This window comes from Microbispora sp. CSR-4 (assembly GCF_008033685.1).
GTDB lineage: Bacteria > Actinomycetota > Actinomycetes > Streptosporangiales > Streptosporangiaceae > Microbispora.
Map to the genome: position 1 here is coordinate 1 of NZ_VJVX01000043.1, position 56746 is coordinate 56746.

General features: G+C 68.1%; 51 protein-coding genes (1 of these 51 cut by a window edge). 20 read left to right on the forward strand and 31 right to left on the reverse strand.

Annotated elements, in window-relative coordinates; translation table 11 throughout:
* Positions 1-225: 225 nt before the first annotated feature.
* Positions 226-681: a very short patch repair endonuclease gene (locus tag FLV34_RS27110; RefSeq protein WP_142648165.1), complete on the reverse strand. Its 456-nt coding sequence runs from the start codon at positions 679-681 to the stop codon at positions 226-228.
* Between the two features lie 120 nt (positions 682-801).
* Here FLV34_RS27110 and FLV34_RS27115 point away from each other — a divergent pair, with 120 nt between their 5' ends.
* Positions 802-2739 (forward strand): DNA translocase FtsK, encoded by a 1938-nt coding sequence (locus FLV34_RS27115; RefSeq protein WP_147944416.1) that lies wholly within the window; start codon positions 802-804, stop codon positions 2737-2739.
* On the opposite strand, the gene FLV34_RS27120 is transcribed toward FLV34_RS27115, so the two are convergent.
* The 5 genes from FLV34_RS27120 to FLV34_RS27140 all read right to left on the reverse strand — a co-directional run bounded on the left by FLV34_RS27120 (position 2720) and on the right by FLV34_RS27140 (position 16533).
* The gene (locus tag FLV34_RS27120; protein WP_142648243.1) at positions 2720-4813 is read right to left on the reverse strand and encodes a UvrD-helicase domain-containing protein; all 2094 of its coding nucleotides are present in this window, start codon (positions 4811-4813) and stop codon (positions 2720-2722) included. The genes FLV34_RS27115 and FLV34_RS27120 overlap by 20 nt on opposite strands.
* Positions 4814-4875: 62 nt before the next feature.
* Positions 4876-6678, reverse strand: a complete 1803-nt coding sequence (gene drmB / locus FLV34_RS27125; protein WP_261985919.1) for a DUF1998 domain-containing protein — start codon at positions 6676-6678, stop codon at positions 4876-4878.
* Between the two features lie 81 nt (positions 6679-6759).
* Positions 6760-9960: a helicase-related protein gene (locus tag FLV34_RS27130; protein ID WP_147944417.1), complete on the reverse strand. Its 3201-nt coding sequence runs from the start codon at positions 9958-9960 to the stop codon at positions 6760-6762.
* Positions 9944-11851 (reverse strand): UvrD-helicase domain-containing protein, encoded by a 1908-nt coding sequence (locus FLV34_RS27135; RefSeq protein WP_142648162.1) that lies wholly within the window; start codon positions 11849-11851, stop codon positions 9944-9946. Before FLV34_RS27135 ends, FLV34_RS27130 begins: the two co-directional genes overlap by 17 nt.
* Positions 11848-16533: a DEAD/DEAH box helicase gene (locus FLV34_RS27140; protein WP_260617288.1), complete on the reverse strand. Its 4686-nt coding sequence runs from the start codon at positions 16531-16533 to the stop codon at positions 11848-11850. Before FLV34_RS27140 ends, FLV34_RS27135 begins: the two co-directional genes overlap by 4 nt.
* Positions 16534-16959: 426 nt before the next feature.
* Here FLV34_RS27140 and FLV34_RS27150 point away from each other — a divergent pair, with 426 nt between their 5' ends.
* The 5 genes from FLV34_RS27150 to FLV34_RS27170 all read left to right on the forward strand — a co-directional run bounded on the left by FLV34_RS27150 (position 16960) and on the right by FLV34_RS27170 (position 23100).
* Entirely contained in the window at positions 16960-19053 is a 2094-nt protein-coding gene (locus FLV34_RS27150) for a helix-turn-helix transcriptional regulator (RefSeq protein ID WP_142648160.1), read from the forward strand.
* The gene (locus FLV34_RS27155) at positions 19050-19982 is read left to right on the forward strand and encodes a hypothetical protein (protein ID WP_142648159.1); all 933 of its coding nucleotides are present in this window, start codon (positions 19050-19052) and stop codon (positions 19980-19982) included. Before FLV34_RS27150 ends, FLV34_RS27155 begins: the two co-directional genes overlap by 4 nt.
* Entirely contained in the window at positions 19979-20806 is an 828-nt protein-coding gene (locus tag FLV34_RS27160) for a DUF6339 family protein (protein WP_142648158.1), read from the forward strand. The genes FLV34_RS27155 and FLV34_RS27160 overlap by 4 nt, the downstream gene beginning before the upstream one ends.
* 64 nt (positions 20807-20870) lie before the next feature.
* Positions 20871-21839: a DNA cytosine methyltransferase gene (locus FLV34_RS27165; protein ID WP_147944418.1), complete on the forward strand. Its 969-nt coding sequence runs from the start codon at positions 20871-20873 to the stop codon at positions 21837-21839.
* Between the two features lie 19 nt (positions 21840-21858).
* Positions 21859-23100, forward strand: a complete 1242-nt coding sequence (locus FLV34_RS27170; protein ID WP_142648156.1) for a DNA cytosine methyltransferase — start codon at positions 21859-21861, stop codon at positions 23098-23100.
* Between the two features lie 162 nt (positions 23101-23262).
* On the opposite strand, the gene FLV34_RS27175 is transcribed toward FLV34_RS27170, so the two are convergent.
* Positions 23263-23931 (reverse strand): DUF5919 domain-containing protein, encoded by a 669-nt coding sequence (locus tag FLV34_RS27175; RefSeq protein WP_261985920.1) that lies wholly within the window; start codon positions 23929-23931, stop codon positions 23263-23265.
* Positions 23932-24136: 205 nt separating this feature from the next.
* Between FLV34_RS27175 and FLV34_RS27180 the strand changes: the two genes are divergently transcribed.
* The 4 genes from FLV34_RS27180 (at position 24137) to FLV34_RS27195 (ending at position 25498) form a co-directional block, all read left to right on the forward strand.
* Positions 24137-24358: a hypothetical protein gene (locus tag FLV34_RS27180; protein ID WP_142648154.1), complete on the forward strand. Its 222-nt coding sequence runs from the start codon at positions 24137-24139 to the stop codon at positions 24356-24358.
* 113 nt (positions 24359-24471) lie between these two features.
* Positions 24472-24690 (forward strand): hypothetical protein, encoded by a 219-nt coding sequence (locus FLV34_RS27185; protein ID WP_261985921.1) that lies wholly within the window; start codon positions 24472-24474, stop codon positions 24688-24690.
* Positions 24691-24804: 114 nt separating this feature from the next.
* The gene (locus FLV34_RS42705) at positions 24805-25017 is read left to right on the forward strand and encodes a DUF397 domain-containing protein (RefSeq protein WP_147944420.1); all 213 of its coding nucleotides are present in this window, start codon (positions 24805-24807) and stop codon (positions 25015-25017) included.
* A 61-nt stretch (positions 25018-25078) separates the two neighbouring features.
* Positions 25079-25498: a hypothetical protein gene (locus tag FLV34_RS27195; RefSeq protein ID WP_147944421.1), complete on the forward strand. Its 420-nt coding sequence runs from the start codon at positions 25079-25081 to the stop codon at positions 25496-25498.
* 6 nt (positions 25499-25504) lie between these two features.
* Here the strand turns inward: FLV34_RS27195 and FLV34_RS42710 are convergent, their stop codons facing one another.
* The 5 genes from FLV34_RS42710 to FLV34_RS27215 all read right to left on the reverse strand — a co-directional run bounded on the left by FLV34_RS42710 (position 25505) and on the right by FLV34_RS27215 (position 27397).
* Positions 25505-25924, reverse strand: coding sequence for a cytotoxic translational repressor of toxin-antitoxin stability system (locus FLV34_RS42710; protein WP_147944422.1), 420 nt, complete (start codon positions 25922-25924; stop codon positions 25505-25507).
* Positions 25921-26334, reverse strand: coding sequence for a prevent-host-death protein (locus FLV34_RS27205; RefSeq protein ID WP_142623584.1), 414 nt, complete (start codon positions 26332-26334; stop codon positions 25921-25923). The genes FLV34_RS42710 and FLV34_RS27205 overlap by 4 nt, the downstream gene beginning before the upstream one ends.
* Positions 26335-26438: 104 nt before the next feature.
* Complete coding sequence (locus FLV34_RS42715) at positions 26439-26570, reverse strand: hypothetical protein (protein WP_261985922.1); 132 nt, start codon at positions 26568-26570, stop codon at positions 26439-26441.
* 62 nt (positions 26571-26632) lie between these two features.
* Entirely contained in the window at positions 26633-27139 is a 507-nt protein-coding gene (locus tag FLV34_RS27210) for a DinB family protein (protein ID WP_147944423.1), read from the reverse strand.
* Between the two features lie 18 nt (positions 27140-27157).
* Positions 27158-27397 (reverse strand): hypothetical protein, encoded by a 240-nt coding sequence (locus FLV34_RS27215; protein ID WP_147944424.1) that lies wholly within the window; start codon positions 27395-27397, stop codon positions 27158-27160.
* 288 nt (positions 27398-27685) lie between these two features.
* Between FLV34_RS27215 and FLV34_RS27220 the strand changes: the two genes are divergently transcribed.
* Entirely contained in the window at positions 27686-27967 is a 282-nt protein-coding gene (locus tag FLV34_RS27220) for an iron-sulfur cluster assembly accessory protein (RefSeq protein ID WP_142648148.1), read from the forward strand.
* 118 nt (positions 27968-28085) lie between these two features.
* On the opposite strand, the gene FLV34_RS27225 is transcribed toward FLV34_RS27220, so the two are convergent.
* The gene (locus FLV34_RS27225) at positions 28086-28841 is read right to left on the reverse strand and encodes an SDR family NAD(P)-dependent oxidoreductase (RefSeq protein WP_187280749.1); all 756 of its coding nucleotides are present in this window, start codon (positions 28839-28841) and stop codon (positions 28086-28088) included.
* 138 nt (positions 28842-28979) lie between these two features.
* On the opposite strand from FLV34_RS27225, the gene FLV34_RS27230 reads away from it, so the two are divergent.
* Positions 28980-29840, forward strand: coding sequence for a helix-turn-helix domain-containing protein (locus tag FLV34_RS27230; protein WP_142648146.1), 861 nt, complete (start codon positions 28980-28982; stop codon positions 29838-29840).
* Between the two features lie 36 nt (positions 29841-29876).
* On the opposite strand, the gene FLV34_RS27235 is transcribed toward FLV34_RS27230, so the two are convergent.
* The 6 genes from FLV34_RS27235 to FLV34_RS27260 are packed head-to-tail and all read right to left on the reverse strand — an operon-like array spanning position 29877 to position 34765.
* On the reverse strand, positions 29877-30668 hold the full coding sequence (locus FLV34_RS27235) for an alpha/beta fold hydrolase (RefSeq protein WP_147944426.1): 792 nt from the start codon (positions 30666-30668) through the stop codon (positions 29877-29879).
* A gap of 18 nt (positions 30669-30686) precedes the next feature.
* Positions 30687-31274, reverse strand: a complete 588-nt coding sequence (locus FLV34_RS27240) for a GNAT family N-acetyltransferase (RefSeq protein WP_222709638.1) — start codon at positions 31272-31274, stop codon at positions 30687-30689.
* A gap of 60 nt (positions 31275-31334) precedes the next feature.
* Positions 31335-31940 carry a response regulator transcription factor gene (locus FLV34_RS27245; protein ID WP_147944427.1) on the reverse strand — a complete coding sequence of 202 codons (606 nt, stop codon included), beginning with the start codon at positions 31938-31940 and terminating at the stop codon, positions 31335-31337.
* Complete coding sequence (locus tag FLV34_RS27250) at positions 31937-33118, reverse strand: sensor histidine kinase (protein WP_222709639.1); 1182 nt, start codon at positions 33116-33118, stop codon at positions 31937-31939. Before FLV34_RS27250 ends, FLV34_RS27245 begins: the two co-directional genes overlap by 4 nt.
* 10 nt (positions 33119-33128) lie before the next feature.
* Complete coding sequence (locus FLV34_RS27255) at positions 33129-33857, reverse strand: ABC transporter permease (RefSeq protein WP_147944428.1); 729 nt, start codon at positions 33855-33857, stop codon at positions 33129-33131.
* Positions 33854-34765 carry an ABC transporter ATP-binding protein gene (locus tag FLV34_RS27260; RefSeq protein WP_142648142.1) on the reverse strand — a complete coding sequence of 304 codons (912 nt, stop codon included), beginning with the start codon at positions 34763-34765 and terminating at the stop codon, positions 33854-33856. The genes FLV34_RS27255 and FLV34_RS27260 overlap by 4 nt, the downstream gene beginning before the upstream one ends.
* Positions 34766-34929: 164 nt before the next feature.
* On the opposite strand from FLV34_RS27260, the gene FLV34_RS27265 reads away from it, so the two are divergent.
* Both FLV34_RS27265 and FLV34_RS27270 read left to right on the forward strand, forming a co-directional pair.
* The gene (locus tag FLV34_RS27265; RefSeq protein ID WP_261985923.1) at positions 34930-35973 is read left to right on the forward strand and encodes an ATP-binding cassette domain-containing protein; all 1044 of its coding nucleotides are present in this window, start codon (positions 34930-34932) and stop codon (positions 35971-35973) included.
* Positions 35970-36815 (forward strand): ABC transporter permease, encoded by an 846-nt coding sequence (locus tag FLV34_RS27270; protein ID WP_147944430.1) that lies wholly within the window; start codon positions 35970-35972, stop codon positions 36813-36815. Before FLV34_RS27265 ends, FLV34_RS27270 begins: the two co-directional genes overlap by 4 nt.
* Here FLV34_RS27270 and FLV34_RS27275 read toward each other — a convergent pair whose 3' ends face one another.
* From FLV34_RS27275 to FLV34_RS27285, 3 genes are read right to left on the reverse strand one after another with little or no spacing between them, the layout of a single operon-like run.
* A complete protein-coding gene (locus FLV34_RS27275) occupies positions 36816-40001 on the reverse strand; it encodes an AAA family ATPase (protein ID WP_147944431.1) in 3186 nt (1061 codons plus the stop codon).
* A gap of 34 nt (positions 40002-40035) precedes the next feature.
* On the reverse strand, positions 40036-40827 hold the full coding sequence (locus FLV34_RS27280) for an alpha/beta fold hydrolase (RefSeq protein WP_147944432.1): 792 nt from the start codon (positions 40825-40827) through the stop codon (positions 40036-40038).
* 19 nt (positions 40828-40846) lie between these two features.
* Positions 40847-41491, reverse strand: a complete 645-nt coding sequence (locus FLV34_RS27285; RefSeq protein WP_147944433.1) for a dihydrofolate reductase family protein — start codon at positions 41489-41491, stop codon at positions 40847-40849.
* Between the two features lie 98 nt (positions 41492-41589).
* On the opposite strand from FLV34_RS27285, the gene FLV34_RS27290 reads away from it, so the two are divergent.
* From FLV34_RS27290 to FLV34_RS27300, 3 genes are read left to right on the forward strand one after another with little or no spacing between them, the layout of a single operon-like run.
* Positions 41590-42090, forward strand: a complete 501-nt coding sequence (locus tag FLV34_RS27290; RefSeq protein WP_142648137.1) for a helix-turn-helix domain-containing protein — start codon at positions 41590-41592, stop codon at positions 42088-42090.
* Positions 42091-42115: 25 nt separating this feature from the next.
* Entirely contained in the window at positions 42116-42373 is a 258-nt protein-coding gene (locus FLV34_RS27295; RefSeq protein ID WP_142648136.1) for a type II toxin-antitoxin system Phd/YefM family antitoxin, read from the forward strand.
* A 2-nt stretch (positions 42374-42375) separates the two neighbouring features.
* A complete protein-coding gene (locus FLV34_RS27300) occupies positions 42376-42744 on the forward strand; it encodes a type II toxin-antitoxin system VapC family toxin (protein WP_240971487.1) in 369 nt (122 codons plus the stop codon).
* Positions 42745-42813: 69 nt separating this feature from the next.
* On the opposite strand, the gene FLV34_RS27305 is transcribed toward FLV34_RS27300, so the two are convergent.
* Together FLV34_RS27305 and FLV34_RS27310 are read right to left on the reverse strand one after the other, a co-directional pair.
* Complete coding sequence (locus FLV34_RS27305) at positions 42814-43194, reverse strand: hypothetical protein (RefSeq protein WP_261985924.1); 381 nt, start codon at positions 43192-43194, stop codon at positions 42814-42816.
* 48 nt (positions 43195-43242) lie between these two features.
* A complete protein-coding gene (locus tag FLV34_RS27310; RefSeq protein WP_187280750.1) occupies positions 43243-46602 on the reverse strand; it encodes a S8 family serine peptidase in 3360 nt (1119 codons plus the stop codon).
* 193 nt (positions 46603-46795) lie between these two features.
* Here FLV34_RS27310 and FLV34_RS27320 point away from each other — a divergent pair, with 193 nt between their 5' ends.
* On the forward strand, positions 46796-47824 hold the full coding sequence (locus FLV34_RS27320) for a helix-turn-helix domain-containing protein (RefSeq protein WP_187280751.1): 1029 nt from the start codon (positions 46796-46798) through the stop codon (positions 47822-47824).
* A 207-nt stretch (positions 47825-48031) separates the two neighbouring features.
* Here the strand turns inward: FLV34_RS27320 and FLV34_RS27325 are convergent, their stop codons facing one another.
* The 3 genes from FLV34_RS27325 to FLV34_RS27335 form a co-directional block, all read right to left on the reverse strand.
* On the reverse strand, positions 48032-49945 hold the full coding sequence (locus FLV34_RS27325; RefSeq protein WP_147944435.1) for an acetoacetate--CoA ligase: 1914 nt from the start codon (positions 49943-49945) through the stop codon (positions 48032-48034).
* A gap of 62 nt (positions 49946-50007) precedes the next feature.
* Positions 50008-50943 carry a serine hydrolase gene (locus FLV34_RS27330; protein ID WP_315985216.1) on the reverse strand — a complete coding sequence of 312 codons (936 nt, stop codon included), beginning with the start codon at positions 50941-50943 and terminating at the stop codon, positions 50008-50010.
* Complete coding sequence (locus FLV34_RS27335) at positions 50940-51887, reverse strand: LysR substrate-binding domain-containing protein (protein WP_142648133.1); 948 nt, start codon at positions 51885-51887, stop codon at positions 50940-50942. The genes FLV34_RS27330 and FLV34_RS27335 overlap by 4 nt, the downstream gene beginning before the upstream one ends.
* A 109-nt stretch (positions 51888-51996) precedes the next feature.
* Between FLV34_RS27335 and FLV34_RS27340 the strand changes: the two genes are divergently transcribed.
* The gene (locus FLV34_RS27340; RefSeq protein WP_147944436.1) at positions 51997-53544 is read left to right on the forward strand and encodes a penicillin-binding transpeptidase domain-containing protein; all 1548 of its coding nucleotides are present in this window, start codon (positions 51997-51999) and stop codon (positions 53542-53544) included.
* Positions 53545-53742: 198 nt separating this feature from the next.
* Here the strand turns inward: FLV34_RS27340 and FLV34_RS27345 are convergent, their stop codons facing one another.
* Positions 53743-54462, reverse strand: coding sequence for an HAD family hydrolase (locus tag FLV34_RS27345; RefSeq protein WP_261985929.1), 720 nt, complete (start codon positions 54460-54462; stop codon positions 53743-53745).
* A 281-nt stretch (positions 54463-54743) separates the two neighbouring features.
* On the opposite strand from FLV34_RS27345, the gene FLV34_RS27350 reads away from it, so the two are divergent.
* Positions 54744-54932: a hypothetical protein gene (locus FLV34_RS27350; RefSeq protein WP_147944438.1), complete on the forward strand. Its 189-nt coding sequence runs from the start codon at positions 54744-54746 to the stop codon at positions 54930-54932.
* Here the strand turns inward: FLV34_RS27350 and FLV34_RS27355 are convergent, their stop codons facing one another.
* The 3 genes in view from FLV34_RS27355 to FLV34_RS27365 are tightly spaced (at most 44 nt apart) and all read right to left on the reverse strand, a layout consistent with a single transcriptional unit that may run on beyond the window.
* On the reverse strand, positions 54933-55565 hold the full coding sequence (locus tag FLV34_RS27355; RefSeq protein ID WP_147944439.1) for an HAD family hydrolase: 633 nt from the start codon (positions 55563-55565) through the stop codon (positions 54933-54935).
* A 44-nt stretch (positions 55566-55609) separates the two neighbouring features.
* Positions 55610-56116 (reverse strand): hypothetical protein, encoded by a 507-nt coding sequence (locus FLV34_RS27360; RefSeq protein ID WP_142648129.1) that lies wholly within the window; start codon positions 56114-56116, stop codon positions 55610-55612.
* A gap of 24 nt (positions 56117-56140) precedes the next feature.
* Positions 56141-56746, reverse strand: partial view of an HAD family phosphatase gene (locus FLV34_RS27365; RefSeq protein WP_142648128.1) — the 3' portion only. Its footprint extends 69 nt past the window's final position; 606 of the gene's 675 nt are visible here — the last part of the coding sequence; its start codon lies beyond the right edge, outside the window — the gene reads right to left on this strand; it ends in the stop codon at positions 56141-56143.

Below are 56746 nucleotides of genomic sequence, written 5' to 3' on the forward strand. Positions count from 1 at the left end.
GCAGCACGATAGAACAGCACCCGAAGCTCCTGGCGATGACGGTGATGGTTGTGGTGATCAACCCGTCTACCAGGAGCTTCGCCACATCATGAGGAAAACCCGAGCATCGCGATCATGCTGTGACCGGCTTAGCCGCCCGGCGGATGAAAAACGTTCAAGGTGCTCTCCGCCAACACTAGCCGGTATGAGGGCCTATCAAGCCGACCCCACGGGACCCTGGGCACATCAGAGCGTCGAATAGTCTCTCTGACGATCCGTCGATCGGCCATGTACTTCTGCCGCGATCACCTTGGCCGACGCCGCAGGGTCTTCGTGCTCCCATATACGAATCACGTTCCACCCTGCTTCCGTCAGAAGCCGATCCGTTTCAGCGTCACGCTCTCTGTTTCTTCGGACCTTCTCGGCCCAGTACTCGGCGTTGGTGGCCGACTTCGTGTGGTGCTCGGGGCAGCCGTGCCAGAAACAACCGTCCATGAAAACCGCCACCTTGGCCCGCGTGAAGACGATGTCGGCGGTTCGACGAATGCCGGGCAGAGGGCGGACGGAGACGCGGTACCTGAGGCCCAGCGCGTGGACGGCTCGCCGGAGGGCGAGCTCGGGCTTGGTATCCCGGCCGCGGTTGGCTTGCATGCTCTTGCGGGTGCCATCACTGGACGCGCGAGTCGGCCTCTGGACTGCCATGCGACCTACGGTAGCGAGATTCGGTTGTGCTGATTGGCGGCTCGGCTCGCCCCGATCAGTGAGTCGTGATAGAGCATCGCCATAGCCGTGCAATCGGGACAAGTAAGGGTGGAGTGACGGATGCGAGAGGGGGAGACGCTGGCCGGCCGGTACCGCTTGGTGGACAAGCTGGGTGCCGGTGGGATGGGCGTGGTGTGGAAGGCCGTCGACCTGCGCCTTGATCGTGAAGTCGCCGTCAAGATTTTTCCCAGCGAGCTGGATCCGGATCCGCGGCGCGTCGAGCGATTCCGCGCCGAGCCCGTCCTGTGCGGCCGGTTACAGCACCCGGGCATCGTCGTCGTCCATGACGCCGACGAGCACGAGGGGCGGCTGTTCTTCGTGATGGAACTCCTCCATGGCCAGGACTTGATGAAGGTCTTTTCCAGGCACCTGAACGGCCTTCCGAGCAAGCGGGTCGTGAACATCGGTGCCCGGCTGGCAGAGGCGCTGGGCGTCGCACATGCAAAGAAGGTCATCCACCGCGACATCAAGCCGGCGAACATCATGCTCCTGCCCGGCGACCGACCGAAGATCTGTGACTTCGGCATCGCGAGAGCTGTCGATTCGGGGAAGGCCACCCTGCAGGTGGGCACGCCGGCCTATATGGCACCGGAACAGAGCGAAGGCGAGCCGGACGAACGCAGCGACCTGTACTCGTTGGGCTGTGTGCTCTACGAGATGGCCACCGGTGAAACGCCGTTCGACGGGAATGTTTGGCAGCTGATGCACCGGCATGCCACGGAGAAGCCCACCCCTCCCAGCGCTATCCGCAGCGATATCCCGTCGGCTCTGGAGGAGCTCATTCTCCAGCTTCTCGCCAAGAAGCCAGAGGACCGTCCACAGTCGGCGGAGGAGGTCGCCCAGCGCCTGCGTGCTATGCGCCCGGAAGGTCGAAAGGTCGACAAGAAGACCGAGCGGCTTCCTCCCGACTGGCTTCTGAAATCAAGCGTCCCCGAGCGCAAGCACACCGACGCAGATGACGCAATGGCCAAAGAGATAGATCAGATCTTGAAGAGAGCTCGAGTCGACGCGAAGGTCGCCGGATACACCCGCACGCCGGTACTGACCCGGTTCGAAGTCAGGCTCGGCCCCACGACTCCGGCGACCGCGGTTCTCGATTTGGCCCCGAAAATCGTTCAGGCTGCGAAGAACGACCGGGTCCGCCTTGTTCTGCTGGAACAATCGACATCACCGTTGCCAGGCTCTAAGGCAATCAGTGTGGAGGTGCCGCACAAGCTGCCGGACCTCCTCAGCTTGGGCGACATTCTTCGGCAGACTCCAGACGACTCTCTACTCGCCGGCCTCGGGCGCGCTCATGACGAAACGTCCGTCTACCTGGACCTCAACGAGGCGAGGCATGTACTGATCGGAGGAGATGGCGGACGGTTCGACCCGGTCAGGAGCATAGTCACCTCACTCGCGGTGAAGCACAAACCGAAGCATTGTCGACTGATCATGGTCGGCCGACGGAATCAGTTCTTCGATCTTCCCCATGTCGTCCAAGAGGCTATGGGGAATCCGCTCACGTGGGCAGTTGCCGAGCTCGGCTGTCGTTATGGGGACCTTGAGCGGATTGGATGCCGTGATATCGAGCAGTTCAATCGTGAGGTGCGCGAAGAGAAGGCTCCAATGCCGATCGTTGCACTAGGTGACATCGAGCGTGCGCATCCAGACGTGGTGGTGGTGATCGACGAACTAGCGGACGTCGATGACCAAGATGCTGTCGTCGAGCTGGCCCGGGAAGGACGCGCGGTCGGCTTTCATGTAGTCGCGCGTACTGCCCGACCATCCGAGACGGTCCTGAGCAGTCGTGTAAAGGGATACTTCCCAGCAAGACTGGCCCTTTCCATGACCACGGCCGATGAGAGCATCCGGGTCATCAACAGGCCTGGAGCCGAGGTCCTTGCGCCAGGCAGCGGTCTGTTCCTGTCCCGGACGAGTGGTGAGCCGCAGGAGATCCGACTCGCCGCGATCTCCGACGAGGAGATCGCGGAGATCGTCAACTACTGGCGAGGTTGAGGAAGGGGCTTGGCTCCCCATGCCAGGAGATGTAAAGGCGTTCTCTGGCACGTGTGCTGGCGACGAAGAGCAGGCAGCGCTCCCGCTGGAGGTCGTTCGCATGAGTGGTCGCGTCCTCTTCTAGGGGCGTGATCGCGTTTGCATAGGGCAACTGGTTGGCACCCACGCCGATCACGGCGACACAACGGAACTCGAGGCCCTTCATACGGTGCATGGTCGTGGCGCGGATGTGTCGCTCCGTGCCGTCCTTCTCGCGAGAGAGATAAACGACATCGATGCCGGCGCGGGTGAGGGCTTCCGCCGCCGATTGGGCCAGCATTTCGGAGCGGGCCGCGATGCCGATCTCCTCCGGTTGCACTCCGGCATCGAGCCAGCCTTGCACGATCTCGATGAGATGCGTGAGTTCGGCGTTCTTCGTGGATGCACCATAGAGTTCGGGCTCAGCCCCGTGGATCTCCGAGCGGCAGCCGGTCAGGCTCGTGTGCTGTCCGGCGAGGTCCACGATCTTCTCGCCTGCCAGCATGGCGCAGCTCCAGTTGAGGATCTCCTCGGTGGTCCGGTAGTTGATCTTCAACTTGGTGGACCGTCCGGCCAACTGGATGCCGACCGAGCTCAGGGAGACGCGGTTGTCATAGATCCTCTGGTGGGTGTCGTTCGCGATGAACAGGTCGTCCGGCCCCTCGGCGACCAGGCCCCGGATAACACGCCAACGAACAGGATGAAGATCTTGCGCTTCGTCCACGACCACGTGATCGTACGGTCGCGTGTCCAACTCGCCCAGCACCCGAGTGGCTTCGACGCAGATCGTCTCGAAAGTGCGGTAGTTGTTGTCCGCCAGTTCCTGTTCGAACTCGCCGATCGCCCGCCAGACCTTAGCGCGTTGCACCGGGCCAAGTCGCCGGCCACGCCCGATTCGGCGAGCATCCAGATAGGCGTCGAAAGACGTGACCCCTTGCGCCAGGACGACCTGTCGCCATTCCTCCTGAAGGAATTTCTCGGTGAATTCCAGGCTTCGGTGCCGGATGATCCGTCGCCAGATCTCCTTCTCCTCGTCTCGACGGAGCAGCGTGAACTTCCCCACGTGCCCGTCGACCAGCCGCCGAGCCACCTGATCGACGGTGAGCACGTCGATCCGAGAAAGGACCTCGTCGTCGGTCTCAAGTAACCTCAGCGATTCGGCCAGCGATCGCGTAAGCGTCGCGGTGAACGTGGTGAGCAGCACTCGACCACCCTGTCGGGCGAGGTGCCGAGCACGGTGGAGAGCGACCACCGTCTTGCCCGTGCCAGGCCCGCCGGTCACCTGAGCGGGACCTGAGTACGACCGAAACGCCGCCTCTTGCTGCAACGGGTGCAGGTAGACCCGCCATCTGGCGAAAGGCTTGGCGAACAGCTCCATGAGCTCTTCCGGCCCTTCGACCAGCGCTACCTTGTGGGGCATACGCTGCGTTGCGGCCACCAGGTCGTCCGGGTCGATCGCCTCGGGCGTGATGCCGCCGACGACGTCGTTCCAGACCTCTTCGGGGGACATGCCCGCGGCCAGACCGAAGAGCACGTCGTATTGGATCTGGGGGAGCTTGCCGTCCAACGCCTCGAGCATGGCCACATCGCTGAGCATCCGGGCGAACTTGAGCATCTGATCGTCGATGCCCAACCGCGCCATGTCGGCGTCCGAGACGTGTTCGAACAGTGGTCGTACGGTCTCTCCGTGGATCTTCTGCAACCCTTGGATCGTGTCAGTGATGATCGCGTCGTCACGGATCTCCATGTAACCGGTAGCCATGTTCACCGAGACGCGGCGGTGCTTGACCCACTCATAAGCCTTGTCGTGGGAATCAACGCGAAGCAGCATGAACTCGTCTCCGGATTCAGGAGCCAGGACGATGCCGCGGTACTTAAGGTCGATCCGGATGCTTTTGAACCGTTCGTCACGGATGTTGTGCAGCTTCTCCAAGTGCATGCCGGCGTGCGAACTCTGCTCGAACTTGGAGATCGCCTCGACGACCTTCTGCTGAATGGGACGTTCCAGCCGGATGAGGTCCTGCAGGAAGTCCTGATGGATTCCCAAGCGTGGCACCCGCGCCTCCTCGTTCGAACCCCCGGCCCGATCGATCTTGATCGGGCCGGGGATCACGCTACTCAGTCGCCCTTGTAGAAGAAACCGGTCGACGGGTCATCCGGCGTGCCGATCAACATAGCCCGGTCTAAGAAGACGTTGTTGTTCTCGCAGCTCGTCTCCGCGAGCAGTACGCAGGCGTAGCAGGCGGCCAGGTTGAGGCTGTTGGTACCGCTGGCCTCGGACTCCATGCATGGTGGATCCTGTGAACACCATTCGGCGCGGGACAGCGCCGACTCCAGGGTCTCGTAGAGCTTGCGATGCTCTCCCTGGGCGACAACGCCACCGAGAGAGCCGGCGGAGTCGCTGGTCGCGGTATAGATGAGGACCCCCGCCATGTCCTTATCGACATAGAGCCGCTCGCGGAGCGCGGCCGAAGGGTAGCCGCAGTCCAGGCTCCATTCGTTGATGAGTACATGTGCGAGGGTGTGCAGGAGGATGAAGCGCGGGGTTACAGGCGACCTGATGTCATCGAGTCGCACTTTGCCCGCGGTCCGTTCCACGCGTTCGCGCAGGAGCATCGTGTGGTTGTGCCAGATTTTGTGGGAGCGGGTCAGGGGGCCGGGCCGCTGCTCCCATGCCTGCAGCAGATCCTCAGCGATGGCGAGGAAAACGCCTTCACCGCTTACCTCGATCGCCGGAAGCCAGTCGACGGTGCCGTTCGCCATGGCGGCGCGACGAGTGTCACCGCCGGCCGGATCAGGCATGGTGACGCGCGTAAAGGATTCGAGTGCTCGCACTTCGCGCAAGCGCTTCACCAACATGGAGCGCTTGATGCCATAGGGCAGTGCGCTTCCGTCACCAGCCGCCGGCACGCATTCGAAGTTCTCGTCACGAGAGACGACCCTGGTGCCGTCGTAGAGCTGGTTGTACTCCTCACGGCGCAACTCATTGGCCGATTCGAGCATCGGCTCAGCCTCATCGGAGTCCGGCGGAGCACTCGCTTCGAGCTCACGCCTACGGTGAATCGCAGAGAGGACCTGATCCGCCGTGAACCGATCATCGTCCATGATGTCGGTCCTCTTGATGGCGTTCAAGAGCACCGAGTCGGACACGCCATCGTCCAGCAGGCCACTGAACATGTCGTAGTGCTGGTTGAGCCGCTGCTGGAGGGACTCCGACCAGGGCGGAATCGATAGAGCCGACCGGGTGATGGAAAACCAGGCGGCCGACGCGCCTCGCTGCAGCGTGCGCGGTGTCGCAGTGCACCCCGATTCGTTGGCATCGCGGCCAAGCCACGGCCGGCGTCCCTTGCACTTGATCCCCAACGCGAACATCGCGCCGCCGCCGAAGGCACCCTCCAAGGACACCGGGCGTACACCGCACGAACACTTGATCACGACCGATCGAAGTGACGCCGTCTGACCGCTGCTCTCCAGCGTGAGCTCGTGTTTGACCTTCTCGTTCGGGTCACGGTTGGGCTCGCTCTTCTTGTGAACCCATTCGAAGTAGGGAAAGTCGTCCAGGTGCCCGTTCTCGCAGGCGATCACGAATCGCGACGGTGTCAGCGGCTTGTCACAGGCACCGCAAAGGCTCTTGCCCGTCGGAGAGCCGAATCGCTTGAACTCCTGAAGCTTCTTGCACGTGCCGCATGAGTACATCTCAGGGAAGAGACGGACTCTGATCCCATCCCCGGAGGACGGCTCGTCCGCCGGGGGGAGTTGGAACCGTGCCACCCGGAGCCAATGCTGGAGCCTCGGCTCGTAGATCACATCCGACTTCCAAACGTTGCGCCAACTGTCCAGCCCGCACACGATGTAGGACTGGTCCTCGATGGCGATCATCGCGCCCACGCCGTACGTGGTGATGGTCTGCGCCCGTCGCACCGCTCCTAGCGGTGTGCGCGTGATTTCGGCGTCCCCGCTGCGACCCGTCTGACGAGTCCGCCCACTACGAAGTGCCATTCTTCATCGCTCCAAGTAAAGATCGGACTCGGCGTCGACGTCGCGGAGGCTCCACAACGTGGAGAACGCACGCTCGAGATCTGTGTCGGCATGGGTGCGGAGAAGAGCCTCATCGGGGTTGCGCTTCTCGCTCCGCTTGAATCGTGGCTTGGCCTCGTAGACCAGGTCGGGATTATCGTCGGCCAGATCGCGCCAGCGACCGATGATGTAGTTGAGGTCCTTCTCGGTGCCGGCCTCTTCCTCCTCGTCGACCGCCTTCGCTCTCGCGACGATGAGGTCCTTCAGTTCCTCGATACGGCTCTCGTACTTGTGCACGGCCGCCGCTGCACCGTTCAGGCGGAGTTCCGGGTAGAGGAGTCGGGCCATCCCGACCAGGACGGCGTGGAGCGCCCGGTCCCGAGCACGTGGCGAAAAGGGCGTGACGCTGGTCGATTCGACCTGCCGGTAAAGGGCCGAGTGGTACGGCACGAAGCTCTCGTAGTGCGACCGGTCCCGCGACCGGTTGGCGTTGTAGAGGATGACGACCAGTCCCGGGTGCTGACGCCCGACGCGGCTGCTGGACTGGATGTACTCCGCTGTGGTCTGCGGCTGGCCCATGATCGCCATAAGGCCGAGCCGATCCACATCCACACCTACGGAGATCATGTTCGTTGCGAGGACCGTATCGAAGACACTCTCGTCGGGGTGCATTCGCTCGAGATCCTTGAGCCGCTTGGGAATGTCGCTGGATTTCACGCGACTCGTCAGCTCCGTGAGCTTATCGGCGCGACGCAGTTTGGCGCCATGTCGCTCGGCCAAAAGCTTGAGTCGATCCTGGACGTCGTCCAACACCTGAAGTTCGGCAGCGGCCAGGAGACGGAGGCTGTTGAAATAACCGACCAGTGTCCAGTACGCGTCCCTGACGGAGTCGGGGCCGCCTATTTCCGCGGCGTGGTGCAGAAGTGCGGCGTATGCACGAACCAACAGGGTCGCCTGACTGGTGTTTGGTGCGAGAAGACCGACGTAAAGTCGTGATGCTTTGTCCTTGGCCGGCGTTTCGACCGCGAACCAGGAGTCCCGTGCATCGAGGCCGGCGGGCGGGAACTGAGCGACATCCCGCATGAACAGACGTTTTCCCTGCTCTTTGGCGCGACGAATGGTCGCGGTTGAGGCGATCACCTTGGGCTGGTCCGCTGCGATGTCGATCGCCGTCTCGTACAGGCCGGTGAGGCTGCCGAGCGGGCCGGAGATGAGATGGAGTTCGTCCTGGACGATGAGCTCCGGAGGGAGCGTGCCTTCTCGGTCCCGGTTGAAGAGAGCCGCCACCTCGGGGCGCCATGTGATCTGGGCGAACTTGTCGACGGTCGCGATGATCAGCGTGGGCCGAACCTCGTAGATCTTCTCGTCGACCACATGAACCGGGAGCTCGCGGTTGAATTCGCACTGCGGATCGGCGCAGAAGATGCGCATCTTGGAACTGGCGACGTCCACTTCGTATTCGTCGGGCCCCATGGCGGTACCACACCACGGGCAGAAGCGAAGCTGGACAGGATTCTCCTTGTGCAGTTCCCCGCCGTCCCGGAGCTTTTTAAGGCTGGCGGCCGCGTCCTTGAGCTTGTTGGGCGTGGCTGCGGCGCCTACCCACATGCCGATGGAAATGGTCTCGTCACCCAGTTCCTTGGGTGCTCGACGTCGAATGATCTCCATAGCGCAGATCAGAGCTGCGGCACGTTCGAACTGCTGAAGCGTCAGCAGGCGGAGGGTGTACCGCATGATGGCGGTGACTCCGCCACCCGATTCGCCATTGGTGAGTCGGCGCAGGAAAACGGTGAACGCGATGATGCCCAGGTACGCCTCGGTCTTACCGCCACCCGTGGGAAACCACAGAAGATCGGCGATTTCTCGGTCCTTGTGCCCTCTGTCAACAATGCCGTCCATGCAGAGCAGCAAGAAGGCGATCTGGAACGGGCGCCACTTCCCCATTTCGACGTCCGGCACGCCCTGCTTCTGTCCCTTGATCCAGCTAGTCCTGGCCCGCTGGACGGCCATCGCCTCGTTCGCGCGTCGAAAAGCGACCATGGCCACCGGATTGCTACGGAGCGTCTCGATGCCCGAATCCATTCGGTCGCAGGCCAGCTCGCACTGCCGGATCTGTTCCCTGGCCGACTCGGCGAACTCGGTGTTGGCGAGCAGTCTTGATTCCTCGGCGCGTTCGGCGATCCAGGCACGGTACCCGTTCACCAGGTTCCGGAGTCCACTGAGGATCTCGTCTTCCGGCTTGCGCGCGAGGTCGATCATGCGGAGCGCCGAGTCGTCGATCTCCGGATTGGAGTCGGTCAGCAGCACCTCCTTTGATGGGACGAACTCGCTCCAGACAGCGGCCACGGCAGCCGGCACTCCCTTGACCAGCGCTTCGTCACGAAGTGGAGGGGGCGTCCAGTCCCAGTTCGCCGCGCATCCATGACCCGCCGCGAAGTTGGGGGCGTAACGGTAAAGCAGGCGGTTCGTTTTGATCTCCACCTCGTCCGCGCCGACCGGGACGGGCCGTTCCACAAAGGGCTTCGTGCCCTCCTCACCCTTGACGAGGATCTTCGGCTGGTAGAGGCAGTAGGCGTCACGGATGCCGAACTTCTCGACTTCGTTCACGTTGACCAACGCAACCGTGACGGACGCGGCTCCGCCTTCGGGACGACGGACCCGTACGCGAAGCTCTACTCCAGGAGCCAGCGATTCGCTGTACCGGCGGGGGACCGTGACATCCACCCTAACGGGCTCGAGTTCGAGGGCCCGCCGCTGCCCGCGGAGATCCTGCTCTTCGACGGTACGCCGCTCGGCGCGCTGGGCCTTGACCGGATGTCCGGCCTTGTCGATCGGGTCATAAACGGCGGCCGTCACGAACACGGTGATCGTCGGAGACGCCTTCGGGTTCACCCCGAAGGTGAGACCCATGGACGACGGCGCTTGGTCGTTGGCCAGTGAGACACCCGTGTCGACGACATCGTCCTTGACTCGCGTTTCGGGAGAGAGGTCCGCGTCGCGTTCGAGCGCTTCCTCCTTCACCTCGGCGGGGTCACGGCGCTGGGGATAGAGGACGCCGGCAACGTACGTCGTCACCGGTGAGTCCGTGAGTATCTCGTCCGGGCCGCCGACCGGGCCGATCATGTCGAGGTGAAGACGCTCGACGAGGTCGGCGCGGAAGGCGTAATGCTCACTGTGCTTCGACATCAGGTTCCTTCTTGTCCCAGGTGAAGGTGGAGAGGCCGACGAGACGCGGTGCGAGCCAAACACCGTGCTGGTCGAGTCCGGCACGGACGCCGGCGGCTTCGTTGCCGGCGACGGTCTCCACGGTGTCGACGCGGACACCGGAGATCAAAGACGGAAATGAGTAAGGAACGAAGCTCGGACCGCGCTTCAGGAATGTGTAGAGATCGCGTCGGAACTTCTCCGAGACCGTGCCGATCGGCCGCCCCTCATGCTTGATCAGGTAGGGAGGGCTTTCGAGGAGTCCGATCGGTTCCGGGTAGACCCGCTCCAACTCGAGGGCATCTCCAGGTCGGACGGCGGTCGCCAAATAGTGTTGAACGTCTGAGGCATCGGCTTCGAAGTCGACCGAACCCGCCGGATACTCGGTGGTGACGTCGCCCCCTCGGAGTTCGAGACCGTCTCGCCGCCAGCGCTGGAAGAAGTACCGGCCCCATCGTCCGGTGGCGTCGTGGATGCGGATGTTGCGCATGTCCACACCAGGAACCATGTAGAGCTCGTATCGCGCTCGTGTCATCGCCACATAGAGCGACCGGGCTTCTTCTGCGGGATCCTTGTCGACCTTCTTGGACTTGTCCTCCGGGGACGCTTCCCGCAGTGGTCCCGGGTCCGCCACAAGGACCCGGTCGAACTCCAACCCCTTGGCACGGTGGAAGGAAGAGACGACGAGCCGCGCAGGGGGCTGGGCGATCAGGTCGTCGGGCAACCTGCCGGTGGCGAGCGCGGAGCGGAGTCTGGCCAGGTCCAGGATGCGGTCCGAACCACGTCCGGTACCGGTTCGCTGGAGCAATCGCCAGAGGACGTCGGGGTCCGAGCCCTCGGTCAGGGGCAGATCGCCGACCCACTCATCGAACCTCTCCCGGGTCAGTGACGATCCATGGGAGCGTGCCAAAAGGAGGCCCAGCCACATCGGCGCAACACGATCACGCGCGGATCGCTGGAGCCGATGCGGCACGCCGACTGCATGAAGTTTCTCGGAGATCATCAACGCCTGACCGTTGGTCCGGCAGAGGATCGCGGTGGTACCGGTGAAACCGGTAAGTGCATCGGCGGCCAACTCGTCGAACCCGCCGAAGTTCATCACCCCGGTGAGAACCTTCCGGAGATCGTTGTAGTGGCCTTCGCCGTCCCGATTCTCGGATTCTGAGAGCAGGCGCAGCCGCGGTCCGAAGTCGAGGGCGGTCTTCGCCTCATCGGTCTGCGCTCGGAAGTTGTCGGTAAGGCTCAGCTCTGTCAGATTTTCACCGAAGGTGCTGCGGAGCCACTCGAAGAACCGGTTGGTCTCCTGCCTACGCTCCGACGGATTCTTGACCGTGAATCCATAGATCGACTGGGCCGGGTCGCCGACGAGGGTGAACCCGCAGGCGAATCGGTCCAGTAGGGCCTCCACCAGCTCTCGCCTGGCGCCGACAAGGTCTTGAACCTCGTCGATGACGACATGGCGGAGGTTGTGCTCGTAGAGCTCGTTGGCGAGACCGTTGTCGATCGCCTGCTGCGCACCCTCGATGCGGGCATCGAAGGACTTCTCCAGCCAGGACCCTTGGGCGTCCACCTGCATGAGCAGGTCGAGCGCCCAGGAGTCGAAGGTCTGGACCCGTACATGCCGAGCCGAATCTCCGTACTTGGCGAGGCGGCTCTTGAGTTCGCGTACGGCGGCGCGGGAGAAGGTGAGCACCAGGATTTCCCCGGCGGTCAGGTCTTCCTCAGCGACCAGCCTGTCGAGCCGGCGCACAAGAGTGTGGGTCTTGCCGGCACCGGCCCCTGCGGTTACCAAAGTCAGGGCGTCGGCGGGCTGCTCGACGACAGCCCGCTGTTCGGCCGTGAGCGTAGGGGTGCCGTTGTAGGCATCGCTCACTTGTTGCTCCAGAGATATTCGAACTGGGTGAAGGCCAGCTGACGGTCGTAGTTGACGATGTTGTCCGCCACGTCGAGGATCAGGCAGGTCTCCTTGCCGCCGTTCTTCGGGCCCCGGAGACCACGCCCGATCATCTGCTGGTAGACGTTCGGGCTATAGGTAGGCCGCGCCACGATGACCACCTCGGTGGCCGGGGCATCGAAGCCCTGGGCGAGCACTCCATAGTTGGTCAACACCCGGATCTGCTTCCGCCGGAACCTCTCGATGTGCGTGCGCCGGTCTGCGTCCGGGGTGCCGGAGTCGATCGAGGCGGACCTGATACCGAGGTCGTTGAGCTGGGCGGCCATGAGCTTGGCGTGGTTGACCGATGTGGCGAAGAGCAGCACTGGACTGTCCTCTGGCAGCGCCTGGATCTCCTGGATGAGCGTCTGGTTACGTGCGATGTCCCGTCCCAGCTTCTCTTCCACGGTGGCGGGCAACCTGGCTCCTTCGAAGGCTGCTGCCTGGCGAAGGTCCTCCTCGGAGAGCGCGAGAGTGGAGCCCTGGAGCGCTCTGTGGTCGACCCGCGCCAGTACACCCAACTCCTGGAGCTCCGCATAAGGATCGCCGGTCGTGAAGATTCCCTCGTCGAGGCGGTTCCGCCCGTAACGCTCGACCAGGCGATTGGTCTCGGTCTCGTTGAAGCCGCGGAACGGCGTGGCGGTCAGTCCGAGCAGAGGACGCGTGGTCTCCCTGAAGGTCAGACCCAGCGACGCGAGAATGCGGGTGTAACGGGGAGTGATCGAGGTGTGGGCCTCATCCACGATCACTAGCGCGGGGTCGCGGAGCCATGCGTACTCGGCCGTGTCCAAGCAGACCTCCAGCTTGGCGTCCGTGGCGACGACCAACTGAGCCGTGTCGCCGCTCGGAGCGGCTTCGCGAGTGGACCAGAGGCGGTTGATGACCAGCTGTTCTTCGGGGCCGACCTTGGACCAGACAAAGGACCAACTCTGGACAGCCTGCTCACAGAGCTCTTCACTCTGCGCGATCCACAGGACGGGCCGACCACCGAGCCCCCGCTCCTTGATCACCCGGATCACCGCCTCCGCCGCCACGCGCGTTTTGCCGGCGCCGGTGGGCAGACACAGCATCGCGCGTGGAGCGTCGTACTTGGTCAACAGCTCGACCGCCTTCTGCGCGAGCCGCTCCTGGTAGTCATGGAGGCGGGGGAAGCGGGTGGGACCGTAGACCTTCTCCAGCGCCGGCAGAGTCTCCCCTCGGGTCCCTGCGTATTCGCCGGGGAAACCGAGATCGTTGACAATGCGCACGGACGTGGCGTCGCCCCGGAACCCGGCCGAGAGCTGGGAGAAGTTGGCCTCGATGTCCTTCCGGTAGATGCGCAACACCTCCGTCCCATACGCATTGTGGGCCAGCTCGGCCATCCGGCGGTCGCCCTGGGCGCTCCCGTGGTTGGCCTCGTCGCTCTCGAGCAGTCCCTCGGGAAGCCCCTTCTTCAGAGCCTCGACCCCGATGAGCAGAAGCAGCTTCTCCGCCAGGCTTTCGGCCCGGCGTATCTGCTGGATGCGCTCGTTGTTGCGCTCCTGTGTGCGGCGGTCGAGGATGCTCTTGCAGACCGACGCACCAAGGTTCAGCCGGAGGACACGATCCACGGCGATGAGCACCTGCAGGTCGTCCACCGGCGTACGAACGAGCACCTTGCGCTCTTCGGGCAGCTCAGCCGCGGGGATCGTCTGAGTGCGCATACCACTTGGAGTCCGGATGATCTCTTCAAGTTCGTCGCAGCGAACGGTGGACCAGCCCTCCACCTGAGAGCGCCGCAGCATCTTCAGATGAGGAAATTCCTCCAGGAGCGGGACGCCTTCCGCCTGTGCCGTGTAACGAATCTCCTTCTTGATCGCGTCGGAGGGTGCGAGCATGTTCCACGCCCCCCGCATCGTCTCGGCCAGTTCCTCGGTCGGGACGAGCAGCGCAGGCACCCTCTCTCTTACGAGCGTGTCGTATTCGGCGCGACTCGAGGTCACCGCGATGTCCTTGTCCTCGATGTCGCTACGCCACTCGTCTCCCACGCGACAGCGCGTCATCGCCCCTTCGGGGAAGTCCACGAGGACCTCGAACATCAGGGCGTAGACCTTGCCGGGGAACGTGTCCTCGGTGGAGTCGGACGCCTCCCAGACGAGCTCATGCCACAGGGCTTCGGGGACCTCGTTGAGGGTCTGCGAAAGCCCCAGCATCGCAGCGACGCTCGGCGACACGTTCGCGACGGGAAGGACGTCTCTGTGGCTGCTCAGTTCGGGACCGACACAGCGTTTGACCACCCGAAGTCCACGAGAAGTCTGAAGGTAGCCGAACTTGTGCGTGAGCCATCGAATCGGAGACGGCACGGACCTGCGGCTGGCCACTCCCTTGTTGCCGGCCTGCATGGTCCAGTTCACCACCGCGCCGCCCGTCGGAATGGCCTTGAGAAAGGCGGCTCGTCCCTCGGGCGACAGTGCCGTGAACAGGTGTAGAGGGCCTGCGGGGGCGCTTCCCTCGAACTGCATACGTGCAAGAGTGGGGCGGGGTTCGCCGGCCGGAAGCCTGGCCACATACTGCTTCCAGTAGACCTCCTTGTACTCCTCGAACCACTCCTCCCCCGCAGGATCGACGTTGGCCACGGGGCCGTCGAGCAGTCCGAGATCGGCAAGGTAGGCGCGGTCATCCCGATGGAACTGCATGTCCACCGTGACGTTCCTGTCACGCGAGCCGTCGTCGGGGACGACGCGACCGGGCAGCAGACAGTCCCTGATCCGACGAAACTCCCCGGTCAGGACCTTGACCTTGAGCTCCTTCGCCGTGTCGAAGTCACGGTTCCTGAACGCGGCGTTCACTCCATAGGGGCCGGCCAGGCGTGCCAGCTCCCAGAAGGCCACCCAGTCGCGGTCGGAGTATCCGGCGAAGCCGCGTTCCACCACCGATGCGAACCGACCGGCGGGATGCGCTTCGTGGATGCCAAGCAGGTCCAGAGCCCTCGCGATGGCGCCCTGGCCGGCGTAGACGTGCTCGTCCACGTAGATGGTGTTGTCTGCCAGACCGTCGTCGGCGGATCGCCGGAAGATCTGCGTGGAGGGAGTGACGAGTCCCAGCGTTTCGGTTAGGACGATCTTCGCCCGAAGGGCGTCTTCCACCTGCGGGTGGTTGTTCCGCTTCATGTCGGCGACGATGAGCACCGCGCGTGCCGACGCCTCTGGGGTCTTGTCAGAGACGAGCGCCTCCAGCCATTCCTTCACGGTGGCAACCGGCGTGGTCGAGTGCTCCAGGATGCGGTTGACGCTGTCCCGGCGATGCTTTGGGCTCTCCACGGAGTGGTGGATCCAGTTCGTCGGGCGCCCAGGGTGATCCGCCCACCACTGCAGCCATTCCGATCGCAGGTCGGCAGGGTGCACACGGATCTTGGCCGGGGTGTCGAAGTTGCCGTCCTGATCAGGGAAGACAGGCTTGACTGCAGCGAGTCGCCAGATCTTCGCCACCAGATCCTCGGCCGCCCACTGTGGCTCCTCCCGCCCTCGTGAGGGGACGGAGTCGAAGCAGGCCCCTACATCGTCCGGTCGCGCCAACGAAGGGAGGGACGAGACGACCAGATCGGCCACTTCGGCGATCAGCTCATCGTTGAACCGGTTGTTCGCGTAAAGGTTCTGTCGGTCCTCGCTCGTCTTCCAGGGAGCGTTGACGATTCCCCGAAGAGTCGTGGTGTAGTTCGTCGGGAAGTAGGCCCAAAACTGTCCCCGGTCACGAGTCCGGGTTCCGGCCTCGGGAACCGCCCAGGCGATATCGATCTCTGGCCTGTCGTGAAGTTCGCCGGCCTCTGTCAGCGCCGTGATCGACGGACGGTGGACGCGAGTGAAAACGCGCCAATCGGCGGTCTGCTTCTCCTGCCCACCGTCGCGGGAAGAGATCGTCTGCAGGACGCGGCGCTCGCCGTCGACCTTCTGGAAGATCTGCCGCTTGGATGTCCGCCCGGAGAGTCGCTTCTCCAGCGTGACGGTGCCGACCTGCGGGGAGAACAGCGAGAACTCTACGGGGAACTCGTCGATGTCCTTGGCGAGTCGCGCGACAGCGGCTGGTTTCAGAGGCAACCGTACGACGGTCGTGGCCCATGAGAGCAACTGTTTGAGGATGGGATCGGTAGCCGCGGCACGGTCTCGGTCGAGAGGGCGGGCCATGCGGAGCACCGGTGTCTCCGTGGCCGCGGGCTGGATGCGCTTGATCTCCAGCTCCGCCCACTCTCTGTCGAAACCGAAGCTCTTGTCGTCGTCCCTGCTGAAGAACTCGGGCACGTCGGTGACGCTCAGAACAGACTTCACTCCGACGCCGAACCGACCGATCTGACCGCCCCGCTTGCGCGAAACGCCCATGCGCAGAATGGTGTCGGCGCCCTCGGGAGTCATGGCGGTGCCCTCATTGGCGCAGTACAGGTGGGTGTCCGTGAGGACCACCGCGATCTTCCCGCCAGGGTCGTTTCTCAGCTCGTCGGCACCGTTCTGGACCAGCTCGTAGATCTGACGGTCGCCGTATCCGCCTTCCTTGATACGGCGCTCGCCGTTGACGTGCTCCTGGATCAGGCCGGGATCGATCCTGTACGTGTCGAGCACTCGCGCGGTCTGCTGAAGGACCACCTCCAGCACAGAGGGGTCATCGTTGCTCACAGCAATTGTCTCCCAACGATGGAATGCCAATTGAGGGGGTAGAGCAGTGGCATGGAAAAGAATTCAGGCACGCCAAGGAGACATTCGGCGAGGTGTTTGCCGAACCTTTGCTGGGCACGCTAAATGCAGTTCGATGCCGACAAAGTAAGCAGATCAATAGAACGAATCGGGGTGCGCTTCACCCTTCGGAAGAGCCTTGGGGAACTCGTCCTCGGTGAGGGTCATGCTGCCATATGAGCAACTTAGCCCGCAAGCGGAAAATCTTTGGACTTAAAAGGCCGAATGACGCACATGTGGCCAAATCGCCCTTTTCCGGACTTGAACCAGCTTGAGGACATAGAGACTTCCCCTGCCGGTAGCGTCAAACCAGTGTCAAACGCTAGCCTGAGGCGTCAATTGGCCCTGTCCCACCTGGAGAAACCCGCGATGACTCAGGACGATGACAGCATCACCCGCGATCCGGAGGCGTTCGGGGCCTGGCTCGGCAGACAACTGCGCCGTAAGGGCATGAGCCAGTCGGAGTTAGCGGCCGCCCTGAACGTGACGCGCGCTGCGGTCTCGGCATGGATCACCGGCCGGGCCACGCCTCGGATCGAGAACATTCAGGCGATCGAGGAGATCCTCGACCTGGCCGCCGGCTCCTCCGCGACCCGTGACGAGGCTCCGGAATCGAGCGGCTATGTGGCCTGGCATCATCGCCTAGCGCATTCCGATGGCGGTCGGGAATTAGGAAATCCTGCCGCCTTCGCCTTCGACTCCTCTCTGGCGATAACCGCCAGAGAGGCGACACAGAACAGCCTGGACGAGCGTTGGGACAAGACGCGCCCGGTTCGAGTCCGCTTCACTCTGCACGAGCTCTCCGGCGAACGTCTCCGTCGGCTCCAGGAAGCCATACGGTGGGACGACCTTGCTCCTCACATCGAGGCGGCAGGCGATCAGAAGCAGAAGGTCGGCCGCATGCTGGCCGACGGACTTCGTGAGCTACGAGAGACCGGCAAACTGCTTCTCCTCCGCATCGACGACTACAACGCGAACGGCCTGACCGGTCCCGAGTACGAGGACGGGAGGTTCGCCGCGGTCGTCCGAAGACAGCTCGACAGCCATAAGAAGGGCATTGCCGGCGGGTCTTTCGGTCTGGGCAAGGCGACCATCTGGGGCGCCAGTCGTTTCGGTCTGGTCGTGATGAACAGCACGCTCTCCGAGCCTTACGAGGATCTTCGTGAACGACGTCTCATCGGCCGGATAGATCTTCCCTGGCATGAGCTGAACGGGGTGCAGTACGCGGGTCCTGCCTGGCTCGGCGGTCGGGATCCTCTGAGAGCTTCGGCCGCTCGATCGTGGTGGGCCGGTGAACGTACCGTGGAAGAGCTGTACCTGACTCGAGGAAGCTCCGATCCTGGTACGAGCTTCCTGATCGTCGGAGCGCACGATCCTTCCGGAGAAGCCACGACGCTGGAGGAGATGCACGCCGTTCTGGTGCGTGGCTTGGCCTCCCACTTCTGGGCATCCATGGTCGCAGGACGCGGCCAGGCACCCATGCTGGAGGCATCGGTGGAGGCTCTGCGCGATGGTCAGGCCGTCGTCGCGGAAGAGCGTGTCGACCCTTACCGCTACGAGCCCGCGCGGGCGCGTGCGGTCCGAGCATTCCTCGATAGGACAACTGTGTCGCAACTCGTTCGGGCGGAGGACGTGGTGGAGTTGGCGGTGCCGTTGGCCGTGCCGCCGTCCAAGTCAGATCCGCAGTCGGGTTCCGTGGAGCACGAGGCCGTGCTGTTGGTGACACGGGCGCATGAGGGCGAGGAAAAGCCCAATCGCCTGGTCGGGATGCGCGGCACCCGGATGACGGTGTTGGATCGGCCGGTCACCGGAGTCCCCATCGGTGCGCCCCAATTTCAGGCCGTGCTGCTGGCCGGAAACGCGACAGGGGCTGGGGCGCCGGCTGACGAGGTCGCCGAAGCGTTTCTTCGTGCGGCCGAGCCTCCAGAGCACAATGACTGGAAACCCACCGAGGATCTCACCGCGACATACGCACGCGGTGCCATGACCAGGCTGAGGGAGTTTCGAAGAACGGCCTTCGCCATGGTGCGCAGCGCGGTGAAACCATCGGAACCCGTTGGGCAGGAAGGTCCTCCCGCCATCCTGCGAGACCTGCTGGACCTCGATCCGATACCGCTGCCGCGGACCAAGGGGTATCCGACCGTCAAAAGCGCTACGGGGGAGGTGGACGATGCCGGGGCGTGGCGGATCAGGGTCGAGATCAAGTTGCCGGAGCGAGAAGATCCATGGGTGCTCCGTCCACTACTCAGATTCGCCACTCGTTCAGGCCCGAAACCCGAGGCTCGCTGGGCCGAACTCTTCGCCGAATCGAACTGCGAGCTGATCGGGGACGTGCTGGTATGCGCCGCGAAAGAACGCTCCGCGGTGTTCACAGGCGTCAGCGATGTCTCCAGCCATCCTGTGGCCGGGCGGATGGCGATCGCCGAAGTCGACCTGGTCCAGGCCAAGGATGGCAGGCGATGAAGCAGATCGCGCCCTACCCTGTGCTCGCAGGGGAGCTGACCATGACGGTCCACGAAGTTCGCCTCGATGATGTGGCGCTGCCCTACGACATGATCTCGGAACAGGACCACACTGTTGGGCTGCACCGTGTGAACCGTGAAGACTGGAGCACCCTACGACTGGGCATCCGCGTCAGCGCACCCCGACATGAGTTGGACGCAGGACCCTGGTACAGCCTCGCCTTCTTTGCCACAGCGTCAGAACGGCGGACCAACACCCACTCGGCCGTCAAGCTCATGATGGGCCAGCCGGGCGAATGGACCGGAGAGCTGGATCTCCATCGAGACGACCATTTCGGTCGGGTGCAACTCTCAGGCCACCTCGTGGCGACAGTTGACGAAGTACCAGGGCGAGTAGTTGCGACGGTCGCCCGGCCCTGGATCGTCGATCTTCAGGCGCGGCCGGCGGCGCAGAAGGAGGCCGTCCAGACGCGATGGGTCGACTTTGCCGAGGATCCGCACCTGGCCTGGTGCAAGAGCGATCCCTGGGCGCTGACCACCACCGATGAGGTGGCCACGCTCAATCTGAACAGCGGATTCGACGGATTGCGTGCGATCCTCGAAAGCACGAAGGCCGCCGAGCGTCCGATTCGGGAAGGGCTGGCGGCCCAGATCGGCACCGCCATGTGGACCGCCCTCTTCAACGAGGCGGCTCACCAGGTCGACGGCCGAGATTGGCCGGAGGGCTGGCGTGGGCTGGTGCTCCGTCGCATGCTCCCCACTCTCTTCCCCGATCATTCGCCGGAGGACGCGCTACGCCAGATCGCCGACCTCGGTGTCGGCGGAGTGCAGTCGCGGGTGATGCACGCCGCTGCCAAGCAGGCCCGAATGCCGCGCAGTCTGGGCGGCTTTATCCGATTCCTACAGAAGACCGGTCCGGAGGACGAGTGAACACGACGCTGGGCCTGCTGTCCAACGAAGCCGCCGCACGATTCCTGACAACCGGTGTCCTGGAGAACAGTGAGCCACTGCAGTCCTCCGCGATCGACCAGATGTCGGAGTGGTCAACATGGGAGGCCGAGCCGGTTCGACAACTCTTCGACGAGGCGATGAAGCGCTTCACGCCGGCCGAACGCACCTCTGCGGACGCCTGGCTGGCTCCGGTGCTGCACGCAACACTGCGCTTGACCCGCCGTGAGGCCTCGGACTCGGGGATATGGAACTACCTGGCACTACGACTCGCCCCCGACTACGTCTACTGGAGGCACCTGAGCAGGGGTAATCCACCAACGGTGTCACGTACCCGGTTTTCCGGGCCATTTCATTCCCAGGCCATGGCCCGATTGTGGTGGGCGGCCGAGCTCTTCCGCGACGGACCGGACTATGGACCCGTTGTCGTGGCCTGCAGTAATCAGGATGTGTTGAATACCGTGTTGAGGCTGGATGTGATTCTGCATCGCCCGACCGCTCAAGCGATGATTCGGCTGCTCAACACCGGCGTCGTCCGCACGGGACGACAGGTCAACGCGCTGGCTCAGGCAGTGAACACCGCGGGTAGCACCCTGTCCTACGAGGCGTACGCGCCGGACGACCCCAGGGACGTCGACGCGTACCGCGATTGGATCGAGGAGTTGGCGGGTGTTCTGGTGCCGTACGATTCGCTACCGACCGGCCCTTCGGACGGGCGAGTCCGTTCCACCTCGGTGGACACCTTGGCCACTCTCTTCAAGCAACTCCTTACTGAAAGTCCGGCGGCGGGAGAAATGGCGTTGTAGCTCCGAGGTATCTGATTCAGAGCTGCGATCACATATGCTCGACGATCTGGATCAAGGGGGGTGTATGGGCGAACAGTTCACCAGTCTGGAAATCGGGTCCGGAGTCGGTGGCCAGGCGCTCGGGCTTGAGAGAGCAGGCTTCCGCCCGGTCATGGCGATCGACAACGACGTGCATGCATGCCGGACGTTACGCGCCAACCGGCCGGACTGGAACGTCACCGAACTGGACCTCAAAGACTTCGTCGGAGCCGACTACCGAATCCGGACAGTCGATCTGCTGTCCGGTGGCGTCCCGTCCACTCCTTACTCGATCGCCGGCAAACAGGAGGGCGCCAAGGATGAGCGAGACCTGCTGTCCGTGGCGGTCTGTTTGGCGATCGAGTTGCAGCCCAGGGCGATCATCCTGGAGACCACGCCGTCATTGAAGATGCCCAAGTTCGCAGGGGTCCGGAAGGAGGTCGAAGCCGAGCTCGAGCACCTGGGCTACCGGTGGGAGTGGAAGGTCCTGGATGCGCAGGACTTCGGCGTGCCTCAGGTGCGACGCAGCTGCCTGTTGCTCGCCATGCGGCCGAACGACTTCATGCGATTCGAGTGGCCCGAGCCGACGCACCGCACCGTTCCGACGGTCGGCGAGGTGCTGAGGGAGTCGATGGCGAGCAAGGGTTGGCGTGATGCGGACGCCTGGGCGGCGTTGGCGAATCGTGTCGCCCCGACGGTCGTCGGCGGCTCGAAGAACCACGGAGGTGCCGATCTGGGCCCCACTCGATCCAAGCGCCAGTGGATGGAAGTGGCCGTGAACGCCCACGGCCTCGGGAACGATGTCCCCGATGCAGACTTCGTACTGGACCCGAGCCTCGGGCGGGACGGAGTTCCCAAGCTGACGGTCGAGCAGGTGATGAAGCTCCAGAGCCTGCCGGACGACTGGATCGTCATGGGCGGTAAGACAGCACGCTATAAGCAGGTGGCGCAGGCGGTCCCACCGCCGCTCGCCGAGGCCGTGGGCCGACAGATTGCGGCAGTATTGGCCCAATGATCTCGGTAAGGTGAGGCTCATGACCGCCCGCCCCCTCAGCCCCATCAAGATCGTCGACCTATTCGCCGGATGTGGGGGGCTGACTCAGGGGTTCCATACGTTCAAGCCGGGCGCCTTCCGTACGGTCGGAGCGGTGGAATGGGACATCGCCGCAGCCTCTACGTACGCGGCGAACTTCGCCGAGGAGGCCGGCGGGACCGGCCATATCTATGCAGGTGACATAGCCGGGTGGGATCCCAAGAATGTCGCTTCCGACGTGGACGTGATCCTTGGCGGCCCGCCCTGCCAGGGTTTCTCCGGCTTGGGCAAGGAGGATCCGCTCGACCCCCGGAACAAGCTCTGGAAGGAGTACGTCCGGGTGGTCCTGGCGCTCAAGCCCAAGATCTTCGTCATCGAGAACGTGGACCGCTTCCTGAAGTCGCATGAGTACCAGTTGCTCAAGGCATCGACAGGTGAGCGCGGTGAGTTGCGAGAGTACGTTCTGGAGACGAAGCTGCTGAACGCGGCCGACTACGGTGTACCTCAGACTCGCCGGCGTGTGATCGTTCTGGCCACTCACCGAGACCTCATCGAGTCGCACCCGTCCAAGAAGCCTCTCCAACACCCCAAGCCCACCCACCGGAAGCCCGATAAGAAGAGCGATGGGGCGCTGTTCGAAGCGCTGGAGAGATGGATTCCCGCAAGCGCCGTCTTCAGCTCCACTCCTCCGGAGACGGCGACCACTGAACTACCGGCACGGACCTGTGACCTCCTGGGCCGGACACTCCCGGGCACCTTCCGCACGAGTGACCTTCATATCGGTCGTAACCCGACAGACCTCTCGCGCGAGCGATACAAGGCGATTCCCGAAGGGGGCAACCGTCACAACCTGCCGCCTCACCTGTCGACTCCGAACTGGATCAACCATCGAACCGGTTCCGGAGATGTGATGGGGCGCCTCTGGTGGGACCGTCCCTCAGTGACCATCCGCACCGAGTTCTACAAGCCGGAGAAGGGCCGATACCTCCACCCGAAGGCCGACCGCCCGATCACACACTTAGAAGCCGCGCTTCTCCAAGGCTTCCCCCTCGAGTATCAGTGGGTCGGCAGCAAGATCCAGATAGCGCGTCAGATCGGCAACGCCGTTCCCGTGGGTCTTGCCCAAGCGATCGCCGGCGAGCTGTATCGCTACCTGGCGGCCGCCGAAGCCTGGGAGCATTCCCCAGTCTCCTTGGTGAATCCGGAAGCGCATCCCAGCGGCTCATCCGGTTCTCTCGCGTGAGAACCCGCTGCCCCAAGGTTCCGAAGCACCGTCGCGCGGTCGCGACGTAGTGGACGAGTCGGGCATGGTTGCGGCCTCGAACAGGTCCACTGCTGCTGCGACTACTTCCGACTGAAACAGCATGATCACGAAAGTCGCCACTCATTCCCTGCACCGCTGATGTCATCCCACGCTTGCCTTCGGCCAGATGTCCCGGCCGGCTGACCATAGCTCCTTTACGTGGTAGGCGAAGCGGTCATAGAGGCCGTCGTCTTGGTGGCGCTTGAGGTGCAGGAGCGGCGAGTCGTGACCGACCAGCTTGGCCAGGTGTGGGGTGACGAGCATTTCGTCGTCGAACTGGAATGCCGACATGGCGATGTGCTCGTCACCGAACCGCGCCTCGATGCCGGGCACGTCCTTGAGCTGGTCGAGTTCGGCCAGTGTGATGCGGATCCGCGTGGACACCGTGAGCGGGACACCTTCGGCTTCCTCGCGTCGGCGGGTCACCTCGCTGTCGGGGTCGCCGATCAGGAAACGGACACTGCAGCCCTGCTCGACTTTGCGTTTGAGCACCTTCGCCAGGTTGGGGTGTTCAAGCCAAAGGAAGTAGTTCGTGTATCCCGCCAGCGTGATGGTCGATTTCGCCTCGGTGATGAGCGCCCGCCACACGCTCTTCGGGCAGGCGGATCGGTAGGGATATACGGACACCACTTCTCGATCGGGGCCGATCTTGACCGTGTTCCGAATCGCCTCGGGCCATAACACGGACTCATCCACTCCCAACGCTTCGGCAGCGGCCCACCGATGACGCGGGTGCGGCACGCGTGCCTCGTCAGCCAGCCAGCGGGACACCGTCTTGACGTCTACCTCGCACCGTAACGCGAGGTCCCTTTCGGTAAGTCTCGCACTGGACATGGCTTGGCGTAGAGAGTCATTTGCCACTGGCGACCTCGAATCGGGGGGACGTTGAGGACGTCTCCCGACGGTAACGCGAAACGTCCCGCACGTCCCGCAAACGCAGTGTAAATGTGACGGCACAGTACGTGACTCTGTCGCCATGTCCCCGACGACAACCTTTGCGAACCTGCAGGCCGCGTTCCCCCAATGGACAATCTGGCGGAGCTCAGCGGATCGCCTGTGGGCAACGCGCAATCAGCGACTCACCGACGCGCAGTTGAGTCACGGGCTGAGCCACACCATCGATGCGGACGACGCCGACCAACTCGTTGCGCGGCTCTGCGACCAGGAGGAGCTCGCCGCAGGGTTGCTGCCCCAGTGAGTGCCCTCCGAGAGTCCGCTGTCCGGGCGCTCGATGCTCTGGCTCAGGCCGCCGACGCCTGCCCGGGGCTGCATCTTGCGCCCGAGCAGCCGGGGCACGTCACGCTGCGGTGGATGGCTGAGACCAGGCGCACCGCCCGGGTTCGGGTCGTGGCCCACACCTGCGACCACTGCTCCCCGCTGGCGTACGAACTGTGCGCGTCCGGCGGGCTGCTGTTCGTCCGCCGTACGGACCGGACCAACAGAACGCCGGAAGTCCGCGAGACCGAACGCCTGCCGGACGCGCGGGCGCGCCGGGTGTGGCTGGACGTGCTGCTCGGCCGAGCCCGATAAAGCCGAGCCCGATTAAGCCGAGCCCGATAAAGACAGGCCCGGTGAAGGCGGGCCCAACGAGGACGCCCGCTCGGCGAACCAGCCGGGGCGGGACCACCAACAGGAAGGAGCCCGATGGACCTGTACGACCACGACCTCGCCGGAGCGCGCTTCCGGCGGCTGTGCGGCGGCAACCAGCAGGAGGAGGACATGGAGTCGTGCGTCGAGCTGGCCCCGATTCCGGGCGAGGCGGACGCCTTCGCCCTGCGTGACAGCAAGAACCCGGATGCCGGGACTCTCCGGTTCACCGGTGCCGAGCTTCGCGCGGCCGGCCTGACCACACTGTAGGAGCACGGCGGCCCCTGCCCGCTCGCACCAGGCAGGGGCCACCCCCACTGTACGGAGCGTCATGCACCTGCACTGCTACGTGTGGAGCGGCATCGGGGAAGAGCTGCGCAACGAGGCCGAGCGGCGACCGCCGCTGCCGCCCGCCGACCCCGGTCCGTTCACGAGCTCCCCGCTGCCGCCGATGCGTACGTGCGACTGGCTGCTGAAGCCGGCCCGCCGGATCGACGCCTCTGCGGCCAATCCCGACGACGCGCTCACGTGGCTGGCGGAGCGCTACCGGGCGATGGAGGGCTCCTTCCTCCGCCCGGCCGACGAGGCCCGCATCGGGCTCGACGTACGGCTGCGCAACGCCCGCGAGGCACTCACCGGCGGCGTCGACGTGCAGTGGGGCATCTGGCTGACCGGCGGCCGGTTCCTCACCTGCGGCGTGGTGTGCTGCTCCCCCAACCGCCACGCCGCCTACCGCTGCCCCGCCTCCTGAACCGGCCTACGAGCCTTCCGACCAGAAGATCTGAAGACGAGCAAGCGCCTCATCTCGCGACATGCGGCCGACCTCGGCTTCGGTCAGCCCGGCTCGATGGATGAGGAGATAGACCAGGTCTGCGGGCAGCGCCTCAGCCGGCGCTTGACGGCCTCCCCGGTCAGGCACGATCCCGTCCCGGACGCAGCCCCAGAACTCCTCCTCGGAGACCTGGAGCTGGTCTCGCAGGATATGAGCCCAAAGGCTGGGCCCATAGCGGTCAGGTGGATGTGAAATTCGCGTCCGCAGGATGCCGCCCGTAGGGAGGTCGAACTCGTACGTGACGTGGTGCGTGCCCGTCCGTCCCCTGGCGTCCCGGATTCGCCGCCAGCCTTCGCTCTTGCAGAAACGCTCGTGATCTTCCCGGGTCGGCTGCGGCCACGTCATTGAGCCGCCCCTATCAGCCACTCCCGTAGCTGGTCGTCGCTGCTCAGGCAGATCATCTGCACCAGCCCCCAGTTGTCGCGGTGGTTGACCGCGTCCAACAGGTGGTCCTGCCAATCCTCGGCGTACTCTCGAAGCGCGTCGATCATCTCGTCGATGGCCTCGTCGAACGTCCGCCCGTCCGCGGCGACCGGCAGCCCTGGAATGAAGACCGACCATCCGCCATCCTCGGCCACTACCTGGGCGTTGGATGGGCAGATTCGAGCCAGGAAGTATCGCAAGCGCTCGCCGTCTACTACAGCGGCGGTCCGGTCGTCGCGGCGAACGGTCGCACTCCGACCCCGCTCAGCAGCGTCGAGGAGCTCCTTGAGCTTGGCTCTGGCCTCCGTGTAGCTGGCGAAATGCACTCCCATGCCACTTCCTCTCGTCCCACTGCCAATATCGGATCGAGAGAAACGTACGTCAAGTACGCGAAGTACTTGGACCCGCACGGCGTACTCCGGGGTTGTCGATCCGATCAGGCGCCGCCGGTCACCTTGATGGCCTGTGCGGTGATGCCGGTGTTGGCGGCCGAGACCAGGCGCACTGCCGGGCGCGGGTAGTGGCCCGTGCAGTGGGGCATCTGGCTGACCGGCGGCCGGTTCCTCACATGCGGCGTGGTGTGCTGCTCCCCCAACCGCCACGCCGCCTACCGCTGCCCCGGCTCCTGACTCAGTCGAGGACGAGGAACTGTTTGCCGTCGATCAGCTCGCGTACGGCGTCGAGATGGCCGGCATGGGTCGCCGTCTCGACGATGACGTGGAGGATCGCCGAACGCAGGTCGCGCGGCGGCCGGTCGTCGCGGAAGTCCGGCCACCAGCGCGGCGCCTGGTCCAGGCCGCTGGAGGCGATCACCTTGTCGGCGCGCGCCGTCTCCTCGCGGTAGAGGTCGAACACCTCCGAGGCGGGCAGGTCGGCGGGCACCTGCCACGCGTCGGCCGAGGTGGCGAACGAGGCCACCGCTTCGGGGTCGCCACCGAAGACCGCGCGGAACCAGAAGCGCTCGACGTCGAGGGCGAGGTGGTGGACGAGGCCGACCGGGGTCCAGGCCGACGGAAGGACAGGACGCCGGAGGTCGGCCTCGTCCAGGCCGTCGAGGATGTCGAGGACGTGCCGCCGCTTCCAGTTCAGGTAGCCGAGGAGGGTCTCGACCTCACTCGATTCCGGTGACGAGCTCATGTGCGATCTCCCCTTCGGTCACTCTGTCGCGATGGCGTCGAGCAGCCGCTGGAGGACAGCGCGATCGCCGGTGGTCTTCAGCCGCTCCCCGAGCCGGACGGGCGGGGTCCCGTCGATCACCAGGGCCTTGAGACCGGCCGAATCGATCCCGAGGGGCGTCGTCGTCTCCCGCAGCAGGGACTGCCGGCCCCATCGGCTCAGGTGCACGAGGATCGGCTCCAGGTCGTGGCCCCACTCGGTGAGCTCGTAGAAAAACAAGTAAATAGCTTTGCATATGTAGCGTCCTGTGCGCTGTTGCCACACTCAGGACACCGCGCGAACAAGCGATGGCAAGAGGACCGATGGGCGGCAGTTATCAGGACAGTGATCGCCAGGACGTGCACGGCCGGAGCGCTACGCGGTTTCGTCCCCGGATCGGGGGTACGGCGTAACGAGGTCGGAGTGGCCGGCGTCGCGCACGCGCCGTCGGGCCGTCCCGACCACATGGGGCCGGAGGTTTCTCCGGCCGTACGGAAAATCCGCCCCCATTCGTGAAGGAGCAAGTCAATGCTGACGCTGACCGACAACGCCGTCATGGCGATTCGTGATCTGACGGCCGGTGACAACATCCCTGATGAGGCGGGCCTGCGACTGGCGGCGAGGCCCGGCCCGGAAGCCTCCCTCGAACTGTCTCTGGTGAGCGCGCCGCAGGCCGGCGACCAGGTGATCGAGAAGGCGGACACCCGGGTCTTCGTCGAGGCGGAGGTGGCGCCCTCGCTCGACGACAAGACGCTCGACGCCGAGATCGGCGCGGAGGGCCAGCACACCTTCCTGCTCATGCGCCAGTAGAACCATCTCTGGCGGTGCGTAACCGCGGCCCGAGTCGTGCGGGCCCGCAGGCCGTCCGGCCCAGACCAGCCGGCGGCTACGGCGCGGGCTCGCATCGGGTCGTCACAGCGAACAGGTGTCAGGCCCCGCCGGTCACTTTGATCGCCTGTCCGGTGATGCCGGTGTTGGCGGCCGAACCCAGATAGACGACGGCGTTCGCGACCTCGGCGGCGTCGAGCAGGCGGCCGATCGGAGCCCGCGCGCTGTAGTGCCCGCCCCATTGCTCGGCCATCTCGGCGTTCGTCTCGGTCCTGGTGAAGCCGGGCATGACGACGTTGGACAGGATGTCGCCGGCCTTCCCCAGCCCGAACGCGGCTGACCTGCTGAAACCGTGCAGCGCCGCCTTGGCCGCGCCGTAGAACTCCCCGCCGGGCATGCCGTCGACCGCGATGCTCGACGAGATGTGCACCATCCGGCCCCATCCGCGCTCGCGCATCGACGGGACGACCGCCCGGCTGAGCCGCAGCGCGCCCTCGACGTTGACCCGGATCACCTTCTGCCACCTCACGTCGGGCACGGCGTCGAACGGGAGGTCCGCTTCCGGCTCGTCGGCGCCCCAGTGCACGGCGTTGTTGACCAGCACGTCTATCCGGCCCGACCACGCGAGCACGCTCTCGACCAGGCCGCGGGCCGCTTCGTCGTCGTCCATCTCGTACGGCGCGACGAGCGAGCGTCCGCCGATCTCCTTGGCGAGCCGTTCCGCACCGTCCTGCGCGTGGTGATAGGTGAGCACCACGTCGGCTCCTTCGGCGGCGAACCCGCGGGCGATCTCCCGCCCGATGCCGCCGGAGGCCCCCGTCACGATGACCGTACGGCCGGTGAGTCCCAGATCCATGTCGGCGCTCCTCATGTCAGTGACAACCGTGAACAGCACCGAGGATCCGGTGACGGGGACCACCCGAGGGAGGCCGGGCCAAGACTGGCCCCCGCAGGGCCACGATCGGAGGCGAGGTCGCTCGGTAGCCTGCGAAGCGTGAGCGACAACACCCTGGGAGAGTTCCTGCGGTCCCGTCGTGAGGCGGTCACCCCCGCCGAGGTCGGGCTGCCCGGCGGCGGCCGGCGCCGCACCCCCGGCCTTCGCCGTTCCGAGCTGGCCACGCTGGCCGGGATCAGCGTCGAATATCTCACCCGGCTTGAGCAGGGGCGGGACCGTCACCCCTCGGTGCCCGTGCTCGCCGCCCTCGCCGACGCGTTGCGCCTGTCGTCCGACGACCGCCTCCATCTGCTCCACCATTTCAAGGCGGCCGACGGTGCCGGTCGGCTCGTCGGCCCGTGCCAGGGGCCGCCCGCGCAGTCGGTCCGCCCCACCGTCCGGGCGCTGCTCGACCGGCTCGAACCCGCCCCGGCGGTGGTCGTCAACCGGCTCGGCGACGTGCTCGCCCACACGAACGGCTACGAGCGGCTCGCCGGTCCCATCGGACTGCTGGACCGCAGGCCGCCCAACCTGGTGCGGTACGTCTTCGCCGACCCCCGGGCCAAGGCCGCGTACCCCGAGTGGGACCGGGTCGCCGGCGAGCGGCTCGCCGCGCTGAAACCGGGGATTTCCCGGGAGGACCCGCACGTCGAGCGCCTCGTCAACGAGCTGACCCTGGCCGTCGGCGCGCCCTTCACCGACCGGTTGGCGACGCCGCCCGGCCCGCCCAGGCGCACCGGTCTCGAACGGCTGGCGCATCCCGAGGCGGGCGAACTACGGCTGGCCTACGAGACCCTCGGCCTGTCCGGCGACGACAGCCAGGTCCTGATCGCCTATCTCCCCGCGGACGACGCCACCGCCGCCAGGCTCGACCGCCTCACGGGCCGCCATCCCGGCGCCCTCCGCGCCGTTTCGGGCTGATGATCGCTGATTCCCGGCATGGTCTAACGGCATGGTCTAACGGATCGCCACTCTGTCGAGCCATTCGCCGACGAGCGCGGCCAGCAGCCCGGTCTGCTCGTGCGGCAGCGCGTGCCCGGCCCGGTCGAGGACGGCGTAGGTGGCATGCGGATAGCGCGCCACCAGCTCCCAGGCGCCGGCGTACCCCACCGTGGAGTCCTGGCGCCCGGCGAGGATCAGGGTCGGGCCGGCGTACGGGGAGACGTCGCTCAGCCGCCATTGTTCGAAGACCCGCCCGAGGCCGTCCCTGTCGACGAGGGGCAGGGCCGGGGCCACGTGCTCCCGGAACCGTTCGAGCGTGGCGGGCGTCTGCACCACGAAGTAGTCACGAAACTGAGCCTGCTCGGCCGGGCTCAGCACCCCGGCCACGTCGGCCGAGGCGTGCAGCACCTCGTGTGCGGGCACGTCACGCGCGTCCTCGCCGAGCGGGCAGATCAGCGCCAGCCCCGCGACCTGGTCCGGACGGCGGGCGGCGATGCCCCGGGCCAGATATCCGCCGAACGAGTGGCCGACGACCGCGAACGGCCGATCGCCGGCGACGGCGTCGACCAGACCGAGCACGAGATCGAGGACGTCGTCGGAACCGCGGAGCCGGTCCCCCACCGGAGTGCGCCCCATGCCGGGCAGGTCGGGGTAGACGCGCCGATAGCCGGGCCGGTCGCGGAAGACCGGTTCCAGCGCGCCGGCCATCTCGCGGTGGTCCACTCCCGCTCCATGCAGCGCCAGAACGGGCATGCCGTCGCCGTGCTCGGCGAAATGCACTGGTATGCCGCTGATCTCCACGTCCATTTGGTCAACCTAGCCAGATCAGGCGGGGGCCGTTCGGGAAACGAGCCACTGCTCCCGGGTGATCGCATACTCGACCTCGCCGAGCTCGCTGCCGGGGAGCGGCTCCTCCCAGTCCATGTGGAACGTACGGACGTACTGCATGCCGATCGTGGCCATCGTCGCGCGGGAGGCGGCGTTGACCGCCATGGTCTCGGCGAAGACGCGGTCGAGCCGGAGGTCTTCGAACGCGTAACGAAGCAGCTCGCGGGCTCCCTCACTGCCCAGGCCCTGGCGCCAGTAGCGCCGCAGGAGCCGGTATCCGAGCTCGGCCTGTCCGTCGGCCGGGCCCTGGTCGGCACGCGCGGGCGGCTCCAGAAGCCACCAGCCGACGAAGCGCCCGTCCACGAACCCGGCCCAGAAGCCGAGCCCGGCGGCGCGGTGCGCGACGTCGAGCCGCTGACGGTGGAGGGCCTCCACCTCCTCGCGGGTGCGCGCACGGCCGGTGAGGTAGCGCATGACCTCGGGATCGGCGTCGAGCTCGATCTCGTGCTCAAGGTGGTCGTCGGACAGCGGCACGAGCGTGATGCGGTCGGTCTGCAACATCGGCTGCGACATGGGCTCTGACATGCGGGCGATTCTCGCGCCCGAGCCGCTTTCCGGTCATTCCCTTTTTCCGGAAACGGCGCGTCAGAGCCAGCCCTGTTCGTCGGCTATCAGCGCGGCCTCGGCGCGGGTGCTCGCGCCGGTCTTGCCGATCGCCGCCGACAGGTGGTTGCGTACGGTCCCGGCCGACAAGTGCAGGCTCCGCGCTATCTCGGCCACCGTGCCGCCCTGCCGGGCCGCGCGCAGCACGTCGCGCTCCCGCGGGGTCAGCGGGCTCGACCCGCTGGCGAGCGACTCGGCGGCCAGGGCGGGATCGACCACGCGCAGGCCCGCGTGCACCCGGCGCACCGTGTCGACCAGGTGCTCAGGCGGCGCGTCCTTCACGACGAAGCCCGAGGCGCCGTTTTCCATGGCACGGGCGAAGTAGCCGGGCCGCCCGAAAGTCGTGCAGATCACCACCCGGCACGACGGGAGCGCGGCGCGCAGGTCGGCCGTGACCTCCAGGCCGTCCCTGCCCGGCATCTGCACGTCGATCAACGCCACGTCGGGCCGGGCGCGCCGGGCCGCCTCGACGACCTCCTCGCCCGAGCCGACCTGGGCCACCACCTCGATGTCGGGCTCCAGCGCGAGCATCGCCGCGAGCGCCCCGCGTACGAGCGCCTGGTCGTCGGCGAGCAACACCCTGATCATGCGCGGCTCGCCCGCAACCGGAAGCCGCCCGCGGGCAGCGGGCCCGCCTCGACCCGCCCGCCGACGGCGCGCAGCCGCTCGGCCAGGCCGGACAGGCCGTTGCCGGGCTTCGCCGCGTGCCGCCCCGCGGTTTCTCGCCCCGTGTCTTGCCCCGTGCCGTTGTCGCGCACCTCAAGCCAGTCGTCCCCGAGCAGCACCTCGCACCGGGTGGCGCCGCTGTGCCGGATCACGTTGGTGACCCCCTCTCTCAGGACGTACGCGAAGGGCTCGGCCAGCTCGGCCGGCACGTGGTCGGCGGACGGCGGGAGGATCGGGCTGATCCCGGCGGCCCGCAGCGCGGCGCGTGCCCCCGCCAGCTCGGCGGCGAGGGACGGCCGGCGGCGGCCCGACACGGTCAGGCGCACCTCGCCGTGCGCCTCCCGGGACAGCCGTTCGACGTCGCGCAGCTCGGCCATAGCGCGTTCGACGTCGCCGCCACTCTCCAGCACCCGGCGGGCCAGGGCGGTCTTCACCGTGATCGTGGTCAGGCTGTGCCCGAGCACGTCGTGGAGGTCCCTGGCCAGCCGGTCGCGCTCGGCCGCCGCGGCCAGCGCCGCGATCTCCTCGTGGGCCTGGCCGAGCTGGACGACGAGCCGGATCAGCAGCGTCACGGCCACCGGGATCACGACCCCGGGGACGAGGCCGCCCACGTGCTCCCAGGTGACGGGGCCGGGGGCGAGCCACTGTGCGAGCACCTGAAGCAGCCAGGTCGCCGCCGCGAGCAGCACGCCCCAGCGGGCCGGAAGCAGCCAGGCCGCCACCGCGAGCACGTAGCTGAACACGCCGGCATGGCCGAGATAGAGCGGGCCGTCGCGCAGCAGGGCCGCCACGGCCGCCAGCGCGAACAGCGCCCCGACGAGCAGGATCCGCCGCCGGGGCGGCAGGCGGATCCCGGCGATCATGGACCAGAGCCAGCCCGCCGCGTACAGGACAGTGACGGCGCCGAGCGCGATCCGCACCGCCGGGGCCTGCGGCCCGGATCCGTCCGGCCTCAGCGCCTCCCGCAGCGTCTCCCACAGCGGCCAGACCAGCAGGAGCGCCAGCACGAGGACGCCGCGGACGTGAGCCGAGCGAGACCCCGGCCGGGCCGGGTTCCACACCGGCCAGGCGGAACGCCCCCATACGCCCTGCTCGCCCACGTCAATCACCCTAGGCCCGCGCCGTGTCGCGGCGATACCGGACGGCCACGGCGACGCCCAGCACGAGCGTGTACAGCGCCAGGACCAGCACGGCCACCCCGCTGCCTCCCCCGCTGCTGTGCCCGCCCAGCGCGGCGGCGTGGCCGATCTCGGCGAGCCAGTAGCTCGGCAGGACCTTGGCCACCACCGCGAGCGCGGCGGGGAACGTGCTCACCGGGATGAACAGCCCGCCGACGAAGCTGAGCACCAGCACCACCGCCCCCTGGTACGCCTGGAGGCCCCGGGCACTGGCGAACTGGCCGATCAGCAGGCCGAGCAGGGCGAACGGCCCCGTGCCCGCCCACACGCCGAGCACGGCCGTCGCCCAGCCGCCCGCGGACAGGTCCCCCCCGCCGGTGAGCGCGGCGACCAGCGACACCCCGGCCACCGGCGGCAGCGCCACGACCATCGCCACCGACGCCTTGGCCAGCAGATAGCCGCCGCCGCTGAGCGGAGTCAGCCGCAACTGGCGCTGCCAGCCGATGCCGCGCTCCACCGCCGTACGTGCCCCGACGTCGAGCGCCGCCTTCATCGCCCCGAACACCGCGACCCCGCCCATCACGTACGCCGCGGGAGCGCCCTGGTCGGCGAAGCGGTCGGCCATCAGCAGATAGATGCCCACCGGCAGGGCGACCGCGAACAGCAGGAACTTGGCGTCCCGCAGGGTCCGTCTGATCTCGAATGCGAGATATCCGGTCATCGCACGGCCTCCGCTGCTCCGGTCAGGCGCAGGAACGCCTCCTCCAGGCCCAGCGCGCCGACCTCGACGTCCCGCACCTCGGGATAGCGCGCCAGCAGGTGCCGTACGACCAGGTCGGAGTCGGTGCAGCGGAGCTCGGCCCGGCCGTCGCGCACGTGCGCCGCAGTCACGCCCGGGAGCGCGCCCAGGTCCTCGGCGCGCGCGCCGGGCACGGTCGCGGTCACCGTACGGCCGGACACCTCGGCCATGACCGCCGATACCGGGCCGTCGGCCACGACGCGGCCCGCGTGCATCAGCACGACCCGGTCGGCGTACGCCTCGGCCTCCTCCAGGTAGTGCGTGGAGAACAGCACGGTGCGGCCGGTCTCGGCGAAGGCGTGCATCGACTGCCAGAACTCCCGCCGGGCCGTCACGTCCATGGCCGCCGTCGGCTCGTCGAGCACCAGCAGGCCGGGGCCGGACACCAGGGCCATGGCGAACCGCACCCGCTGCCTCTGGCCGCCGGACAGCAGCGCGGCCCGGCGACCGGCGAGGCCGGCCACCCCGGCGCGGCCCAGCACCTCCTCCACCGGCAGCGGCGTCCGGTGCAGCGACGCGATCAGCGCCACCGTCTCGCGGACGGTCACGTCGTCGAGCAGCGTGCCCTCCTGCGGCATCACGCCCACCAGGCCGCGCCGCACCGCCTCATGCGGAGACGCGCCGAACACGGCGATCTCCCCCGCGTCCGGACGGCTCAGCCCGACGACCATGTCGATCGTGGTGGATTTTCCCGCGCCGTTCGGGCCGAGCAGGGCCACCACCTCCCCCCGGTCCACCACCAGGTCGACTCCGTCGACCGCGCGGGTCTCGCCGTACGTCTTGCGCAGCCCCGCGATGGAGAGGGCGGGGGCGCCGTCATGAAGGTTCATGCGACAAGCCTCCGCCGCCGCCTCGACGCGGGCCCCCGCCGTCTGTCACGACCCGCCCACGACAGATGTCACGGATCCGGGTCGTGTCGGCCCGCAACGGTGCCCGCTAGATCGGATCTAGCGGCGTCCGCGCCGGATCTGGCGCCTGTTTCGTGAACGTTTGGATGAAACGGAGACGACAGATCATGCACGACCTGGCGATAGAGACATCGGGCCTGGTCAAGACATTCGGCGACAACCGCGCGGTGGACGGTCTCGACCTCACGGTGCCGGCCGGCACGGTATATGGCGTGCTCGGCCCCAACGGGGCGGGCAAGACCACGGCGGTCAAGATGCTGGCGACCCTGCTGCGCCCGGACGGCGGCGAGGCCAGGGTCTTCGGCCACGACGTGCTGCGCGAGGCCGACGCCGTACGCGGCCGGGTGAGCCTGACGGGCCAGTACGCCTCGGTGGACGAGGAGATGACCGGGGTGGAGAACCTGGTCCTGCTCGGCAGGCTGCTGGGCCACAGGAAGGCCGCCGCCAAAGACCGGGCCATGCAGCTGCTCGAGGCGTTCGGGCTGACCGAGGCCGCCCGCCGGCAGGTCAAGAACTACTCGGGCGGCATGCGCAGAAGGCTGGACATCGCGGCCAGCATCCTCAACACGCCCGACCTGTTGTTCCTGGACGAGCCCACGACCGGCCTCGACCCGCGCAGCCGCAACCAGGTCTGGGACATCATCAGGATCGTGGTCGCCCACGGCACGACCGTGCTGCTCACCACGCAGTATCTGGACGAGGCCGACCGGCTGGCGGGGCGCATCGCGGTCATCGACCACGGCAGGGTCATCGCCGAGGGCACGCCGGGCGAGCTCAAGTCGTCGGTCGGCTCGGGGGCGGTGCACGTGCGGCTGCGGGACGCCGCGCAGCGGCCGGAGGCCGAGCGGGTGCTGGCCAAGGAGCTGAACACCCAGGTCCATCTGGAGGCCGATCCCATGGCCCTGACCGCCCGCGTCGCCGGGGAAGACGCCGACGCGGCCCCGGAGCGGGCCTCGCGCGCCCTCGCGGCGCTGGCGGCGTCCGGCATCGTCGTGGACGACTTCTCCCTCGGCCAGCCCAGCCTCGACGAGGCCTTCCTCGCGCTGACCGGCGCGCCTCCCGGGGAGCACAGCCTTGCCCTTACGGATCACCCGGCCACCGGCGAGAACGCTCAGGAGGAGGCGGCATGAGCGCCACGACCACCGAGACCGGCACGTCCTTCGTCCCCGCCGCCGACACGCTCGGCGCGGTCCTGGCGCCTGGCGTACGCCCGCCGCGCCCCAGCGCCCTGTCGGCCTCGCTGACGTTCGGCTGGCGGGCGATGTTGAAGATCAAGCACGTGCCCGAGCAGCTCTTCGACGTCACCGCGTTCCCGATCATGATGACGTTGATGTTCACCTATCTGTTCGGCGGTGCGCTGGCGGGCTCGCCGACGGAGTATCTGCAGTTCCTGCTGCCGGGCATCATGGTGACGAGCGTCGTCATGATCACGATGTACACCGGGGTCGAGGTCAACAAGGACATCGAGAAGGGCGTCTTCGACCGCTTCCGCAGCCTGCCGATCTGGCGGCCGTCGACCATGGTCGGCTACCTGCTCGGCGACGCGTTGCGCTACACGATGGCCTCGACGGTCATCCTCGTGGTCGGCCTCGTGCTGGGTTTCCGCCCGCAGGGCGGGGTCGCCGGCGTGGTGGCCGCGATCGCGCTGCTGGTGGCCTTCTCGTTCGCGTTCTCGTGGATCTGGACGATGTTCGGGCTGCTGCTGCGCAGCGAGAAGTCGGTGATGGGCGTCAGCATGATGGTGCTGTTCCCGCTCACCTTCCTCAGCAACGTCTACGTCGACCCGCAGACCATGCCGGGCTGGCTGCAGGCGTTCGTCGGGGTCAACCCCATATCCCACCTGGTCACCGCGGCGCGTTCCCTGATGGCGGGCAGCCCGGACACCGGGGAGATCACCTGGGTGCTGGTCTGCGGCGCGCTGTCGGTCGTGATCTTCGGCGCGCTGACCATGCGGCTCTACAACCGCAAATAGTCACAGGCGCCAGGTGATCTCGTGGCCGGGCTGGTAGCGGCAGGTGGCGCCGGTGGAGACGGCCGCGCGGAGGTGCGCGGCCAACGCGGGATGCAGGTGGTCGAGCTTGCGCAGCACGTCGCGGATGCGGGCGGTGACGGCCTTGCGGGCGCGCTCCGCCTCGTCGCCGAGACGGCGGTCCCGGCCGCCCAGACCGGAGGCGGAGCGCAGCTCGGCCAGCAGGGCCGCCCGTTCCCTGTCGAACTCCGCCGCCCGGCCGTCGTCGCCCCGCCCGGCCGCCCGGTCGATCTCCTCATCGAGCAGGGCGAGCCGGCGCCGATAGCGCGCCTTGGCCTCCTCGTCGAGGACCGCGTCGCCGCCCATCCCCCGGGCGGCGACGACCAGCTCCCCGCCCTCCGGATCGAGCAGCCGTACGGCGGGCAGGTCGGCCCCGGGATGGCTCAGCAGGAGATGGAGGTCGCGCAGGCCCTTGGCGTCGGGCAGGCGGACGGTGTGGCCGCCGAACCCCAGGGTCCAGACCGCGCCGTCCCGCCGGAACTCGGCTCCGGCGCCGGGCGGTGTGCGGCTCCTGCGGACGCGCTCCAGGACGTGCCGCATGCCGAGCCGGCGCGCCTCGCTCTCCACGTCGTCCAGCAGCTTCCCGGCCTCCTCGGCGTCGCCCGGGCGGCACCGCCGCAGCAGCGCCTCGCCGAGATGCGCCCGCGCCTCGACGGACCACGGGCGGGCGAGCAGCAGCTCGGCGGAGTGCCAGGCGGCGGTGAACCCGTCGATCGCCTCGTCCCAGCGTTCCTGCGCCGCGTCGACAAGGGCACGCAGGAGGACCACCGGGCCGCCGATGTCCCAGCCGTACATCGACACCGCCCAGGTGCCGAGATAGGGGTCGAGCTCGGTCCGCGCCTTCTCGCACAGCTCCGGGTCACGCGACCAGGCGGCCACCATGGCCTGGAACCGCAGCCACAGGGGCTGCACCGCACGTCGCGGCTCGCCCCTCGCCATGGTGTCGCGCAGGTGGCGCAGCGCGGTCGCGCCGTCTCCCCTGCGCAGCGCGGTCATCCCTTCGAGCAGGCCGGGGCAGGGGTGCCCGCCCCGGCGCAGCGCCCGGTGGATCTCGTCCAGGCCGTCGTCGCGGCCCTGGAGCATGCGTACGGCCCAGCGGTGGTGGTCCAGCATGTAGAGGCAGTGGTCGTGCCCGTGCTCGAACCGGGCGAGCTCGTCGAGCAGGGCCTCAGCCTGGGCGAAGTCGCCCGTGAGGGCGGCGATGATGCTGCGGTCGCTGGCCGTCGCTATGTCGATGCGCGGCAGGTCGGCGCGGCCGCCGAGCGCTACGAACTCGCGGAACTGGTCGAAATAGGCGGGGTCGCCCTGTTCGAGCAGTGCCACCCAGCGCAACGCGGCGGCGATGCTCTCCATCTCGACGTCGCCCGTGCGGTGGGCCAGGGTCAGTAGCTCTCCGGTGAGCGCCACCCTCTCCGGTGCGGTGCCCAGGCCCCAGATGGCGTCGTGGGAGGCCCACAGGCTGAAGGCCAGCGCCTCGTCGTCCTCGCCGCGCCGGGCGAGCAGCGCCACGTGGATGGCCAGCTCCCGTGCCAGGTGGTCGAGGGACAGCTCCTCGCCGGGAGGCCGGCCGTCCCGGACCAGCGCGGCGTGCGCCTCACGCAGCAGATCTGCGACCAGCGGACCACCGTCGCCACCGCAGGACGCGTAGAAGGTCAGCGCCACCCTCGCGATGAGCTGGGGCTCGCCGATCTCCCGGGCGACGTTGGCCGCCTCCTCGAACGCGCGCCGGCCGCCGTCGCGGTCATGCCCGTGGAAGACCTCTCTGCCGAGTTCGAGTGCGATCAGGACGCGCCGGCGGTGCTCACCGGCGACGGCGGCCAGTTCGAGCGCCCGGCGATAGTGCCCGAGCGCCTCCTCGGTGGCCAGGCGCGCGGCGGCGTCGCGGGCCGCGGCGAGCAGCCGGTCGGCCGCGTGGGCCGGCTCGACGTGGTCACCGGCCAGATAGGCGTGCCGGGCCACGTCGGCGGAGAGCACATGCTCCGCGAGAGCCGGCGACCGCTCCACGGCGTCGACCACCGCGGCGTGCCGCCGGGCCGCGGCCTTCTCATCGAGCGACTCGTAGAGCGTCTGGCGGACCAGATCGTGCGCGAACGCGAACACCTCGCCGCCTGCCGACCCGCCCCCTGCCGACCCGCCCCTTGCCGACCCGCCCTTCGCTATGACGAGCCGGGCGGCCACCGCCTGGTCGAGCAGCCGTTCCACCTGGAGGACGGGAGCGGCGGCGACGGCGGCCAGCACCTGGCGGTGGAACTCACGCCCGAGCACCGCGGCGGTGACGAGAAGGTCCACGACCGGCGCGGGCAGCAGGGACAGCCGCCGCAGCAGGGTGTCGCGAACGCCGGGAGCGATCGTGGCGACCGAACCGCCGCTGCGCCACAGCCGCGCGGTCTGCTCCACGAAGAAGGGGTTGCCGCCGGTGCGCCGGTGCACCTCGGCGACGAGGTCGGCGGACGGATTCAGGCCGGCGGCGCGGGTCATCAGCGCGCCGACCTCCTCGCGTTCGAGCCCGGTCAGGGTCACCGTGGTCGCCCGCGCGACGAGCGGCAGCACGAGGGGCCGCAGCGGATGGTCCGCCGACTCCACCTCCACGTCGCGGTAGGTGCCCACCAGCAGCACCCGCTCGAACCAGGTGTGCTGGGCCGCGAAGTCCAGCAGCCGGAGCGACGCGGCGTCGGCCCAGTGGAGGTCTTCGAGCACGACCACCAGGGGACGGCTCTGGGACACCGCCACCAGGGCGCTCGTCACCGCGTCGTACAGCCGGAAGCCCTCGGCCGCGTCGGCGCTCGGCGACTCGCCCAGCAGCGCGGCCAGTCCGGCGCCCCCGGCGTCTTCGGCCGCCGCCCACTCCTCGGGCGCGGCCCACCGCCGCATTCCCCGCAGCACCTGCACCCACGGCCAGTAGCCGGGGGCGTTGTCGGACTCCCAGCAGGCTCCGCCGAGGACCAGCGCGCCCAGGCGCCTGGCCTCCTCGGCCGCGCTGGTGACGAGCGTGGTCTTGCCGATGCCGGCCTCACCGGCGACCAGCGTCAGGCCGCCGTGACTGCCGACCGCCCGCGCGATCTCGGCGCGCAGCAGCGCGGCAGGATGCTCCCTGCCGATGAGCTGAGGGATCGCGCCGTCGATTCGCATGCCGATTCGACGGTAGCCGCCCGCTCCGACATTTTCAGCCGAGAAACTTCGTGAGGATCTCCGCCAGCGCCGCCGGCCGCTGCAACACCGCGTGGTCCTCGCCGGGCATCACCCGGAGTTCGGCGCCGGGCACGGTCGCCGCGACGGCCTTCGTCCCCTCCGCCAGGTTCGGCGCGGTCTGGTCGCCGTACACCGCCAGCACCGGCACGCCGATCCGGGCGAGCCGCTCGTACGGCATCACCTGCCAGATCTCGCTGACCAGCACGTCGTACGGCAGGCTGGGCGCCTTGTCGGCCAGGAACGCCCACCCCGGCCCGGCCTTCATCCCGGCGATCGCCTCGGTCGGCACTCCGACCGCCTCGTGGAGGAACAGCTCCACCGTGCCGTCGCGGTCACCGGCGGCCACCAGGGCCTTGAGCCGGTCGTAGATGTCGGCCGCCGGCCTCGGCTGGTTCTCGTCCGCGCAGTACGGCGGCTCGTAGACGGCCACCCGGTCGATCGGCAGGCCGCGCATGACCCCTTCCAGCACGAGGATCGCGCCCGAGGAGTGGCCGAACGCCGAGGCCCGGCCGCCGACGTGCTCGATGACGGCCGCCAGGTCGTCGATCTCGTTGGCGACCCGATAGTCGTCGCTCTTGTCGTCGCTGCCCGCCCGGCCGCGCCGGTCGTACGTCACGACGGTGAACGCCGACGCGAGTTCGGCGGCGAGCCCGGCGACGGTGGAGCGGTCGTTGAACGCGCCGCCCACGAGGACCACCGGCGTGCCCTGGCCGATCGTGTCGACGGCGAGGGTCGTGCCGTCCTTCGAGGTGATGTGCTCGGTCATGTCCGTCTACCTTTCACGGTTACCGGCGGGTGAAGGTCATATGGGTGACGCCGCTGGAGGTGGTCACGGACTCGATGTCGAAGCGCTGCTCAAGCCCTTCGAGCCCGTCCCACAGTCGTTCGCCGCGGCCGAGGACGATCGGGACGACGGCGACGTGCATGTGGTCGACCAGGTCCGCGGCGAGGAACTGACGGACGACGCCCGGCCCGCCGCCGATCCGCACGTCGAGACCGCCCGCGGCCTCGTGCGCCTGCCGCAGCACCTCCTCGGGGGTGGCGTCGATGAAGTGGAAGGTGGTGCCGCCCTCCATCTCCACCGAGGGCCGCGGGTGATGGGTCATGACGAAGACCGGGGTGTGGAACGGCGGGTTCGGGCCCCACCATCCGGTCCACTCGTGGTCCTCCCACGGGCCCCGCTGCGGCCCGAACTTGTTGCGGCCCATGATCTCCGCGCCGACGCCCTCGTTCCAGGTGCGGGCCAGGGCGTCGTCGGCCCCAGCGGCACCGCCGGTCTTCCCCTGCATGGCGCGGAAGATGCGGGTCTCGAAGAACCACTCGTGGAGCCGTCCGCCGGCGTGGCCGAACGGCTCTTCGAGCGTCTGCCCCTCACCCGTGGCGAAGCCGTCCAGGGAGACGGAGAAGTTGTGCACTCTGACACGCGACATGGCTGATCTCCCGGATTCGGCGAGTGATTGCGGATTGCAACTACTGGGATCGACCGTAGACTAGGTGATGGCAAAACGCAATCAGTTTGGAGGTCCGCATGCCAGACGAGCCGCGGTCGGGGTGCGCGATCAACGCGGCGGTGGAGGCACTCGGCGACAGGTGGAGCCTCATCGTCCTGCGCGACATCATCTTCGGCGGGCGGCGGCACTTCCGTGACCTGCTCGGCAACTCCATCGAGGGGATCGCGTCGAACATCCTCAGCAGCCGTCTCAAGAGCCTCGTCGCCGGTGGTCTGCTGACCCACGAGGACGCGGGCCGGGGACGGCGGGGCACCTACAGCCTCACCGAGGCGGGCATCCAGACGGTCCCGATCATGGTCGCGCTCGGCTCGTGGGGACTGCGGCACCGTCCGACGACGCCGGAGCTGGCCGTACGGGCACGACTGCTCGAAGAGGGCGGCCCGCCGCTGTGGGAGGACCTGATGGACGAGCTGCGCGAGACGCACCTGGGCATCCCCCGCCCCGACCCCAGCCGCCCGCGCGCGTCCCAACTGCTCCAGGATGCGTACGAACGCGTCGTGGCGACGTCGGCGGGCTAAGCTAACTTAGCTAAGGAGGTCGGTGATGTCAGAAGGCGCTACCGAGCAATACAACATCCACGAGGCGAAGACGAACCTGTCGCGCATCATCGACAGAGTCGAGCACGGCGAGGAGATCGTCATCAGCCGTGCCGGTCGTCCCGTGGCCAAGGTCATTCCCTTCCCGACCAAGGTGAGCCGCCGCGGCAGGGGCTCCCTGAAAGGGCAGCTCCACATGGCCGACGACTGGGACTCACCTGAGGTCAACGATGCCATCGCGAGGGATTTCGGGCTGCTGCCGTGAGGATGCTTCTCGACACACACGTCGTCCTCTGGTGGCTGAGCGACGACCCGACGCTCGCCGACGAGATCAAGAGCATGATCGAGGAAGAGCCGGAGGTCTTCGTGAGCCCGGCCACTCTTTGGGAGGTGGCCATCAAGCAGAGCATCGGCAAGCTGGTCGCACCCGACGACCTCGTCGAACGAATCCGCGACAGCGAGTTCCGCGAACTGCCGATTCGCTTTGGCCACACCATCGAGGCGGGGAGGCTACCACTCCTTCACCGCGATCCCTTCGACCGGCTGCTGATCGCTCAGGCCCGCCACGAAGGACTCTCCTTGGTCACCAGAGACGGCCGGATTCCCAAGTATGACGTCCATGTGCTGACGGTCTGAGCGCGCCGCCGGGCTCGGAGAGTCTATATAAGTGCACTTCTTATAAGTGCACTTATATAGACGGCCGTTCTACTGCTGCGGCGTGAAGTGGGCGAGGACCTCGGGGTTGGCCATGGCGTCGGGGTTGGCGGCCTTCTCGACGGGGGTGCCGAGCAGGATCTTCCGCACCGGGACCTCCAGCTTCTTGCCCGACAGCGTCCTCGGGATGCCGGGGACCACGTGGATCTCGTCGGGCACGTGCCGGGGAGAAAGCTCGGTGCGCAGGGCCGTACGCAGGCGAGACACCAGCTCGTCGGACAGCTCCGCGCCCTCGGCCAGGGTGACGAACAGCAGCAGCCTGCCCTCCCGGCCGAGCTGCCCGGTGTCGATGACCAGGCTGTCGGCGATCTCCGGGAAGCGACTGCCCCCGCACGGTCCGGGCGAGCCTGCGCCGCCGGGCTGACCCCGCACACGCGAAAGGAGACCGCCCCTTCCGGGACGGTCCCCTTCGTCACGAGATCATCGCTTGACCGTGAAGTGGCCGGTCAGCGGGCCGACCGTGACCGTGTACGTGCCCGCCTCGATGTGCCGCAGCTCGAACGAGACCTTCGCCTCCTTGCCGCGCTTCAGCGTCACCGCGCTCCGCTGCTCCTCGACGCCGTTCACACGGACCACAGCGTCGTAGGTGCCGTCGCGCTCGCCGATGTTGTACACGCTCGCGCTCACCCGCACGTGCCCCGACGCCGACGACTCCGGCGTCACCTTCAGGTCGCTCACCACGAACAGCGCCTCGGGCCCGTTCACCAGGTCGTGCACGAAGATGTCCGAGCGCTTGTTGGTGTCGCCGTCGACCAGGTTGGTCGAGCCGCTCTCGAACGCCACGTACCGGCCGTCCGCGCTGATCGACGGCAGGTACGAGCGCCCGTCGCCCTCACCGCCCCCGGGCACGGTGGACAGCCGGGTGGTGGTGCCGGCCGCGACGTCCCGGACGAAGATGTCGTTGAGGTCGTTGGTGTCGCCCTCGACGAGCGTGCTGGCGTCGCTGTAGAAGGCGACCTTGCTTCCGTCGGCGGACAGGGAGGGGGCGAAGCTGATGCCGTTCGCGCCGGTCCCGTCCAGCGTCACCGACACCATGTCGGTCTTGCCGGTGGCGAGGTCCTGCACGTAGAGCTCGCCGAGCCCGATGCCGTTGGAGTACGCGATCTTGGTGCCGTCCGCGCTGATCACGGGGCCCTCGGTGCCGGTGGCCGGGTCGGGCCCGGTGATGCGGGTGAGCGTGCCCGTCTTCCGGTCCAGCAGGAAGGTGTCGATCTCCCCGTTGTCGTCGCCGGGCACCAGGTCGGATGCGTCGCTCTGGAAGGCGATGTAGCGACCGTCGGCGCTGATCGTGGCCTCGCGGGCGTTGCCGTTCGACTGCGTGCCGTCCCGCGTCACCGAGATCCGCTCGGTGGTGCCGGTCTGCCGGTCGTGCAGGAACACGTCGTTGCGCTCGTTGGTGTCGCCGGGGACGAGGTTCGACGCCATGCTGTCGAAGACGGCGTACCGGCCGTCCGCGCTGAGCTGCGGCGCGCCCGAGATGCCGTCGCCCGGCTCGCCGCTGGACGACACCGAGACCATCTCGGTCTTCCGGGTCTGCCGGTCGTAGACGAAGGCGTCCGTCTCGCCGTTGTCGTCGCCCTCGACGAGGTTGGTCGCGCCGCTGCTGAACCCGACGTACCGGCCGTCGTGGCTGACCCTCGGCGTCAGCGAGAACGAGTCGGCGATCCCGCCGTCGGCCGCCACCGAGACCCGCTCGGTCACGCGGGTGCGCAGGTCGGTGGCGAAGATGTCCAGCTCGCCGTTGGTGTCGCGCTCGTCGGTGAGGTTGGAGGCCAGGCTCGCGTACACCACCGTGCTGCCGTCGCCGCTCAGCTTGGCCCACCACGAGTCGTTGTTCGCCTGCCGGCCGTCCGTGGCGAGCGAGACCCGCTCGGTGGGGGAGCGGCGGGGCAGCGTGAGGTCCGCCTTCGCGTCGTGCTTGTCCACCGTCACCGCGGTCTCAGGCGACCTGGAGACACCGATGGCCTGCGCGGCGATCTTGTAAGCGCCGACCGGGACATCCTTGATCGTGTAGCGGCCCTTGGCGTCGGTGGTGGCGGTCAGCTCGTCGGGCACGCCCAGCACGCTGACCGTGGCTCCGGGCACGGCCGTGCCGGTCGGCCCGTACGTCACCTGCCCGGAGATCGTGCTCCGCTTGGTCCGCTCCAGCTCGAACCCCGTGTCGGAGAACCGGTTCGCCTGCACCGTGACGGTCTTCTTCTCGTCCTCGTAGCCGAACCTGGACAGCGTCAGCTCGTGCTTGCCCGGGGACAGCCGCAGCTCGAAGCGGCCGTTTTCGTCCGTCTCCGCGCTGCGCCCGTCGGGCCTGGTCACCCGCACGCCGGCCAGCGGCTTGTGGCCGTGCTTGTCGACGACGGTGCCGCGCACGCCGCTGGTCAGCGTCGCCTCGGTGACCGCCGCGTACGCGTCGATGCGGCCACGGCCGTAACGGGGGTTCGGCAGCGGGCCGTAGCGGTCGTCGGCGACCGTCGTGCCGGCCAGGATCTCCTCGGCCGCGTCAACGGTCAGGTCGGGACGGGCCTCCAGCATGAGGGCGACCGTGCCCGACACGTGCGGGGTGGCCATCGAGGTGCCGTTCAGCGCCGCGTACTCGCCGCCGGGCATCGCCGAGACCACGTCCACGCCGGGCGCGGAGACGTCGGGCACCACGTACGAGTCCGGCCACTCCGGCGGCGCGTCGAACCAGTCGGTCGACTTGACCACGCCGCCGCAGGAGAAGTCCCCCACGTTGTCGTCGGCGTCGGTCGCGCCCACGGAGATCGCCTCGTACACGTTGCCGGGGCTGGCGGACCCGCCCGGCGCGCAGTTGTTGCCGATGGCGAAGACGGGGAACGCACCCGCCCGGTAGATGTTCCTCGCGGGCTCGATCATCTCGTCGGAGTAGCCCTCGGCGCCGAGCGACATGCTGACCACGTCGGCGGGCTCGCCTGCCGGGGTGCCGTCGGCGGCGTACGGCGCGATCGCCCACTGCATGCCGGCGATCACCTGCGCGAACGTGCCGCTGCCGCCCGGGATGGTCAGCGCGGCCATCAGCTCGGCGCCGGGCGCGACGCCGATCTGCGTGCCGGAGGCGTCGCCGCCCGCGATCGTGCCCGCCACGTGGGTGCCGTGGAAGGCACTGTCGTGCGGCTCGCCGGCCACGGGCTTGCCGTCAGGGCCGAACTCGATCCAGCCGCCCGCGTGTTCCGGACCCGAGCCCACCAGCTTGCCCTGCAGGTCGGGGTGGGTGATGTCGATGCCGGTGTCGAGCACGGCCACCCGGACGCCCTTGCCGGTCACGCCGCGCTCCTTCTGCACGCGGTCCGCGCCGATCTTGGCGACGCCCCAGGTGGTGTCCCCGGCGGCCATGGTCCTGGACGCCGGGGCGCGCTCCGGCTCGGGCAGGGTGAGGGTGAAGTTCGGGATGATCCGTTCGACCAGATCGAGCTCGGCAAGCGCGGCCAGGGTGGAGGGCGTGGCACGCACCAGGATCATGTTCTTCAGCCAGAACGTGTTGACCACCTGGTCGCCGCGCGAGCGCACGAACTCGGCCACCGGGTCCTGCACCGGCTCCGCGCTCTCCTCGAGCGCGGCGCGCGCCTGCACGGGGGTGTCGACCTGGGGCGGCTCCTTCAGCGTACGCAATACGACGAGCGCTTCGATGCGACCTCGCGCGGTCTTCATCTGCTCGGCAAGCTTGGCGTCGATCTTGCCGCCCCGGTCGGGGTCGGGGGCCGTCTGGGCCACGGCCGGGCTCGCGGTCGCCGGGACGAGCGTCCCGAACGTCGCAGTCGTCAGCAAAACCGCAGGTAAAACGGCTGCAAGCAGTCGGCGACCAGGCGAGCGACGGGGGGACAACGGCATGATGCTCCTTAATTTCTGTGGCCACTGGGGCCGATGGTGCTCAAAAACGCTGACATCTTCCGCCCTTTACCGACAAGATTGGTTAGTGGCGAGTTTCCGTCATGTGTCGTTTTCCCGACAGGAGGATCGCGTGCTGGAGTCGATCGGGCTCAGCCCTCAGGACGAGGAGGTCTACCACGCGCTCGTCCGCCGGACCCAGGCCACCGTCGCCGAGATCGTCGCCGACTGCCATCTGCCGGCCGCCGCCGCCCGCCGCATCCTGCAGACGCTGCTCGACCTCGGCCTCGCCACCCGCTCCACCGGCCGGCCCACGCGCTACGTCGCCGTCTCGCCCGACAGCAGCCTGGAGGCGCTGCTGCGGGAACGGGAGCGCGAGCTGGACGGCGTACGCGCCCACATCAGGGCCCTCATGGACGTCTACCGCGCCAACACCCGCTTCGCCCACCCCGGCGAGCTCGTCGAAGTCGTCTCCGGGCGCGACGAGGTCAACCAGCGGTGGGTGCAGATGCAGCGGGACACGCGGGGGCAGATGCGCGGCTTCGACCGCCCGCCGTACGCCGCCCCCGCCCAGCCCCGCGAACCCAACTCCGTCGAGCTCGACCTGCTGCGCCGAGGCGTGCGCTACCGGGTCATCTACGACACCAGCGTGCTGGAGATGTCCGGCTGGCTGGAGGACGTCACCATCGGGATCCAGCACGGCGAGCAGGCGAGGATCCACGCCGGGCTGCCCATGAAGCTCGGCATCTCCGACGACCGGCTCGCCATCATCCCGCTCTTGCGTGCCGGGGACGCCGTGCTCACCGCGTCATACCTGATCCACCCGTCGCCGCTGCTCGACGCGCTGATCGCGCTCTTCGAGGCGCTGTGGGACCGCAGCGTCCCGGTCCGCCTCCACGGAGCAGGCGGGGCCGCCGGGCCGGGCGGGCTTGCGCAGGCCGCGGGATCGAACGGGGCCGGCGAGCCCGATCGGGACCTGTCACCCGACGAGGAACGCCTGCTCACCCTCCTCGCCGCCGGCGCGACGGACGGCTCGGCGGCACGCGCCCTGGGGTGGAGCGAACGCACCGTGCAGCGGCACATCACCAAGCTGATGCACCGGCTGGGGGTCCGCACCCGCTTCCAGGCCGCGATGGAGGCCACCAGACGCGGCTGGATCTGACCCCACGCCGGCGGTCTGCGCCTCCCTGACCGTGAAAGCCCCGCCCCGCTCCGCGCACCCGCCCGGGAAACCCATCCGCTGCCACCCCGCCGCCCGGTGAGGCGCGCACTCCACCCGACTCGCGCGGCTCGCCACCCCCGTCCGTCGCGGGCGGGATGCGGATGATGCGGTCGTCCTGCGCCACCGGGGTGCCCCGGCCGTCGTGTTCTACTGCTGCGGCGCGAAGTGGGCGAGGACCTCGGGGTTGGCCATGGCGTCGGGGTTGGCGGCCTTCTCGACGGGGGTGCCGAGCAGGATCTTCCGCACCGGGACCTCCAGCTTCTTGCCCGACAGCGTCCTCGGGATGCCGGGGACCACATGGATCTCGTCGGGCACGTGCCGGGGAGAAAGCTCGGTGCGCAGGGCCGTACGCAGGCGAGACACCAGCTCGTCGGACAGCTCCGCGCCCTCGGCCAGGGTGACGAACAGCAGCAGCCTGCCCTCCTGGCCGAGCTGCCCGGTGTCGATGACCAGGCTGTCGGCGATCTCGTCGAACCGCTCCACGACGCGGTAGAACTCGCTGGTGCCCATCCGTACGCCGCCGCGGTTGAGGGTGGAGTCGGAACGGCCGTAGATCACGCAACCCCCGTCGGGGAGGATCTTGATCCAGTCGCCGTGCCGCCAGACGCCCGGGTAGTCGGCGAAGTACGACTCCCGGTAGCGGTCACCCAAGGGGTCGTTCCAGAACATGACCGGCATCGACGGCATGGGCCGGGTGATGACGAGCTCCCCCACCTCGCCCACGATCGAGGCGCCCGCGGGGTCGAACGACTCGACCGACGCGCCGAGGCAGCGGCACGGGATCACGCCGGCCCGGATCGGCAGCAGCGGCACCGCGCCCACGAACCCGGTGCACACGTCGGTGCCGCCGGAGAACGAGCCGAGCTGCACGTCGGGCTTCACGTCCGAGTAGACCCAGGCGAACCCCTCGGGCGGCAGCGGCGAGCCGGTCGAGCCGATCCCGCGCAGCCGGTCGAGCCCCTGCGGCTTCACCCCGGCCTTCATCGACGCCATGATGTACGGCGCGCCGGTGCCGAAGTACGTCACGCCCTCCTCGGCGGCGACCCGCCACAGGGCGCCGGTGTCGGGATGGGCCGCGCTGCCGTCGTACAGCAGGACGGTGGACCCCACCAGCAGGCCGCCGATGAGGTAGTTCCACATCATCCAGCCGGTAGTGGTGTACCAGAAGAACACATCCCCCTCGCCGAGGTCCTGGTGGAAGGACAACGACTTGAGATGCTCCAGCACGATGCCGCCGTGGCCGTGCACGATGGGCTTGGGCAGGCCGGTGGTGCCGGACGAGTACAGCACCCACAGCGGATGGCCGAACGGCACCCGCTCGAACTCCAGCGGCGCGGTCTCGGCCCGCAGGTCGTCCCAGCTCACGCCGTTATCGGGCGCGCCTTCGAGGAGCGTGGGAATCCAGACGGTCGCCTCCAGCGTCGGCAGCTTGCCGGCGATCTCGCGCACCACCTGCGACCGGTCGTACGCCTTGCCGCCGTAGCGGTAACCGTCCACGGCGATGAGCACCTTCGGCTCGATCTGCGCGAACCGGTCGGTCACGCTGGGCGCGCCGAAGTCGGGCGAGCAGGAGGACCAGATCGCCCCGAGCGAGGCGGTGGCCAGGAAGGCGATGAGGGCTTCCGGGACGTTCGGGACATAGGCGGCGACCCGGTCACCACGCCCCACGCCCAGCCGTACGAGGCCCGCCCGGACGCGGGCGACCTCCTCGCGGAGCTCGCCGAGCGAGTACTGCCAACGGCTGCCCGATTCGTTGCGGAAAATCACCGCCGTCCGGCCGGGGTGGCCGCGCAGCGCGTTCTCGGCGTAGTTCAGGGCCGATCCTGTGAACCATTCGGCATCCGGCATCGTTCCCCGGATGACGGGCCCGTCGCCACGCGTACCGACCACGCCGAAGTAGTCCCATATGGAGGTCCAGAAGTCGGCCGGAGACTCGACCGACCACTTCCAGACGTCCTCGTAGTCCCCCGTACGGCCCAGTCGTTCCATGTAACGGGTGATCCGGGCCGCACGTACGACGTCGGGCGTGGGTTCCCAGAGCAGAGCGCCTTCCTCGACCATGCCCCCATCTTTGCCAGGCTTGCGCCGCATGTCACCCTCCCCGCCCACATAGAAAGGGCCTGTCATATGTGGGTTCTGAGCTGGTCGATCGCCATCCGCGCGGCGGTCCCGATCGCGGCGTCGGCCCGCGGCTGGTTCTGCGCCGTGCCGTACGACCGGGTGAACACGGCCACGGCGTAGCGCCCGCCGTCGGGATACTCCACCACCCCGATCTCGTTGCGCAGCGTGGGCAGCGTGCCCGTCTTGCCGCTCACCGCGACATCGTCGAACGGGAACCCCGAGGCCAGCCGGTGCGGCCACACCTGCAGCGCCATGAGACGACGGATCGCCGCGCACGAGGCCGCTCCCGCCGCCTCGTCCCGCCAGATCATGGACAGCAGCCGGGTCATCTCGCGTGGCGTGCTCCGGTTGGCCACCGCCGGGTCGAGCGCGCTCAGCCGCGCCACCACCTCGGGGTCGGTGCACGCCTGGTTCACGTCCGACTGGTCCGCCACACCCGCGTCCACCCGCAGGCTGGCGAGCATCTCGCGGCAGTCCTGCGTCACCCGCGTCGCCGTCAGCCCGAGGCCGTCGAGCAGCGTGTTGACCGCCTCCCTGCCCACCCGGGCGAGCAGCACGTCGGCCGCGGTGTTGTCGCTCACCGCCATCATCAGGTAGGCCAGGTCGCGCAGCGACAGCGTCGCGTCGTCCAGCATCGCCGCCAGCCCGGTGCCCCCGCCCGTACGGTCCGCGCCCGGCACGCGGACGCGCTCGGTGAGGTCGAACAGCCCGCGCTCGGCCTGACGGTGCAGCTCCAGCACCAGCGCCACCTTGAAGACCGACGCGAGCACCACCGGCTCGTCGGCACGCAGGCCCACCTCGCGCCCGTCGTCGATGTCGACCACGTGCAGCCACCCCATGACGCCGGCGGACCGGAAGACCCGTTCCATCGGGTTCATGCCGGGACTCATGTCGCGTGTGGTGCCGCGCGTCGTGCCGCGTGTCATGTCGGGTGTCATGCGAGGAACCCGGTCGCCGGGCGCGGCGCCACGCGCGGCGCGGGCGGCACACCTTCGTCCACCATGCCGGCGCTCTCTTTCAGCACCTGTACGGCCACGGTCGTGAAGTCTCGCACGTACGGCCCCGGCTCGGCCCGCCAGGCCGGGGAGCAGCGCCAGGCCAGGGGCGCGCCCGCGAGGGGCCGCCACACCACCCCCGGCACCTCGGCAGGAGCGCCGAACGTGACGGCCGTGCCGGAAAGGACCAGGCCGAGGGCGAACTCCACGCGGTCGGTGCAGACGATCTCGGCGGGGACGAAGCCGCCCCGGCGGCACGAGGCCAGCGTGTCGTCGTACAGGCCGGGCTCGGCGTCCCGGGAGAACAGCACCAGGTCGCGCCCGGCCAGGTCGCCGAGGTGCACGGTCGCCCACGCGGTCAGCTCGTCGTCCTCCGCCAGCAGGACCCCCGGATGCCGGACGAGCACCGGCCCGTACGCGAGCCCGTTCGCGGCGACCGGATGCCGCAGCAGCCCTACGTCGAGCCTGCCCTCCAGCAACGCGGTGACCTGCGCGGCCGTGCCCATCTCGGTCAGCGACAGCCGTACGTCGGGGCGGCGCTCGCGAAACCCCGCGATGAGCGCGGCGAGCACGGCGGCGCCCAGGTCGGCGGGGACGCCCGCCCGCACCACCGCCGCGTCGCCACGCGCGAGGTCGGACATGAGGTCGCGCATCCGCTCGACCCTGGCCACGATCTCGCGGGCCTCGGGCACCAGCAGCCGCCCCGCCTCCGTCAGCGCCACCCGCCGGCTCGACCGCTCGAACAGGCGCACGCCCAGCTCCTCCTCCAGCCGCTTGATGCGCTGGCTCAGCGGCGGCTGGGCCATCCCCAGCCGCGCGGCCGCGTTCCCGAAATGCAGCTCTTCCGTCACAACCAGGAAGTAGCCGAGATGCCGGACCAAGTCCACGAGCTGGGAGCATATCCGAACCGAACATGAAGCACGTTGATATCCATATTGGACATCCTTCCGGTCGATCTGCTGCTCTATGGCGTGCACTCGATCCGAAGGGGGACGCATGCGAGAGCGCAGGCGCTGGCCGTACGTCACGGCGGCGGTGCTCGTGCCGGTAGTGGCCGCGGGGGTCACGGTGTGGGCGCTGCGGACGAAGGGATCACCCGAGGAGACCGCGCGGGACTTCCTCGCGGCGTGGTCACGCTCGGACTACGCGGCGATGCGGACGCTCGTCGCCGACCCGCCGGCCGGCTTCGAAAGCACCTACCGCCGCTTCCACGACGACCTGAAGCTCACGGGGCAGCGATTCCAGGTGACGAGCGTCCAGGACGACACCGTGCGGTTCCGGGCGCGGCTGACCGGCCCGCTGCCCATCGCGTACGACGGGAGGCTGCACCTGGTCGAAAGCGACCGCGCCTGGAAGGTGGCATGGACCTCGACTGCCATCCATCCCCGGATGGGCAACGGTGTCCGGGCCAAGCTCACCACCGTGCCCGCCGAGCGCGCGCCGATCACCGCCGCCGACGGCACCCGCATCGACACACCGGACGCCCCCGGCTCCGTGCAGCAGATCGTCGAGGGGCTGCGCGAGCAGTACGCCTCGCGCCTGACCGGCACCGCGTCCGCCCGGGCCGACCTGGTCGACAGCCGTACGGGCTCGAAGGTCGCCACACTGGCCGAGGGCGGATCGAAGCCCGGCAAGCCGCTTTCGACCACCCTCGACCTGCGGGTGCACCAGGCGGGTGCGCAGGCCCTTGAGGGCGTGGACAAGCCCGCCTCGCTCGTCGCGCTGCGCCCCTCCACGGGCGAGGTCCTCGCGGTGGTCAACAAGCCGGGCGGATACAACCGCGCCCTGCTCGGCGCGTACCCCCCGGGCTCGACTTTCAAGATCGTGACTGCCTCGGCCCTGGTCGCCGGTGGCGTCACGCCCGGCCAGACCGTCGAGTGCCCGGCCGAGAAGACGATCGGCGGCTTCCCGTTCCACAACGCCGAGTTCCACGACTACGGCACGCTGCGCTTCGTCGACGCCTTCGCCCACTCGTGCAACACGACGTTCGGCGACATGGCGGTGCGGCGCCTCGGCGCCGATCGCCTGTCCAAGGTGGCCTCCGACTTCGGTTTCGGCGCCAGCATCAAGATCGGGGTGCCCGCCGTGGACGCCGCCTTCCCAGCACCGCATGACGACACCGATCTCGCGTCCGCGGCAATCGGCCAGGGGCGCGTCCTGGCCAGCCCGCTGAACATGGCCGCCGTCGCCGGCGCCATCGCCGCCGGCACCTGGCGGCAGCCCCGGCTGGTCCCGGCCTCACTCGTCCCGGAGGGCGGCACGCCCCCACGCTCGCTGGAGCCCGCGGTCGTGTCCGCGCTGCGCCGCCTCATGCCCGCCGTCGTCAGCGAGGGCACCGCGAGCGGCATCTCCTTCCCCGCCGGTACGGCGGGCAAGACCGGCACCGCCGAATACGGCTCGGCCGATGGCGGCAAGAACCCGCCCACGCACTCGTGGTTCATCGGCTACAAGGGCGACCTGGCCTTCGCCGTCGTGGTCGAGGGCGGCGGCACCGGAGCACAGATGGCGGCCCCCGTCGCGGCCCGCTTCCTCAAGGCGCTGTGACTCCGCAAGGCACTGTGACTCCGCAATGCACCGTGACGACGCTCAGTACGGCCGGCCGGGGACGTTCAGCCGGACGCGGTAGAGGCCGAAAGGACCCACGTCATCTGGAGCGGCCGCGGCGCTGAAACGTTCAGGCCGCGCCCGTATGCGGTCGGCGCCCCATCGAGTCCGGGGTCAGTGGGTCGTTCAGTGGGCCGTTCAGTGGGCCGTACGGTCGGCCGGAGTGGTCAGGCGGGCGACGGCCGCGACGACTTCGGAGGAGTTGGACAGGTCGGACAGCACGATGTCCGCGCCGGCCTCGCGCAGCTCGGCGGCCGTGGAACGCCCCGACGCCACGCCGATCATGGCCGCGCCACCGATCTTCGCCGCCTGGACGTCACGCGTGGAATCGCCGATGAGGACGGTGTTGCCCGCGGTGAAGACGGCGCCGTACCGGGCCTTGGCCCGCCCCTGCGAAACCTGCAGCAGGGTGGCCTTCGGATAGACCTCCTCGCCGTAGCCGCCCACCTCGACGTCGATCCACTTGTCCAGCCCGAACGCCTTGAGCTTGTGCACGGCATTGCTCTTGATGGTGCCGGTGAGCACCGACTGCACGACGCCGTCGAGGCGTGACACGGCCTTGAGCGCGTCCTTGGCGCCGGGCAGCGCGCGGCCGTCCTTGGACAGCCGCCCGCGCCGCTCCGCGAAGCAGACGGCCAGCGCGTCGACGAATCTCGGCAGGTGATAGTCCTCGACGGCGATGCCGTTGACGGCCAGGGTCTCGAAGATGATCTCCGAGTCGGGGCGGCCCAGCGCCGGTGCGAGCTTGACCAGCGGTCGCCCTGTCACCATCCGGAACGCGTCCGCGTAGGCGTCGCGGGTGACGATGGCGACGTCGACGAGCGTCAGGTCGATGTTCCAGAGAACGAGGCGGTTGATCGCGGCCTCCGTGGGGGTGCGGTGTGGATCGTGCTCAGCGTACGGCCCACGCGGAGTGTCCGGTGTATCCACAACCGCCTTGATAACCCCTCCCAGACGGGACGGGTAGCGAACCGGCGAGCCCGAGCAGTACGAGCTGCCGACCGGGGGCAACGGGCGGAGCATGTGGTGCGACGCCAAGGCCGACCGGATCGAGACGCGCGGCGCCAAGCGGGGCGGACGGCGCCGACCTCCCCAAGGAGCTGCGCAACCTGCCGTTCGCGCAGCTCCCCGGGGCCGTTATGTTCGCGATGTGGGCCGTGATGCTCGCCTACACCCGGGTCTCCGGCCAGGAGACCTGGGACGCGATCACCGGCCTGTTCCTCTTCGCGTCGTTCGTCGTCGGAGGTGTGGCGGTCAAGCGGCTCTACCGGCCGCCGCGCAGGGCCAAACCCCGATGGCTGCTGGAGGAGGAACGCCAGGCCCGCTGATCAGACGAGATCGAGGGCGTCGGCCAGCGTGTCCACCACGGGGACGCCGACGCCCTCCAGCTCCGACCGCTTGGTCATGCCGCCGGTGTAGAGGATGGCGCGGGCGCCGACGTGCTGGGCCGCGTGGGCGTCGTCCACGCTGTCACCGATGACCACGACCTTCGCCGAGTCGAGGCCGAGCGCACGCAGGTGCTCCACCATGTGCTCGGCCTTGTGGCCGCCGGTCGCCGAGCGCGAGCCGTCGATCCGGGTGAAGTGGCCGTCGATGCCGAACTCGCCGGTCTTGCGGACCAGCCGTTCGTGGCCCCACATGGACAGCAGCGACTGCGTTCGGCCCGACTCCTGCCAGGCGCGCAGGCTCGACACCGCACCCTCGGCGAGGCTGCACGCCTCCATCAGGCGGTGATAGTGCTCGTGGAAGCCCGCGTCGAGCAGTTCCCATTCGCCTTCCCTGAGCGGCCGGCCGAGCATCCGCTCGTACGCCACCCAGATGGGGCGGGGGTACACCTCGCGGAAGCCGTCCGCGTCGTACGGCCCCAGGCCGTACGGCACGAAGAGCTCGTTGGTCGCGCCGACGACGGCGTCGATGTCGTGGAAGAGCGTCCCGTTCCAGTCCCAAACAATGTGTGTCATCTTGTCCCCCAGCTTAGACGCCGGGTGTGACAGATCCGTGAAGCTCAGGTGAGCAGGTCGGGGATCTCCTGGGTCGCGTACCACAGCAGCTCGTGGTCCTCCGCGCCGTCCACGACGAACTGCGCGTCGTCGTCCCCGCCGTCGGCCGCGGGCAGCGCCGCGATGGCCGCCTCCACGTCGGGCAGGGCGTCGGCGTCGTCCACGTGGACGGCGGCGACCAGCCGCATCGGGACCGGCTCCAGCACCCGCACCCGGGCGCGCTCCTCCAGGTCGGCCCCGGTCTTCACCGTCTCGTCGGGCACCTCGGCCGCGATGACCACACGCCGGGCGGCCGTCTGGGCGCCGTCCGCGCGGTCGGCGGCCAGCATGCGCAGGGAGGCCCGGGCGGCCTCGGTCAGCGCGACGTACTCCAGCTCCTCGGTGTCGCCCGAGGCGTACCACTCGATCAGCGCGGGGGTGACCGCGAACCCGGTCAGCGGGGCCGGGCCCAGCTCCCCCGCGGCGACGATGCGCGCCAGCGCGGGGATGGTGGACGGCAGATAAACGCGCATGCGTTCCTCGAATCAATCTTGCGGCTATGGACGGGCGGCGGCGCCGGGCTCGCGGAGAGGCAGGCCGAACAGGCGCTCCATCTCGGCGATGGTCTCCGCGGGATCGCTGTGGTGGACGCCGACCAGGCCGATCGCGCGGGCCGCCACGATGTTCGCCTCGATGTCGTCGACGAACACGCACTGCCCCGCGTCGAGCCCCAGCAGGCCGAGCGCATGCCGGAAGATCCGCTCCTCGGGCTTGCGCATGCCGACCTCTCCCGAGATGACGACCGCGTCGAAGAGGGCCTCCCAGTCCTCCCGCGAATAGTGGTCGCCCCAGGAGTTGGACACCAGGCAGGTGCCGAGCCCGGCCGCCCGGGCCTGGCGGAGCATCTCGTTCATCTCCTCGACCGGCCGGAACCCGGCGAACATCCGGGTCAGCAGGCCGTCGGCCTCCGGCGGTCCGCCGTCGAGGGTCACCAGCCGGGCCGCCAGGGCGCGCTCGAACTCCAGGACCGGGATCTCGCCGCGTTCGAGCGCGTGGATCGGGTTCTCCCCGCCCGGCTCGACGCCGGCCCGGTATGCCTGCGCGACCAGCGCGCGCATCACGTCCCGGTAGTGCCGGGGATCGATCCGGTCCGCCTCGATCCA

Excerpts from the sequence above, each read along its gene's own strand:
- FLV34_RS27110 (WP_142648165.1), bottom strand. The coding sequence starts at position 681 with ATGGCAGTCCAGAGGCCGACTCGCGCGTCCAGTGATGGCACCCGCAAG.
- FLV34_RS27115 (WP_147944416.1), top strand. The coding sequence starts at position 802 with ATGCGAGAGGGGGAGACGCTGGCCGGCCGGTACCGCTTGGTGGACAAG.
- FLV34_RS27130 (WP_147944417.1), bottom strand. The coding sequence starts at position 9,960 with ATGTCGAAGCACAGTGAGCATTACGCCTTCCGCGCCGACCTCGTCGAG.
- FLV34_RS27150 (WP_142648160.1), top strand. The coding sequence starts at position 16,960 with ATGACTCAGGACGATGACAGCATCACCCGCGATCCGGAGGCGTTCGGG.
- FLV34_RS27155 (WP_142648159.1), top strand. The coding sequence starts at position 19,050 with ATGAAGCAGATCGCGCCCTACCCTGTGCTCGCAGGGGAGCTGACCATG.
- FLV34_RS27165 (WP_147944418.1), top strand. The coding sequence starts at position 20,871 with ATGGGCGAACAGTTCACCAGTCTGGAAATCGGGTCCGGAGTCGGTGGC.
- FLV34_RS27170 (WP_142648156.1), top strand. The coding sequence starts at position 21,859 with ATGACCGCCCGCCCCCTCAGCCCCATCAAGATCGTCGACCTATTCGCC.
- FLV34_RS27180 (WP_142648154.1), top strand. The coding sequence starts at position 24,137 with ATGTCCCCGACGACAACCTTTGCGAACCTGCAGGCCGCGTTCCCCCAA.
- FLV34_RS27185 (WP_261985921.1), top strand. The coding sequence starts at position 24,472 with ATGGCTGAGACCAGGCGCACCGCCCGGGTTCGGGTCGTGGCCCACACC.
- FLV34_RS42705 (WP_147944420.1), top strand. The coding sequence starts at position 24,805 with ATGGACCTGTACGACCACGACCTCGCCGGAGCGCGCTTCCGGCGGCTG.
- FLV34_RS27195 (WP_147944421.1), top strand. The coding sequence starts at position 25,079 with ATGCACCTGCACTGCTACGTGTGGAGCGGCATCGGGGAAGAGCTGCGC.
- FLV34_RS42710 (WP_147944422.1), bottom strand. The coding sequence starts at position 25,924 with ATGACGTGGCCGCAGCCGACCCGGGAAGATCACGAGCGTTTCTGCAAG.
- FLV34_RS27205 (WP_142623584.1), bottom strand. The coding sequence starts at position 26,334 with ATGGGAGTGCATTTCGCCAGCTACACGGAGGCCAGAGCCAAGCTCAAG.
- FLV34_RS27210 (WP_147944423.1), bottom strand. The coding sequence starts at position 27,139 with ATGAGCTCGTCACCGGAATCGAGTGAGGTCGAGACCCTCCTCGGCTAC.
- FLV34_RS27220 (WP_142648148.1), top strand. The coding sequence starts at position 27,686 with ATGCTGACGCTGACCGACAACGCCGTCATGGCGATTCGTGATCTGACG.
- FLV34_RS27225 (WP_187280749.1), bottom strand. The coding sequence starts at position 28,841 with ATGGATCTGGGACTCACCGGCCGTACGGTCATCGTGACGGGGGCCTCC.
- FLV34_RS27235 (WP_147944426.1), bottom strand. The coding sequence starts at position 30,668 with ATGGACGTGGAGATCAGCGGCATACCAGTGCATTTCGCCGAGCACGGC.
- FLV34_RS27240 (WP_222709638.1), bottom strand. The coding sequence starts at position 31,274 with ATGTCAGAGCCCATGTCGCAGCCGATGTTGCAGACCGACCGCATCACG.
- FLV34_RS27245 (WP_147944427.1), bottom strand. The coding sequence starts at position 31,940 with ATGATCAGGGTGTTGCTCGCCGACGACCAGGCGCTCGTACGCGGGGCG.
- FLV34_RS27255 (WP_147944428.1), bottom strand. The coding sequence starts at position 33,857 with ATGACCGGATATCTCGCATTCGAGATCAGACGGACCCTGCGGGACGCC.
- FLV34_RS27260 (WP_142648142.1), bottom strand. The coding sequence starts at position 34,765 with ATGAACCTTCATGACGGCGCCCCCGCCCTCTCCATCGCGGGGCTGCGC.
- FLV34_RS27265 (WP_261985923.1), top strand. The coding sequence starts at position 34,930 with ATGAAACGGAGACGACAGATCATGCACGACCTGGCGATAGAGACATCG.
- FLV34_RS27270 (WP_147944430.1), top strand. The coding sequence starts at position 35,970 with ATGAGCGCCACGACCACCGAGACCGGCACGTCCTTCGTCCCCGCCGCC.
- FLV34_RS27275 (WP_147944431.1), bottom strand. The coding sequence starts at position 40,001 with ATGCGAATCGACGGCGCGATCCCTCAGCTCATCGGCAGGGAGCATCCT.
- FLV34_RS27280 (WP_147944432.1), bottom strand. The coding sequence starts at position 40,827 with ATGACCGAGCACATCACCTCGAAGGACGGCACGACCCTCGCCGTCGAC.
- FLV34_RS27285 (WP_147944433.1), bottom strand. The coding sequence starts at position 41,491 with ATGTCGCGTGTCAGAGTGCACAACTTCTCCGTCTCCCTGGACGGCTTC.
- FLV34_RS27290 (WP_142648137.1), top strand. The coding sequence starts at position 41,590 with ATGCCAGACGAGCCGCGGTCGGGGTGCGCGATCAACGCGGCGGTGGAG.
- FLV34_RS27295 (WP_142648136.1), top strand. The coding sequence starts at position 42,116 with ATGTCAGAAGGCGCTACCGAGCAATACAACATCCACGAGGCGAAGACG.
- FLV34_RS27300 (WP_240971487.1), top strand. The coding sequence starts at position 42,376 with ATGCTTCTCGACACACACGTCGTCCTCTGGTGGCTGAGCGACGACCCG.
- FLV34_RS27325 (WP_147944435.1), bottom strand. The coding sequence starts at position 49,945 with ATGGTCGAGGAAGGCGCTCTGCTCTGGGAACCCACGCCCGACGTCGTA.
- FLV34_RS27330 (WP_315985216.1), bottom strand. The coding sequence starts at position 50,943 with ATGACACCCGACATGACACGCGGCACGACGCGCGGCACCACACGCGAC.
- FLV34_RS27340 (WP_147944436.1), top strand. The coding sequence starts at position 51,997 with ATGCGAGAGCGCAGGCGCTGGCCGTACGTCACGGCGGCGGTGCTCGTG.
- FLV34_RS27350 (WP_147944438.1), top strand. The coding sequence starts at position 54,744 with ATGTTCGCGATGTGGGCCGTGATGCTCGCCTACACCCGGGTCTCCGGC.
- FLV34_RS27355 (WP_147944439.1), bottom strand. The coding sequence starts at position 55,565 with ATGACACACATTGTTTGGGACTGGAACGGGACGCTCTTCCACGACATC.
- FLV34_RS27360 (WP_142648129.1), bottom strand. The coding sequence starts at position 56,116 with ATGCGCGTTTATCTGCCGTCCACCATCCCCGCGCTGGCGCGCATCGTC.